The organism is Flavobacterium frigidimaris, assembly GCF_002217275.1.
Taxonomy (GTDB): domain Bacteria; phylum Bacteroidota; class Bacteroidia; order Flavobacteriales; family Flavobacteriaceae; genus Flavobacterium; species Flavobacterium aquidurense.
Genome location: NZ_MUGV01000051.1, coordinates 1 through 57,671, shown reverse-complemented (window position 1 = coordinate 57,671; position 57,671 = coordinate 1). Strand labels below are relative to the sequence as shown.

Genomic DNA, 57,671 nt, shown 5'->3' with positions numbered 1-57,671 from the left:
GTTTGCTCTCTCCCATTCCGTAGAAGAAAAATTGCAAAAACCACATGGTTCCGGCAAGAGCAGAAAAAAGTATGTTTTTAGTAATTGGAGTTGCAGTATTGGTATAATCTCCAAAAGTTTTATTTTTGAAATTAAGGTACATACACCAGATAAAGTTGGTTGTAAGTCCACCCCACATCAAAACAATATACGTTACATTATTTTGAAATAAAGGATTACATCCCGCTACAACAGCTGCTTCGGCCATTGGTTTTCCTGCTTCGATTCCGAAGTTGAAAAAGGAACTTAAAATACCTGATATTACTGCTATAATAAGACCTTTTGTAAGGCTGAAATCTTTGTCTTTATCTTCATGGCCTGTTGCAAAATCTTTTTCTTTCAGAATTCCTGCTTTTCCAGAAATAGCAATTCCCAAAAGACAAACTACAACTCCTAATAAAACCAATTGTCCTCCAGGATTTGAAAGCATATGAGAGAATGAAATTTTCCCTTCAGTTGGATAGATATCATAATAAATAGAAGGTACCAAAGCTCCAAAAGCAGAACAGAATCCTAAGATAATTGAATTCCCAAGTGACATTCCAAGGTAACGAACTCCTAACCCGTAAGTTAGTCCTCCAACTCCCCAAATCAATCCCATTGTATAGGTAAAAGCTTTGATTGTTGGCGAAGCCGCAGCGATAACTTCTGTGAAATGTGGAATCGTTAGATAAGCTGCTATTGGTGGTACGATTAGCCAGGAAAAAAAACCTCCTACGATCCAGTAGCTTTCCCAAGCCCAATTTTTAACTTTTTTGAATGGCATATAAAAACTCCCTGAAGAAAATCCTCCAATGGAGTGAAAAATGATTCCTAATAATGATTCCATTTATAATTTTGTTTGTGGTTATTTGTGATAGTTAATCTCGTTTTGTAAAATAAGAGAATGTAAAAAACAAAACTATCCTGTACTATCCTTTAATGATTTTTACGTTTATGTTAAAACCGAATAGTATTGCAAAGAAGAACACATTTATAGTAGATAAATAAATTTAAAATCTCTATTTTAGCAATCGATTTCGCAATTGTCGTATCCGCAATTGGTATTAAATAAGCAAATTATCAAAATATGAAAGTATTACCTTATTTAATTGGGTAATTCTGCGAAAGAAGAAGCAAAAGTGATGTTCAGAAAGATTTTCAGATTCCGCTTTTAATACAAATTATAATTCAGAATTATGTTTTACTTTTTATCCAAAACATAATTTGCAAGACTTACAAAATGATTAAACTTATTAAAATCGATGAAGATTCAAGGGTTCCAAAATACAAACAGATTGTAGACTCTATCCTGCAAAATATTGCGAACGGAAATTTGAAGATCAATCAAAAAATACCTTCCATAAATAGCTTTAGCGAAGAGTTCTACATGTCGCGAGATACGGTTGAGAAAGCGTATAACATATTAAAGGAACGAAAAATCATTTCTTCTATCAGAGGAAAGGGCTATTATATTACGCGTACCAAACTTGAATCTAAAGTAAATATATTGTTCCTCTTTAATAAATTGAGTGCGTACAAAATGAAAACGTACAACTCGTTTATTGACACGGTCGGAGCCAATGCACATACCGATTTACATATTTACCACTGCGACGAAACCTTGTTTTTGAATTTACTGGACAAGTTTGAAGGTGCATACGATTATTATGTAATCACAACGCACTTTAAAACCGATGAACTGAAACACTTAAGTTTTACAGATGATGTTGTAAAAGCTATTCAGAGAATTCCAAGAGAAAAACTGGTTATCATGGATAATATAAAGCTTAATATGGATGGTGAAATCATCAAGATTTATCAGGATTTTGAAAATGATATTTACAATGCCTTAAAAGAGGGACTTTCGAAAATAAAGAAATACAAAAAACTTATTTTAGTATATCCTGAGAAAGCCGTCTATCCTTACCCACGCCGCATCTTACACGGATTTAGAAAATTCTGCGTGGAATATGAAATCAATTTTGAAATTCTGGATGAAGTTTACGATGATATGATTCTTAAAAAAGGCGATTTGTTTATTACTATTGAAGAGTCAGATCTGGTGAATTTGATGAAACAAATCAGAGATGAAGAATACGAATTAGGAAAAGATATTGGCGTTATCTCCTATAATGACACACCATTAAAAGAATTACTGGGTATTACTGTAATGTCTACCGATTTTAATGTAATGGGAGAAACCGCCGGCCGAATGATTTTGAATAAAGAAAAAGGATCGGTTAAAGTGCCTTTTAATTTTATTGATAGAAATTCTATTTAAGGTTCTAAGATACTAAGGTTCTGAGGTTTTTTTTAAAGATGCTAAATTGCTGAGATACTAAGGTTGTAGAATAATCTCGCAAATACGCAAAGTTTTTTAGATAATTATTGAATAGCCTCCAGCTTTATCTGGAGGCTATTCAATATAATAGTCAAAAACCTTAGAACCTAAGTATCTCAGCAACTTAGAACCTTTCCTCTAGAACCTTTGCACCTTTGTCACTTTGAACCTTCATTAAAATAATGTTGGGTTTCGGAGCTGGTTTCATGTCTTTGCCCATATAAAAACTCGTATGTGGCGGCTGATTGTAGCCTACATTTTGCCAGGCAATACTTAATCTGTATTGTGGGTCGTGCATTAGCGTATATTGTCTGATTTCGGTTGGAATAGTGGTCGAATAAATTCTTAATTCTTTATTGTCTTCCGATCTTAAAATTAACTCTTCGCGCCAGTCTCCTAAAATATCTGCAGAAAGTGCCGGTGTTGATTTTGTTCCGTTGTTTGATGCTGCTCCGCTGGCCGTAAATAATCTTCCTGCATTATATTTGTCTATATAATTTGCATTCAGAAGTTCTCTTGAAGTATCGCCATCCCAATAAATTAAAAAATTAGTTGATGTGGGTGCTTTTCCAATCACATTTCCTTTCATATCATGCAAATCCGGAGAACCTGACCACCAACATTGTGCTCCCTTTCTGGTTGGATCTATATTGTCAGCAACGCCACGACCAACATCTTTATCAAGTGAATCGGTAAACAAAACTTTTCCATCAGCGGCAGAAAAAAAGGTTACTCCCGGACCTGTCGTTCCGTTTTCTATTTCATGAATTCCAAAAACTTCCAGACCTGGAACATCCAGATCAAGATCGGTAACATGCAAAGCATCGCCATGCCTGAAACCTGTTGTATACAAACCCTGCCCGTTATCATCTACACACATCGATCCGTATATAATTTCATCTTTTCCATCAGCATCTACATCAGCAACTGTTAGTCCGTGATTTCCCATTCCGGAATACGGATTTTCGGCATCTTTACTATCAAAAACCCATCTTGAAGTCAGTTTACCATTTTTAAAATCCCATGCAGCCAGAACTGTTCTTCCGTAATAGCCGCGACACATTACAACGCTCGGGTGAATACCGTCCAGATAAGCGATACACGCCGTAAAACGATCTATTCTGTTTCCTTTGGTATCGTTTCCACCGCTTCCGCCATGTCCACCCCAACCAGCAAGATCACCACGCTGTGCAATATAATCTACAGTTGTAATTAGTTTTCCGGTTCTTCCATCAAAAACCGAAAGATATTCAGGACCTTTCAAAATTTTACCAAAAACGGGAGAATTCGGATCTCTGTCTACCCAGTCTTTCGAAGCATCACCCACTACATTATTTTGGCTGTCGGTAGTGCCATCTGCTGTTTTGCAGACGAATTCTGAGATTCCGTCACCATCCAAATCGTACACCATAAACTGTGTATAATGTGCGCCTTCGCGAATGTTTTTTCCTAAACAAATTTGCCATAGAAACTTTCCATCTAAAGTATACGCCTGAAATATTGGTGGGTCTGTAATTCCTTTAAATGAATTGTCCAGACTTTTTCCGGTCATATGCACGATCAAATCATACCTTCCGTCACCATTTAAATCGCCAACAGAAAGATCATTCGGAATATAACCTTCAACTGGTTTTAAAACAATTGACAAATAATCTTTATCCGGACTTGCAGCCGGAATAGTAAAACTCCCTTGTGTATCCGTTTCTTTTCCTTTTAAAACCGTCTTTACAAACCACGTATTTTCTTCCTGCGGATTTGCTTTGGAATCTACAAAATTGGTTGCTCCTGAAATTGCTTTGTCATTCAGTTTTATGGCTTTTTTAGCACCACTTTTTCGGTATAAATTAAAAGCCAAATCATCAGCATCAGTTCCTAAAACACGCCAACCAATAAAAAACTGACCTTTGTCTTTAACGGCAATAATGCCCCGGTCTAAATTTTCCATTTGTCGTTGCGCAAATATGGAACAAGAGAAAAACAATAATAGTAATAGTAATCTATTTTTCATAATTGATTTTTTTATTTATAAAGTTTCACGCAGATTTAAAAGATTTAAGCAGATTAGCACAGATTTATTTTAATGCAATCTTTTCATTCCGACAGAGGAGGAATCTCCGTAAGTAGCTCCGTTGCTATTGGTGACAATCTTTGTAGAGTTAGTTGCGGAGATTCCTTGTTCATCGAAATGACAAACTGTGCCTAAAACTAAAACTTAGAACCTCAGAACCTTAGTACCTTTAAACTAAAACATCTTCTTAAAACCTTCACTCTTCACCTTCCATGTACCGTCTTTTGGAAAACCAGGATTTTCTTCTGTCGTTCCGTCCCAACCAGCGCACATCATGGCAACCGCAGTTAATAACCCTCCGTTTCCGGGAAGGTACAAAGTCAGTCTTTCTGCCTGATAATTGTGTCCGTTTTTCAAATAGGTGTTTGTTGTTACGTTCATAAACAAAGCATCAATTGCTTTATCCGGCATGTTTAAACGCGCTGCAGACATTGCGGTCATCGGGAAATCCCAACCCCAGGTTTTGTCCCAGGACCATGTTTTCCAAACCAGATCAAAGGTATTTTTCATGATTTTTTTATCCAAAAGAGAAGTTTCAGGAAGCATCCCGAAAGTTCCTAAAACGGACGGATGATCTGTTTTGAATTCTGGATTGGTATAAGAATCTGTTGCGCTTTCTGTTGCTAAATAAACCTGATCAGCAACTGGTAAAGGCGATAATTTTGCTAAAACCGTTTCCCATTTTTCAGGTACTTTTTGGTTTAATTTTTTCTTCCAGGCAATGGCAGTTTTTAAAGCCCAATTCCAATACGCCAATTCATAGGTTGGATTAAAAGTTTCCATTGCTTTAAAACGTTCTTGTGCCGGTATCACGCCTGGCCCTAACACATAACGATCGTTTTTAGCATCGTAATTAGCAAACGAAGCCATGAAATCTGCTGTTGCAAAAACGCGTTCGCTGTATAAATTTAAAGTAGCTGTTGTAGGTTTGTCACGGTATATTAATTCGGCATAGGTAATAAAATGAGGCTGCTGCCAGATTAAAAATGAACCTACAGAGGACGGACTTTCATTCCCATCAGGATCTGTCATTTTTTGCCATCTTGCACCATCAAAACCTTGTCTTTTGGCAATATTTTTAGCCTTATCAAAAACTTTTTGATACCACGGAAGACTTTTTTCTAATAACTCCGGTCTTCCCCATAGTGCAAAGTGAACACCATGCCACCAATGCATTTCTAAGTGCGGTTTTCCATACCAACTGTTATACGTTAAACCTGTTTCCTGCGGTGGTACTTTTCCTGTACATTGCACTTTTGTTAAATATTGTGATAAAATCACTCTTCGCTCTAATTCAGGAGCGCGTTTGTCTGTACTTCCAGAAAAATCTACAGCTGCACCACTTTTCCAAAATTGCTCCCAACCTTTTATGCTGCTGTTTTCAATCTCAGCAAAAGAAGAATTTGCAGCCGATTTTTTATTTGCTACAGCAAAAAGACAACTTAATTCTAAAGTATTGGTATTTAATGCTTCTACTACAAAATAATGATCTCCTGCCTTTTTGATTTGTGCAGTTCCTTTCCAGTTTAAATTGACATTGTATGAAATGCTGTCCATCACATGCGTCACAACTGCTTCGTTTTTCGACTTCTCAACAAGAGTACTTTTGTAATCCTCTTTTCCTTCCCATTTTGTTCCCATATCGCCCCAATCTCCGGTTGGAAACGGAATTCTCAAACTGATTTTTAAACGCTTTTGCTGCAATAAATCTGACTTAACTTTTACGCCAATAGCATCTTTTTCCTGATGTGAAACTGTAACAACTGTTACCGGAATTCCTTCTACTTCAAAATAACTTTCAATTTCTCCTGTCCATAAATTCAATTTTTGAGCAATCGATTTGATGTCTTCGGGTTTTGCCAGACTTCCATCTTTTTTCGTGATTTCAAAACCTAAATTCCCCAACTGCAATAAATGCGGATTTTGTCTGAACCAGTTTACAGCTTCAACTTTTCGCGCCGGTTCTTTGATCTGAACTGTATATGAAATGTCTCTGCCATACTGTTTGTAATCACGTAAAGTCTCTGAGAATTTATATCCTTTTGTATTTTTATAACTATCCCATCCCCATTCTGACTGTGTTCCTAACGGAATTCCGTTTTCGTATTTCTTAGGAAATGTCTGCAATCCGGTGGCATCAACGGTAAAAGCAAAAGCGCCGTTTCCGACGGTCAAAGAAGCCAAAGTATCGATGGCTGTGATTTGAACATTATGTCGGGTTACCAAAGCTTTTCTGTCTATTTTTTGTGCAGACAACGACAAGGAAAATAATGCCGTAATAATTAATTGATATTTTTTCATTGCCTATAATTTGGTTAAATATGCCGCCCCACTGGGGCTTAAATCTTGGGGTTAATCTTTTTCTATAAACATATTGCTCCTCTGGAGCATTTTAAATTTTAGTCACACAGTTATCTAATTGACATATTTTCTAATTTTCTAATTTTCTAATTTTCTAATTTTCTAATTTTCTAACTATCTAATCAAAGTCACACTCATCAAACCCATCACTACATCATTTGCAATCGTTCTCAAAGTAAGATTCTTTAATGTTTTGTTTTTATTCAATGGCAATTCCAAAATCGTTCCGGCGCCGCCATCAATTCCGTAACTTGAAAAACCTTTTATGTTTGTAAAATCTTTGAACGTTCTTGAAATTTCTCCCGATTTAAAATAAACTCTCGGAGGTTTTGGTGCATCTGTGGTAAAAGCCAGTCCGTCAACAAAATAATCCTGCTCAATTGGCCACCAGTTTTCCGGATTTTTTAACGGTAAAACATCTGATGTTCCATCTGTATATTCCACTTTAATTTCGCCATTTATAATGCGGCTTTGCATTGGATTTGTTGTACCGGCCACCATAAAATAAGCGTGTGAAGCTTTTCCGTCAAGCGGAATAGTAACCTTTTCAGGAAAAGTATCCCACATTGAAGTGAAAATAATATTCTTTACCTTTTCATCAGAAGGCGTTTGAAACGGAATTCCATTTGCAGTTCTAATTTGTCCGTTTGCTTTTGCTTTTTCGCGTAAGCCTTTATCATCAATTTTTACCGAAACATTTGGATAACACCAATTTCCAATTCCTTGTTTTGGCAATTGTAAAGTTACCGTTTTGGGTCTTGGTGAAAGATATTCGTAATTGAAAATATCGGTTACTTTGGAATTAAAAAAGGATGAAAGTGAAATGGTTTCTGTTTTTACAGCTTTATCCAGAGGCACATCCCAATTTGTTTCTTTATTGGATTTCTCTTCAGTTTTAATATTCAAATCAATCGGATTCCACCATGATAATTCACCTTGTTTTAATTCAATAAAAAACGTTTTATGACCATTGCCATTTACTTTTGCCGCAAGAGCATTATCCATTTTTGAAATCTCACTTAAAACCGATTGCGGATCCCTAACAGAAATAATTTTAGCTTTAGAAGCTATCAGATTTATCGATTGTACGGAAGTATAAAGTGTTTCTGCTTTTAATTCTTCTAAAACATTTCCTTTCCAATTTACAATAACATCATAAACCGGATTAAAAGGCATTTCAATACTTATTTTTGGCGCTCCGATACTTTCCGGAATCAACTTCCAACTTACCTCTTTTCCATTTACTTTAATATTTTCTATTGCATCAAAAGGCGCATTTAGAATCAATTTTAAATTCATTTTTGACGACAAACGATTCTCAATTTGATAGGTATCTTTTTTATTTTCTCTTTTGAAAGAAAAAGTAACATCCGGAATTTCTAAAGAAGCTTCCTTCCATTTTGAAGGAAAACCGGGCTTTATTGTTAAAACTCCTGCAAGAGCGTCTGGCTGAATACCGTAAAGGCCTTCGACTAAAGTTCTTGATGCCATCCCGATTGGATCTGCAAAATCACGGTACAATTCACCACGAATGGCATCCTGATACATCAGTTGCTCAAAACCTCCCGGAGAAGCACCTAAATACATGCTTTCAATAAGTGCACTTTCCCACATTCTATAGGCTTCATCCGTTTGACCTCCTTGCCAGAAAGCCAATGCAGTATGCAACTGTTCCGCCAAAGCCACATTGTTGATAGACCACGTATAAGGCTGCCAATTGGTGGTGCTGATCATATAAAGGTCTTTTTTATCAAGACCTTCTGCCGAAATTGGAATATGCGGAATTTGATTTTCGACATATCCCAGCATCTGATAACTTTCAAATGGGTTCGACAGCTCCGAATCTATCGTGTGGTAAATGCTCCAAATGCCAGGCGTGTCATGTAATAATCGGTTTCCGAGTGCGTCTTTATATTCGGCAAAAATTCCTTTATTCGGAATCCAAAGTTGGTCGTTTGTTGCTTTTAAAATTTTATCTGCTTCTTTAGAAAACGGGCTCGCATCTTCGTTTATTTTCTTTGCCGTTTCAGCAACTGTTTTATTAGCATAATAATTATAGGCAGAAGAATGAATCACGCCGCCGCCGCTATATTGCAAGGCATCACTCGCCCAAATGGTTGCGTATGCATCATAAAGTCCGTCTCCATCTGCATCAAAATTTCGTTTTTCCCAATTCAAATGTCTTTGGATTGTTGGCCACATTTCTTTCATAAAAGCAGTGTCACCTGTCCATTTAAAATGACGAAGCATTTCATCTATAAAAACCAAATTCATATCGTAATGATGGGCTACAGTATTTTTATTTGGGCTTCGGCTAATGTATCCACTGCTGAACATTGCCGTTCCTATTTCTTCTTTTTGACGTGCCAGATTCTTTTCTTCATCAAAAACAACCGGACCACTTTCAGGACTTGTAACCTGCGATTTACTATAACTTTCAAAATGTGATTTTGCCCTGTCGTGCCATCCCAAAGGATCTGCCGTATACGCACCACGCCATGCATTTAAGTACATTCTCCAGGCAATCGCACCATGAAGATAGGCGGGACTTTCCCAAATTCCATCGGAAGCAATGGAAAGTGCTGCACCTAAAGTATTAATATAAGGATCTGGAGTAACAACTTTAACTCTATTGGCTAAAAGATGGGTTTCCTGAACTGATTTCTGATACAATTGAGCTGATCCTTTTTGAGAAACATCAACTTTTAGATCTTCAGTTGCTAAAAGCCAATAGTTACTTTTTTCAGTAATTGAATTTATTTTTCCTGTAATAACAGGCAAAGTTTCTGCATTAGAAGTAAATAATTCCAAAGGAGTTTTTTGTTGATTGGCATTCGCTAAATGCGTTTCTGATTCCGGAAAAAATCCAACCAGACTTTTATTATTTCCTGTTTTTTGTTTGTTGGTTTCAGAACCATATTCCAACAAAAAAGATTGTTTTTGGATCGTATATTTATTGTTGATGCAATAGTCCGGCTGTAAATAAAATACAGATTCCGGATCAGCACCAATATCGCCGTCACGACTAAATTTCTTACCTGTAGCGCCACCAAACGCCCAGATTAAATTACTATTTTTAGCTACATTTTTACCGTATACTTTTACAATAAAACCTTCTTTTTCTTTTAAAGCAACTACATCAACAAACAATTTTCCATTTCCTAAAATAGGATCTTCAATGGTATATTGCATGATTCCCAAAACATATCTGGTATCAATTTTAGAAGCTTCGGTAATCCATTTGCTTTCTTTTCCGTTTACTATTCCAAGCTTGAAGTTGCCACCCATACCCGGCATATACATCGCAAACTCAGGTAAATCTCCGGTTTCAACTCTAAAACCAGTATTCGAACCATACAATGCGCGGTTAAATTTTCGGATTCCGTTTTTCAATACAAAACTGTTTCCCTCTGGCACATAATGTATTTTACGTACAGGCTTTTTTTCCTGACTATATATAATGGCAGAACAAAAAAAGAAGGTACCGATAATTACAAGTATATATTGTATTTTTATTTTCATAAATTTCATTAAGGGAGCTATATCATTGTAAGTTTTCAAACAAGTAGTTTTACCTATTTATTCTTAATTATTTAATAATTTAACCGCAATTTCTCTGTTTTTTTATGGTATAGCATCCTGTACCTACCTGATTTTTATAATATAATAATTTACAATACTATATTATTTTAACATCATAGTACAGGATACTATATAAAATCGGAACTGTTAGCTTTGAAAATGAAATAACTTAAATCCAAAAAATTGATAAAAATCAGTACTTTTTTATGCGTGTTTTGTTTTGTTATGCCTGCTTCTATTTTTGCAATGCATGTTGACAATCCTTTAACTAACAATTGCTTTTTATCAAAAACAATTTCTTCTGATAGTATTAAAAACAGCAAATCAATTTCATTTCATTTTAGCACTTCAAAAAATGTAAAAGAAATTTCGATTGACAAACCTTTACTTTACGATTCAAATACAGGATATGGTTTTGATTTTAATTCTTCTTCGAAAGTAAAAATCAATGCCACTTCTTTTTCTTGTGAAAAACCAGCTTATTTCTCCGTACAACTTCCGGAAGGAAATTATCAGGTCGAAGTGACTATGGGAAGCAACGAAAAAGCTTCAAATGTTACTATTAAATCAGAGTCAAGAAGATTGATGGTAAATCAATTATCAATTCCAAAAGGACAAAAAGTAACAAAAACATTCAATATCAATATCAGAACACCAAAAATCGATAATCAAGTAAATGTTACACTTAAAGACAGGGAAAAAGATATTTTGGATTGGGATGATAAACTGACGCTGGAATTTTTAGGTCAAATTGCTATTCAGGATATAAAAATCACATTGAAAGATAATCTTACGGTTGTTTATTTGGCCGGAGATTCAACCGTAACCGATCAGGATGTGGAACCTTGGGCTTCCTGGGGACAATTTATTACCAATTATTTTGATGACAACGTGGTTGTCGCGAATTATGCTTATTCGGGATCTTCGTTAAGTTCTTTTAAAAATGGAAATCGTTTAAAAAAGATACTTACCCAAATTAAAAAAGGGGATTATCTGTTTGTGGAATTCGGACATAATGACGAAAAAATCAAAGGCGAAGGAAATGGTGCCTGGGGATCGTATTCAGATCTATTAACCGAATTTGTTCAATCTGCAAAAGAAAAAGGTGCTATACCAGTTTTAGTTACACCAACACAACGCCGTTTCTTTAATAAAAATGGCACCCTAAAAGAAACGCATGGTGACTTTCCTGCTGCTATGCGTGCCGTTGCCCAGAAAAATAATATTGCTCTGATTGATGTTACTAAAATGACAACCGAATTATACGAAGCCTGGGGCGATGAACCTTCAAGAAAAGCTTTTGTACAATATCCTGCCCGTACTTTTCCGGGACAGGAAAAAGCGTTAGACGACAATACTCATTTTAATAGTTTTGGCGCAAACGAAATTGCACTTTGTGTATTAAAAGGAATTCGTGAACTCGATATTCCATTAAAAAAACAAATCAAAAAAGAAACACCCAATTACAATCCGAAGAAACCAAATTATATTTCGAGTTGGACACTTCCATTAAGTGACCGATTTGAAATTGCTAAACCAGATGGTAATTAACCATTCCAGAATTCACCAATTATGCAACTAAAAAACACTATCCAAAATCTTACTCTTGCTGCGTTTACACTTTTGCTTGCGCAAAACGGCAATGCACAACAAACCGACAAAATTTATCTTTCAGGTAAAGATTTTGAACACCCTGTACAATGGGATTTTTATTGTACCGGTGGCAACAATAGCCAAAAATGGTCCAAAATAAACGTTCCGTCGCAATGGGAATTAGAAGGTTTTGGTGAATATACCTATGGACGCTGGTACAAGGAATTGGAACAAAAAGAACCTAGCAAGGAAGAAGGTTTGTATAAATATGAATTTGAAGTTCCTGCGGATTATAAGGATAAAAATGTTTTAATTGCTTTTGGCGGTGCCATGACGGACACTGAAGTAAAAGTAAACGGAAAACTGGCAGGAGCGATTCACCAAGGTGGTTTTTATGAATTTAAATATGATATTTCCTCTTTACTAAAATACGGTTCTAAAAATATTTTAGAAGTTCATGTTTGGAAACATTCTGCTAATAAATCAGTAAATGCGGCAGAAAGAAGAGCGGACTGGTGGTTATTTGGCGGAATTTATCGCCCTGTTTGGCTGGAATTTGCGCCAAAAACTCATATTCAGAATATTGCTGTAAATCCTAAAATGGATGGCTCCGTTACTGTTGATTTGAATCTTAAAAACATTCCGAAAAATGCCACTTTAGAAGCAACACTTAAAGGTTTAAATGGAGAAGATTTCCAAACTTTTACTTTTCCTATTAAAGCAAAAAGCAATACAGCAACTATTGCAGCACAATGGAAAGGCATCAAGACGTGGAATCCGGAAACTCCTAATTTGTATGATTTACAATTGGTTTTAAAACAAAACGGAACTGCAATTCACAAATATGATAAACGAATTGGTTTTAGAACTCTGGAGTTTAGAAAGCAGGACGGAATTTATGTTAATGGTACTAAAATTATCATGAAAGGAATTAACCGTCACTCGTTTTGGCCGGAAGGCGGAAGAAGCACCAGCAAACGCATCAGTGAATTGGACGGAAAATTAATCAAAGACATGAATATGAATGCGGTTCGCGGTCATTATCCTCCAGATACACACTTTTTAGAAGTTTGCGATTCCCTGGGGCTTTTTGTTTTAGATGAATTAGCGGGCTGGCAAAACTCTTATGATACCGAAACCGGGAAAAAATTAGCAACTGAAATGATTACACGTGATGTCAATCATCCTTCCGTAATTATTTGGGATAACGGAAATGAAGGTGGATGGAACTATGATACCGACAAAATTTTCGCCAATCTTGATCCGCAAAAAAGAATTGTAATTCACCCCTGGGCCGATTTTAACGGTTGGGATACACACCACTATCCTACTTATTTAACCGGAATGCATCGTTTTAATGCGGGTGAAAATGTGTTTTTTCCAACGGAATTTATGCATGGAACTTATGATAACGGACATGGAGCAGCTTTGGAAGATTTTTGGAATCGTTATAAAGAAAGTCCATTGTTTGCCGGAGGATTTATGTGGGCGATGTTAGACGAAGCCGTAAAACGCTCGGATTGGACTGGCGATGTTAAATTTGATTCGAAAGGTTCGCTTGCCGCGGATGGAATTTTAGGACCTCATCGCGAAAGAGAAGGAAGTTATTATACAGTAAAAGAAGTTTGGGCGCCAATTCAGTTTCAGCCAAAACAGGTTTCTGAAAATTTTGATGGTTCATTCTTTATCAAAAATGATTATTTATTCAGCAATTTGAATACCTGCAAAATGGAATTTAAAGTGATGAAAGCAGAAAATAATGTACTTTATTCTAATGGTGTTTCATCAGCAATAAGTTCTGGAAAAATTGAAATTCCGAGTATGGATCCTGGTGAAACCCGTAAAATTCAATTTGCCGTTCCAAATAATTTTGCTGATGGAGATATTTTATCCATCACGGCTTACGATCAGTTCAATAAAGAAATTTATACCTGGACATGGCCAATTCATAAAGCTTTGTATTATGCGAATAAATTCTTAGCTGTTCAAAATACAAAGGCAAAAGCATCAGCGGTAAAAACTGCTAGTACTATCACTTTAAAAGGAAGTGCTATTACCGTTATTCTAGACACTGCAACCGGAGAAATTTCATCTGTAAAAAATGCAAATTCCAGTATTCCGTTAACAAATGGTCCACGACCAATTGGAATGAAAGCCAAATTAAAAGACATTCAGGTTTTACAAGACGGAGATAAGGCAATTTGCGTTGTAAATTATACTGGTGGATTAGCTTCGATTAAATGGATTATGGAGCCGGACGGAAGATTTAAAATGGAATTGGTTGCCCTGAAAAATGCTTCTGGCGGCGAAGGTTTTGATGGTGCCTTTTTTGAAGATAAAATTAGCGCTTTCGGAATTACTTTTAGTTTTCCGGAGAAAGAAGTTACCGGAATTAAATGGTTTGGAAGAGGTCCGTACCATGTTTGGAAAAACAGAATTAAAGGAACAACTTTCGGCATTTGGGAGAAAGACTATAATAATACTATTACCGGGGAAAGTTTTGAGAATTTGATTTATCCTGAATTCAAAGGTTATCACGCTAATTTATTAGGAGCAAACTTAAAAGCCGGAACATCATCCTTTAAAGTTTTTAGCGAAAATGACAATTTGTTCCTAAGATTATTTACACCCGACCTACCTAAAAATGGTTTCCCGGGCAGTTATCCACAACCACCATTTCCTGACGGAGATATTTCGTTTATGTATGAAATTCCGGCGATGCGGGATTTCAAACCTCTGGAACAACAAGGACCTCAAAGTCAGCCAACGAATATAAGAATCAAAAGCGGAGATGATGGGATAAAGATGAATTTGTGGTTTGATTTTAGAAACTAAAAAAAGTTTCAGGTTTTCTTTGTTTGCTCCGCCAATTCGGCTAAAGCCTCGTGTCAGGTTTCAGGTTTCGGGTTTTAATACTGGATAATTTAACCGCAAGGTTCGCTAAGAATTACGCGATGTACGCAAAGCTTTGCAGTCTTTGCGGTTAAGTAAGCTCATTTCACAACTCACAACTCACAACTCACAATTCACAACTCACAATTCACAACTCACAATTCACAATTAAAAAACATGAAATCAATTAAAATACTTTCTGTCTTCATTTTGGCAGTATTATTTTTCAATTTTACTTCAAAACAAGACAACAAACCAACTGTTTACATGGTTGGAGATTCAACCGTGAAAAATGGCAAAGGCGACGGAACCGGCGGACTTTGGGGTTGGGGCGATTATATTGGACAGTTTTTGGACACTACAAAAGTCCATATCGAAAATCATGCTTTGGGCGGAACAAGTTCGAGAACTTTTCAGGATAAAGGTTTATGGATTGAAGTTTTAAACAAACTTAAAAAAGGTGATTACGTTTTGATTCAGTTTGGGCATAATGACGACGGTCCCTTAAACGATACTATTCGTGCCAGAGGAACAATCAAAGGTATTGGAAATGAAACTCAGGAAATCGATAATTTAATTACCAAAAAACATGAAACGGTTCACAGTTACGGATGGTATATTGAGAAAGTAGTTAAAGAAGCAAAATCAAAAGGTGCCATTCCGATTATTTGTTCGCCGATTCCGAGAAACGACTGGAAGGACGGAAAAGTACCTTGCAACGATCAATCATACGGCTTATGGGCCAAACAAATTGCTGAAAAGGAAAAAGTAACTTTCATCAATTTGAATGAAAAAATGGCTGTTGAAATGGAAAAATTTGGTGAAGCAAAAGTAACCGGAACTTATTTCTACAAAAAAGACCATACACATACTTCTGCAAAAGGCGCTGTCCTTTCGGCTTCAATTATTATTACTGAATTGAAAGCGAGTAAAAATTCTTTAAAAAATTACATTTTACCAAATCCAAAAATTGTACTTCCGGCTAAGAAAAAAGTCTTTTTAATTGGCGATTCTACCATGGCCAGTAATGACGGTAATCCTGATGCTGTGGGTTGGGGCGTTGCTTTTCCTAAATATTGTGATACCACGAGAATTGAAGTAATCAACAAAGCACGAGGTGGAAGGAGCACCAGAACTTTTGTTAATGAAGGACTTTGGGAGGAAGTGAAAAACCAATTGCAACCCGGAAATTTTATTCTGATTCAGTTTGGACATAACGACGCGGGTGCAGTTGACAAAGAAAAACTAAGAGGTTCCTTAAAAGGAAATGGTGACGAAACGCAGGAAGTAACACGCCCTGATGGCTCAAAAGAAATTGTAAATACTTTTGGCTGGTATATGGCAAAATTTATCAGAGAAGCCAAAGAAAAAGGTGCAATTCCGATTGTTTTAAGTCAAACACCAAGAAACGAATGGCCAAATGATAAGGTAGAACGCAGAACTGATACTTATGGCACCTGGTCGAAAATTGCAGCCGATAAAGAAGGCGCTTTTTATATTGATTTAAATGAAATTGTGGCCCAGAAATATGAAGCTTTAGGAAAAGAAAAAGTAAAAACATTCTTTCCGAAAGATCATACGCATACCGGTTTGGAAGGCGCCACACTAAATGCACTAACTGCTGCAGAAAGCATTAAGAAACTAAAAGACTGTAACTTAAAAGATTATATTGAAATACCTAAATAATTTGCCTTAGAAAGCTTTATATTTATTCTTATTTGTAAAGTGTCAAAAATGAAAGCAAAAGTTTATTTACTACTGATACTATTTTCGTTAGTAGGCTGTAATATGCAGAATTCTATTGAAGAAAATTTAATAACAGAATCTGATGAACATTGGGTGTATTATAATTCAAACTCAACTCATTTTACCTATTTTAAATTTAATAAAGATAAATTGAGTCATCGCTTCAAAAGAAATGAAAAAGGACAACTTTACGAATATCATGATGAAGGAGATGTTGACAAAGTGCCTAAAAAATGGTCTGTATCAAAAGATAGCGTTTTAACCTGGGGAAAATTTAAATATGATGTTGTCAGCTATTCTAAAAGTACTATTATTTTAACCTTTCCTATCGCGAAAGAACCATTTGCAGGTTATATCTTTTTAGTAAAACAAAAAGACAGTGAAATAAAAACGGGGCCAAGCGTATTTGAGCAGAAAAGCCTTAAACATCGTGAAAGATAATTCACCTAAATAATTACAGAAACACTCATAAAAAAACCTCGTTTAATTGCTTAAACGAGGTTTTTATTTTTTGAATACGAAGTATTATTTTTTTGATTCTTCGATAGAAACTTTTCTGAATTCTTTTAAAAGTTTTTCAATTTCTAAAGTAGCTTTACGAGCTCTTGGTCCAGCAGCTTTGATTCCTTTTTCAGTTAAAGATTCAGCTTCTGCTTTGAATGCGTCAATTTCGGCGTTGATTTTTACTAATAGATCTTTCATGCTTATACTTGTTAAATTAAGGCGCAAAAATAAAAGTTTGCTTGATAGATAACGCATGTTTAGTGTTAAAATTGTAACTCTTTTTACCGTTTTAGTTAATAATAAATTAACCTCCAGGCTTTGCGCCTTACTATCAATTCATTACATAAAAAATAAAAATCAATCTTTTTTCTTCTTACTACTTAATTCTGACCTCTTAGTATCTATTTACAGTACTTTTTCTACCGCTATTTTATTTAATATTCTCGTTATTCACCTTTTTCGCATCCTTTTTAAACTGATTCTCAAGTGCCATTTTCATTTGTGTCGCGATTGCCTCGTTTTGGTTCCAGACATTATTTTTTTCTTCCGGATCTTTTTCGATATTGTAAAGTTCATAATCCTCAGGAATTCCTTTAAGATGTCGCGTTCTGATTATTTTCCAGGGTTTACTGATTAGACATTCCTGCAAATGACCTCGAATGTAAATTTCTTTATTAGGAATCGCTTTGTTTTGAGAAATCGCCGGCCAAACATTGATCCCTTCTACGGTTTGAGGTAGTTTATTGTCACCCGCAAGGAATAAAATACTGGGCAATAAATCAATAACTGAGATATAACCTGAATTTTTATAACTTTTCAAATGGTCTTTCCAATACATCACACACGGAACTCTGACAGCACCTTCATAATTCGACGTTTTCCAGTCCCTAAGAGGTTTATTATCTCCAAGAGTAGCATTGGATGGATGGACGCCGTTATATTCATTTTTGGAATCCCAATTTTCCATAGCGCCGTTATCACTCATAAAGATCACCAAGGTATTTTTATCGAGTTTTTGCTCCTTCAATTTTTCAAGCAATATTCCTATGCTGTTATCCAAATGACTCACGGCGGCAGCATAATCCCTTCTTGAACTGTCTTTAATCGAATTCATATAAGGTTCTTTCCATTTTTGCTCTTCCTGTAAAGGAAAATGCGGGGCACTGTAAGCAACTTGTAAAAAGAAACTTTTATTGGAATCACGAATTTCCGAAAGCCACTTGATGGTTTCATTCGTTATTAAGTCGGTCACATGGCCTTTCTCTTCTACAAACTCACCATTTCTATGCCAACTTTTATCTCCATTTTTATATAGATGCGTGTATTGATCTAATTGTCCGTGTAAAAAACCGTACGAGTAATCAAACCCATACGCTTTAGGTCCACTACTGAGTTGTAATCCTAAATGCCATTTTCCAATCAGTGCTGTCTGATAGTTATTCTGGTGCAATAATTTTGGCAAAGTAGGTATTGAGTCTGGTAGTTTTGTCTGATCCCTGTCTCCAATTGGAGCCACAATTCCCATACGACTCGAAGGTCTTCCTGTCAATAAACTGGCTCTTGTTGGAGAACAGGTAGGATTAACATAAAAACGGTCTAATTGTACACCGTTCTTAGCTAAAAGATCAATGTTGGGTGTTTTGATTATAGAACCATGATAACCTACATCATTCCATCCCAGATCATCCGCAATAATCAAAATAATATTTGGTTTTTCAATTGATTTCTTTACTGTATTCTGACTATATGAAATTGAAAAACAAAGCAATAAAATCACTACTAACCTTGTTCCTGTATTCTTGTTTTTCATCATTTTAAAATTTAAATTAAATCTTTGAATCTTTTACTGTTATATAATCCAATACAATTCCGGTCTGATTGACTTCTACCTTGATTGTATGTTTTCCTTTTTGCAAATTAGATGCAGATACTTTTATAATAGCACTATTTCGTAATACATTTTCCTTCCAGGTTGTATCACGATCTTTGGTATTTGTTTTGAAAAACTGAGTTACATTTCCATCAATCTGAACTCCTATTTCATGATCAAAATTATTAGAATGCGTGGGCAACAAATGAACTTCAATTTCATATTCTCCTGTATTTTCTATTTCAAATTCGTAACAGACAAAAGGCTTTTCTGTTTTAAAATAGTGTTGTTTCAACGGAAATAAAGTAATCGCATTATCACTATATCCTAATCCGTTAATGGTCTTCCATTGATATTCTCTCGTCTCTTTTTTAGAGACAAATTGATTCGCCTGAATCACAATTTGCTTCGAACTTGTTTTTGCTGATTCAGTAGAAAATGTATTCTTTTTTATGGAATCAAAAACTGGTAAATTTCTCGGCTGCAGCGACATCATATGATTCCATTTACCACTGCTCAGTTTTGCATTATAAAAATCGGTAAGATCTTTTATTTTTTGGTAGGCTTCCGCCGATAATGAATCGTATTTTTTCTTCTCATTTTCATCTGAAGTTCTCGCTTCTAAATTCCAATACAAAAATTTAAAATTCATATATGCCGCTCCCTTTACAGGATAAACAACTAATTGAAACCAGGCGTCTTTGCGCTCTTCCGGAATAGATGAAGTTAAACTGTCTACCTTTTCAATAAGAGTTTTGTACGCTTTAATTCGGCTCCAAATTTCGTCAACAGAAAAATCAGAAAGCTTTATAGGAGTTGTGGGTTCAGTTTGGCTCCATCCCATATATTCCGGTTTTCTAAGGAATGCCAAACGGTAATATTCGTCAAAAATCGTACTTACTTCTACACTAATTTTAGGCGAAAATTCTCTTGCAGCCCAATCATTCGAATAAGCCTTTAATCCATCCGATTTTATACTGTTGATATTCCACGCCAAATCTAAAAAAAGTTCCGTATCGTACTCTGCAGGTTTGATATCACCAACATTGACAATCCACATCTTTTTGGCACCGTTTTCGTAAGCCTTATTCATCTCATACCAAATTAAACCTGGCTGTGTTGTGCTGAGCCACAGATAATCGTGAGGTCTTCCCCAATAACTAATATGATAATAAACACCGCTTCCTCCTGCCCTTTTTTGTTCCTTCTCATTACTCAGACGGCGTATATAACCGTAATTATCATCAGGCCAAACTAACGTAATATCGTCCGGAACTTTGAGTCCGTTATCGTATAATTCCAATACTTCTTTGTAAGGAACGAAAGCTTGCGGAATGGCTGACAGCGGTTTTTTAAAAGTATTTGAAAGCATTTTACGCTGGTTCAAAATGATTTTTTCGACCATATCAATTGATGCTGCCAAGTCTTTCGCACCTTCCATTTTACTGTCGTGTACGCCGCGCATTCCCAATGTCATGATGGTTTCGTTTTGAGATTTTTTTATTTCGTCTAAACGATCCTGCCAATATTTATCGACTTGAGTTTTATTGGTAAAATAATTGTATTCGCCATAAATTTCAGGTTTCCATTCATCGACATTATTGCGTAGCATTGGTTCTGCGTGTGAGGAACCGATAACAATATGGTATTTTTGTGCCATTTCCTTATTCCCCGGAAGGGTAAAAAAACCTTTTGTAGAAGGATGCATAGCCGGCCAAATCGTGTTGGCCTTTAATCGCAACAACAATTGAAAAATTTTCTCATACGTTTTTGGACCAATATCCCCTGTTTCCGGTTCAAATGTTTTAGCCGCCCAGGGTTGTAATGCCCAATCTTCGTCATTTAAAAAAACACCTCGATATTGTACAGATGGAGATGCAATTATTCCCTTACGGGGAAGTTGTAATGCCAGCTTTTCTTTTTTTATCGGATGTACATCAGCCCACCATTTCCATGGCGAAATTCCGAGGCGTTCTGCAATTTCAAAAATGGCGTAAACAGTTCCCCTAACATCTGATCCCATTACTAAAAGATTCTCTTGCTCTTTTTGAATGGAAAATTTCTCCCCTTGATTTGCAAATTCTTTTCTGTTTTTTTGAGATTGAAATAAACTGGAGGAGGCTTCTCCGATATAAATTCCGTTTTTAGAGATTGTATTATTTTGAATAATTTCTGGTCGTTTTCCTGTTATCTCTTTAACATCATCAGCTAAATCATTTATTGCCCAGAGAATTAATGCATCTGTGTTTTTATCAATATAAATAGTGGCTGTTTGATTTTTATCCGCAATTAAAAAGTCAACTGAATTTTTATCCTGACTGTAGGAAGTTAAAGTTGAAATTGCGAAGATAAATGCCAGAAATTTATTCATGATTTTTTTTTTGCCATAAAGGCGATAAGACAAAGTTTTTATTCTCATTTTTTTGTCATTCCGAGGAACGAGGAATCCCCGCGAGAAGCTCTACAAAGATTGGCGAATTTCTGTAAGGAGTTACTTGCGGGGATTCCTCGTTCCTCGGAATGACAAACTTTGTGGTCACTTTGCGTTAGACGCACTGCTGTGCGCTTCTACAAAACCTTAGAATCTCAGTACCTTAGCAACTTAGAACCTTCTATTCCACAAGCACCTTATTCACATAAACATTCTTAAAAGTTACTCCTTTAATCAAACTTTTATCAATCTCTGTTTTAGTAGATTCTATATTTAAATTTTCGAAAGTGAAATTGGACAGACGAACATTCGGATCATTTTCTACACCGTAAAAAGTGTCACATTTTAATTCGATGTTTTTTAAAGTAACATTATCTCCATACGAAAGCGGGATATCAGGACGTCCTTTTAGGTCAAAAAACTGTTTCCATCCAAAGATTGCCAAACCGGTTTTTGCTGAACCTTTAATATCTTCTACTCTAATGTATTCATATCTTTGAGGGGTATCCGGACGCATTTTTAACCATAATAATCGTGATGCTCCGTCGATTTTACAGTTACGCATAATTACGTTTCTGTTGTGAATAGCTTCACTTCCATTGGTTAAAGACGAATGACAGAAACCAAAATTACAGTCTTCAATAATGATATTTGAGTTTGGTCCGTTGTTTTTATCCTGGTCTGCGTAAGGTCCTTTTCCGCCTTTTAAAGCAATCGCATCGTCGTTAACTGACAAGAAGCACCCTTTTACTAAAAAGTTGCTGCAAATATCAATATCGATCGCATCTGTGCTTGGTGCTTTATCTTTTAGGTGCGGTGAAGAGATATACAAATCCAGCATTTTTACATTATTGCATTTGTAGAAATGATTCGTCCAAAAGCCGGAATTGATCAGTTTTACATCCTGCAATTGCACGTTATTTGAATTCCATATAAAAACCAATCTTGGTCTTGAAACTTCCAAATTAGTACATTTTGGATTTTCTTTACGGCGCGCCCAGAAAGCATCCCAGTATTTTTTTCCGTTTCCGTTGATGGTCCCTTTTCCTGAAATCGAAAAATTATCCACTCCGTATGCATTTACCAATGCAGGAAAATAATCCAGATTCTGGCCTTCCATTCTGGATGGCATGATTGGATAATTGGCAATATCATCTGAACCTTTTAAGACACCGCCTTCACTAACATATAAAGCTGTTTTTGGCTTGAAAAATAAAGCTCCACTCAAATAAACTCCTTTCGGAATTACAACTACGCCTCCACCATTTGCAGCGGCTTTATCTATTACTTTCTGAATTGCAACGGTCTGAATTTTGGTACTATCCTTTCCAACTCCAAAATCGGTTATCGTATATTTTTTTCCTAAATCTTTTAATTGAAGTTTGGTGTAATCTTTAAACCAAGGTGTAATTTCACTTCCGTCAGGAAATGTATCATTGGCATATTTTTGCGAAAATGCGGCCTGAGAAATTCCCAAAACACATATAGCTAAAGCGAAAAACTTTTTCATTGTACGTTATTTTAAATATCTAATTTTTTATTTTTATCTGATTTTCAGAAATGTAATATCCTGTACTTCCATAATTTGATTTTCTTTTATCGGACCAATTTGGTCTTTCTCCGGTTACAGAAACAGTCATTTTATAATTTCCTTTTTTCAAAATTGGAAAAAGAAAGAGTTTTATTCTATTCTCTTTACTTTACTCTATTCTCTTTACTCTATTCTCTTTACTCTATTCTCTTTACTCTATTCTCTATTCTCTTTACTCTATTCTCTTTCTTCTCTATTTACGTTTTAACCATTCTTTTGGCACATTTACAATGCAGATATTCATCGTTTTATTATCTGCAGAAAGCATGGCCGACTGAATTTGAATTTTAGTTCCGTCTCTGTTAAAAGTGGGATGAATATGATCTGCTGCCGTGTCTTTATGTCCTGTTGTCAGCATGATCATTTCGTTTGTTTTTCTGTCGATTAAATATAAACTTCTCGAAAAATCATCTCCAACTGCCCATCTGCCATCTGAAGAGCCATGTACATGCCATAAACCGCTGCCGCTTTTCGTTTGTCCGGCAATAATCATCTCGTGAGTTCTTAAATTTACAATGGCTAAGCCTGTTGGTTTTTCGCGTGTTCCAGAATTCCCCCAATTGCTTTCCTGACCCGGATTTTGCGGATTTCTTATTTCTGTACTTCCGGTAACTTCAACTGGGGCTTCCTTTTGAATATCTATTTTTCGATGCCCCATAATCGCCATGGCAACCTCATCTTTAGAAATTACCGCCTCATGCGTTACCCACTCAAAATCGGATTCAGGATATAAAGGTCTTAATCCTGTTCCGTCTGCCATAACCGTCCAGGTCCTTTGAGGAGATTTTCCTCCGGTTTCCCAACAAAAAACCAATTCACCAGGATTCCAGATATTAGACTGAATATGGCCAACCTGAAAGGGTACTGAAATCACATGTTTGAATTCACCCGTTTTTATATTCATACTGCTAATTCCACCAGGGCCTACGCCCATATTTCTTGGCCCAAAATTTTTCTCAATTTTAATATTTGGATCTAAATGTCTGCCCGCTTCTTCCTTCCCAATTCTAAAATAAACTTTTTCTTCATCAGCATCTAAAGCCATATCTCCGGACGCACCCATTTCTGGATTTGCAACTCCACAAACACGTTCATAAGCAGAAACCGGTCTCATCTTTCCGGCCTGACTGTCTTTAAAAATGCCCTCTAAATTCACTTCCATAATTTGCATTTTATCGCCTTCTGCTTTGCGCATAAAATACAATTTCATCGATTTTTGTGCCATGCATAAAGTTCCTGTATAACCACCTTCGGTCACCTGAACTATTACACCCGACTTTTCATTCACCGCCATCGCTTCATCATTGGCTCTCTTAGACCTAAAAATCAACCATTCTCCATCTGCAGTCCATTGCGGATGTGTTGGATAGGTTTTAGAATCACCAGCCGATTTAGTAGTCAGAAAAATTAAATCAACACCAGTTACCGGATCTTTGATAATCTTTTTTTCTGATGGGAAGCGAGTTCCAATCTGACCAAAAGTTATAATGGTGAATGAGAGGAAAAGTATATTTAGGGATGTTTTTAATTTCATAAGTTTTTTGTTTGATTGAACGCTGCTTTTGCCACAAAGACACTAAGACACAAAATTTTAATTTGTCATCCTCAGGAACGAAGGATCACACCAGAAGTTCCGTAAAGAGATTCGCTAATCTTTGTCGAATCCCGCGTGTAATCCTTCGTTCCTCAGGATGACAAAGAAAGCCCTGAACTTTGGGATTACGACTTTTCGAGAAATGGCTTCAACGTAATGCTAAAACTTCTACCATTTAACTTCTAACCTCTCACATTATTTATGTAAATTATTTTTTCCTTCAATTTTTAATTGAATTGAACTGTCATTTATTTGGAACTGACTATCATTCAACAACAAAATCACTTCGGCTCCAGCTAATAAAACGGGTCCGTAACCGTGAGCCGCAAAGACACTTACAGGACGATAATAATAGAAAGCAGGATCAAAACCCATTCCGGTTCCAACACAGGTTCCTTCTACCTGACCTTTGTCGTTTACTTTTGTTGCTACTGCATTCCACGCTAGTAAAACTGCTGGCGCATAAGTCATTTTATCCACATAACCACGATTAATCGCTCTTGCAATAGAATAGGCATAAATGGCAGTTGCAGAAGTTTCTAAATAGGTGTCATTTTTATCTAATAACTGATGCCAAAAACCTGTTCCATCCTGATATTGAACCAAACCAGCAATATGTTTTTGCAATTGCGCCAAAACCTGAGGGTATCCGGGATGATTTTTTGGAAGAACTTCTAATAATTCTACCATTGTCATAACTGCCCAACCATTGGCTCTCGCCCAATGAAACTGAGGATGCACCGACATTGACTCTACCCAGCCGTGCATATAAATGCCTTTTTGTTCGTTGAACATTCTTTTAGAGAACTGATTCACTTGCTTTACGGCATCATCAAAATATTTTACATCTCCGGTAGCGCTTCCCATTTGGGCAAGTGCCGGTACACTCATAAACATATCGTCCAGCCAAAGTGTATTGTCCTGTGGTCTGTTTCGGGCTAAGGTTCCGTCTTTTAATCTAAATTGTTTGTTGCTGATAAAATCAATATAATTGTTAATAAAAGGATCAGCATTCGCTTTTAAACCTTCTTTTTTTGCTTTGATAAATGCAGCACAAAGTGCACCTGCAAAATCTAACGCTTCAGGGTGAAGCGTTTTGAGCATGTCTTTGTCCTTGATGTTTTTTTCATCATAATTGGCAGCGATATCAGCGATCAACTGTATTCTCTTATTGGTATAATCGGCAAAGTATTTTTCGCCTGTAGCTTTAGAAGCCAAAAGCATTCCGGCATATGTAACGCCCCATTCGTAACTGGTCAATCGAAACGCACCGGGCTCAAACACAATGTCCTGATTCCTTTTTTTATAATCTGTAATAGCCACTTTTGTATTGGCATCTACAATTTTAGAAGCCGAATTTTTATCTAAAAAATTATAGACTCTGTCTAATACCACTTTTATACTTTCCTTTTGCGGAATGACATATGGTGTTGGATAATCTGGCTGCATTAGATGCAATGGTGCAGTGGCATCCGTTTTCTGTGCATTTACAGCTGTACAAACTCCAAACGCAAATAAGGCTATAATTTTGGTTGATTTATAATTCATGGCTAGTGTGTTAGTTTAGTTAAATGAAATTTATTTACTTACGTCAACAGTTATTTTGACTGAAAGTTGTTTCGCCAAAGTGGTTACATAATTGCTGAAATAAGCGGAATCCTTAAAGTTTGGGTCGGCGCTCAATTCCCAACCCGCTATTGCGTAATAACTGATTTCTTTATTGTTTTCTATTGTTAGTTTTGCCAGATAAGAATCTGTCAATTGTCCTGTTTTAGGAGCTTCAATATAACCTTGATATAATTTCTTCGGAACCAAAATCGCTGTTCCTAAAATCCATGTTCGTTCGTAGGTTAAATAATCATGTTGAATAAGGCAAACCCAATCTCCCGCGTCAACAACTTTCAAAGGATTTTTATTGTTCAGGTTTGAAATTGCTGCCAGAAAAGTTTCTTTTCCTTTAAGGCCATCAATCTTAACTGTGTTTTTATAACCGTACATTCCCGGCCAGATTGATGTTGTTTCCTGAACCTGATATTTGTTTCCTGAAGCTTCCCAATTTTGATATTTATAGCTTAAAACCGAATTAACCGGACCTTCGCTTACAATTTTAAAAGTTGTTTTTTCGACATTATTCAAAGTGTCATTTGTCAAAATTCCTAGTCGGTTAATTTTGTCGTTGATCAATAAAGCGTAGCCTCCCAAACCAACGGAATTTCCAACAGGAAAAATATCTCTTCCCCAATCGTACATCACATGGTAATTATCTTCTACGGCACCTTTGCTGTTAATTCCGACATCTTCTGGCGTAATCGCAGGTATTTTTTTTCCAAAAACATCTTTTGAATTTCTTCCATCCAAATAATGTCTGAAACCTACTTTGTCATTTTCCCATGTTGGCCCATCAGTTTGATATCTCTGGAAACCTAATGCTTTATGCACTTCATTTGCCATTAGAACCTCTTCGGTAGCGGGTTTCACGGGTAAATTTTTACCTTCTCTTTTTCCGAAACGAGCACTTGTTTTTATTGGAAACTTAGGGTCAACAGTAGACCATTTTAATTCAACCGTTTTCTTTTCGTTTGGAGCAAAATCAGTTACCAGAAAAAGCTCATCCCATTTTCCGTCGCCATCCAAATCATTGACTTGTGCCGGAATAGTATCGTTTTTATAAATTAAAATCGGATAAACTGTTCCGGTTTCTTTTACCGACAGCTGGCTTCTTTTGATTGTAATTGCTTTTTGCGGCACTACTAGCTCAGAAGTATTTTTTAAGGTAATTGTAGTTCCTTTTGTTTTTTGTTGTGCTTTACAACTTGACAAAATAGTTGCTGTTAAAGCGATTGTAAGATATAAGTTTGTTTTCATTTTATTTTGTTTCAAGTTTTCTTTCTTTCATGTTTTATGTTTCACAATTTTCATTTTTCATTTCACATTTTTCATTTTTCATTTCACATTTTTCATTTCACATTTTTCATTTCACATTTTTCATTTTTCATTTCACATTTTTCAAGATAATTTAATCTAAATGAAAAACCTCTTTTAACGAAATGGCAATTGGCGAATTATCTGGATTTGTTTCCATGATATCTCCCATGTAAGCCCACCACTTTTTAACTATTGGATGATTGGGCAATAACTTTTCATCAAAATCGGAACTAATTTTTTGAACAGCAAAAAGTATCAGTGTTTCTTCATCCAAAAAAATACTATAATCCTGAATTCCGGTTTCTGAAAGTAAAGATTGTAGTTCCGGCCAGATTTCGTCATGTCTCTTTTTATACTCTGCTTCAAAACCAGGTTTTAGTTGCATTTTGAAAGCATTTCTGATTATTGTTTTATTTTCCATTTTTTAGTAAAATTTTATCTTCTTTTAAACTATTTTAAAAATAAACCCCGAAGCAGTTTCATATTTTCCTCCCTGCGAAGCCATAAATAAATAAGTTGCTTTTCCGTTTTGAAATAACAATTGCGGACGTTCTCCACGACCATATCTGTTTAAGTGTTTTGGTGCTTCGGGCTGCTTTATATATTTGTTTAAAGGCTGATATGAAATTAAAGGATCGCTCCAATGAATGCCATCATCAGAGTCCATATATAAACCATTATCCATTCCAAAAACACCCATATCGCGGGCTAACATTTTGAATTTCTTATTTTCATACCAGACAAAAGCGTCTTCACATTGTTTATTATCTCCTAGTTTAGAAAAATCAACTACAGGATTATTTTTATATTTTTCATAAGGGCCGTGTAATGATTTTGAAATTGCTAATCCGTATTTTCTATTTCCTTTAATAGGGAATTTTGGATGTTCGTAATTCTCCGTATCTAACGATTTGTAGTACAACCAATATTCACCATTTGGATGTTTTATAAAAGAAGGATTTGTGGTTAAAAGATCATCCCATTCTCCTTGATTTCCAGGGAGCAATAAAGGTTTATCAGATCTTTCCCATGGGCCATAAAGTGAATCTGCTGTTGCTAATCCCACTCGTTTGGTATTCATTTTTCCATTAGAATTTCCCATAAAAAACAAAGCATATTTTCCATCCACAAAATGAATACTCGGATTATGACAGGTTGTTGCATCCCAGAAACCTTCACCTCGTGGTGCCAAAATTGTACTTACATATTCATAGGGTCCTTCTGGTTTATCAGAAACGGCATGTGCAATTTCAGAACTGCTGATCCAGCCACTCATTCCTTTTGCTTTTGGCCATCTGGAAAAAAACACATGAATTTTACCGTCCGGACCTTCGATTGGGCTATTACACCAAACATAATAATCTTCAAATTCAAGGGCGCGGCCAACTGGTCGAAGACTTTTCTCAAAATCGGAAAGTTTCGGATCCTCCATAAAATCATTGGACATAACCGGAAACGGAAGGCATAACGCCATGACGGCAAGTGAATTTCCTATGATAAATTTTCTTCGATTCATTTTATTTCTTTTGAACTCCAACTTCCCAATCGTCTGTTCTGAAAGGTGATGCCGGTAAATTTTCACTATTGAATAAATTAGGTTCAGGAACTGCTTTCCAGGCAAAACGAACTGCTGCCGGATTTTTTACTTTTGATGAAGAAACCAAAATCGTTTTTCCATCAATTTTTGCCTGTGCCGGATAAAAAACCTGATCGCTTCCTGCAATTTCAAATTCTTTTAAATCATCTGATGGCTTTTTGAAACCGGAATCTACATCATCAAAAAACAATTGAATTTTATCTTTTTTAATTTTTAGATGATTGTAAAGTGGCCCTGAAAACACTAATTTGTCTTCACCATAGGTTTTCGCTCTGGCAATAAGACCCAATCTGTAACCTACGGTTTGTTTGTCTATCGGATGAATATTGGTCGCGTTGCCAACATCTGTAGTAACGACCATTCCAGCATTTGAAATCGTTTTTGAAGCAATTAATTGTGCTTCTCTTATGTCAGGATTCTGACCTTTATGCGGTGCAATCTGTACATAATAAAATGGAAAATCACCTTGTTTCCATTCGTCTCGCCAACTTTTTACCATTGCAGGAAAGAGGCTTCTGTACAAAAATGCTTTTTCAGCATTACTTTCGCCCTGATACCAGATTACCCCTTTCATTGTGTAATTCGTTATTGGATGAAGCATCGCATTATACAACACGAAGGATGTTTTATTTGCTTCTTTTTTAGGCTTTTTTAATTGAATTTTAGATAAATCGTTTGCATTGGCAATTCGCTCATTCTTTACATTCAAATAATACGTTTCCAGTTTTTCCTGATACAGCTTTTCATTTTTAGCATCTTGTTCCAGAATCGGTAAAAAATCTGTATTTTCTTCTAAAATATTCTGGGCCGTCCACGCTTCTGCTTTGGTACCACCCCACGAAGTCGAAATTAATCCGATTGGAACTTTTAATTTTTGGTATAATTCTCTTCCAAAGAAATAAGCGACAGCAGAAAAAGTATAAACATTTGTTGGCGAACATTCTTTCCAGGAACCGTTTACATCGTCTAATGGTCTTGGGGAAGCATTTGTAGCCACAGTAAACAATCTGATATTTGGATAAGAAGCATTTTTAAGTTCTTCTTCATAATTTTTTACGCCTGTTTTCCAGGTTCCGTCTTCCTTCCCGACAGGAAAATACATATTAGACTGACCAGAGCAAATCCATATTTCTCCGATAAGTACATTATTCAGCACAATTTTATTAGAAGCCTGAATAGAGATTGTATACGGTTTGTCACTACCTTGTGGTGTATCAACGCTAATCTTCCAGTTTCCATCCGCATTTGCCAATACATCTATTGAAGTATTTTGCCAGCCTAGCTGAATGTTTATTTTTTCATTTGGAGACGCCCATCCCCATAAATTTACTTTTGAATTCTGTTGTAAAACCATATTATCTGCTACCAAAGCAGGCAATTTTACCTGAGCACAAAGTGTCAATTTAAAGCCTAAAACAAGTAATAAAAAGCAAATATTTTTCAAATAAATCATCGGTAATGTAATTTTAATACTAAAACTTTAAAGATATGCTACTAAATCGATATCGGTATCCTGTGCTTCCCTGTTTATTTCGAGAATACTTTGGTTTCGCGAAACGTTATTATGGGTCAACATTTTATAAACGTAGCCCAAGGTTTTAACATTGCGATTGCAATATGTAATTGCGATTCTTATAATAATTTTCATGGAAAATCTTCGCACGAAAATCTCTATGTGACATACTATGTATCCCAAGGTTGAAACCTCGGGCTATATTTGAAATCTGTATAAAAAAAAAGCATTTTAATTTATAGAATTATCCTAAAATTGTATCAATGTATTTAAAACAAAAAAGGCAGTAACCGAGTTACTGCCTTTTGTAAAATTAAAACCACTTAATTTTACCAATTACCACTTAAATTCCAAACCATTTTTATTAAAAAATTTAACACTCAAATTTATCCATTAAATCATTGATAACTATCCTGTTGTACCCTGTATCAGAATAAAAAAAACCGTCTCAGAAATGAGACGGTTTCCAATCAAAATATAAAAAAATATACTAGTAACCAGGGTTTTGCATCGCTGCTTTTTCAGCGGCGCTCAATGGTTTTCCGTTTGCATAAACAGCATCAAGGAAAGTTTGCGGAATTGGACGCAAATTATGATATTCCTGAATATTTGCAGCCGCTTCAATATTGTAAGCTTTTGCTCTGGCAACCAAAGTTTTAGTTCTGCTCAAATCTCCCCAACGGTGAAATTCTCCGCAAAGCTCTCTGGTACGCTCATTCAATATTAAACATAACATTCTGTCATAATCACTACCGTATCCAAGTTTTGTAATTACTGCCATGTCTTCTGCTGGTAAAGCATTCACACTTGCAATTGTTAAACTTGTCGCTGTCGTAGCAGCTGCTATATTATTAGATTCATAATACGAATTTTCAGGAATATAAGAAATTGGAATTCCAGCCTGACCTGTAACCGTCCAGGACGCTGAACCATCTACATATGCAGCACGATTTTCTCCGGATTTGTAGGCCGCGCGAGCACGAACTGTATTGATGTACGACAATGCATCGGCAAATGAGGCAGATCCTAATTTTGCTAAACGTACCTTTGCTTCAGCAGCCATTAAATATGTTTCTGCAGAACGAGCCAAAATAATATCACGAGATCCTTTAATATTACTTAAATCTATTCTGTTTCCATCCATATATTTACTTAATGATGGAAATCTAACATCGGCCATTAAGCCCACTTTATCTGCTGCATAAGCCACATAAGCACTCGGAATTGTTTTTCCTGTTTTAGGGTAAATGATCACATCTGTGTTTTTAGTTTTTGCAAAACGTGTATCGGCAGGTGTATTTACAATATACATTATACCTAAATCACCATTTTTATAAACAGCACCTGATGCATTATTTACGATACTTTTTGTTTGAAAGCTTTTCCAGAAACGAGAATCATTTATATGATCAAATGTATCATATACAAAATAAGTTGGTGCCAGACGGCTAAATGGTCGTCCTCCCGCAAGGTTACGTTTCATTTGAGGTAACTGATCATAAGTAGAAAGGAAATATAGGTGTTGCTGATTTCCTCCGGTAGTCAGTGTACTGGCATTAAACTGAGCAGATAAAATTAATTCAGGAAGTTTTTCATTTACACCATCTGCAATCGTATAATTCCATAAATTATCATAATTTGCTGCTAATGGATGGTGAGAAATTACCTCATCTGATAATGTAACTACTTGCTGCAAATCTGCTGCTTTTGTAGTTCCGTTCCAACTGTCATTAATTTCACTCGCACGCAGTAAATAGGCTTTTGCCAAATAATGTGCAGCTGCATCTTTAGTGATTTTAGCAGGAGCTCCCGCATTATTCAACAAAGCATAAGCCTGCTTAAAATCGTCAATTACTTGTCCCAAAACATCTTGTGGGGCGGCTCTTGTAAATTCTAATTCAACACTAGAACTGGTTTTTAATTTTAAAGGAACAGCACCATATTGACTTACCAGTTTTAAGTAATTAAAAGCTCTTAAAAAATAACCTTCGCCTAAAGCTGTTTTTTTGATAGCATCATTTGTTGAGACAATATCTGTAGCCGATTCAATTAATTGATTGGCATTTCCAATTCCGATATATAAATTGTCCCAATTAGTATTTGCTGCTACCGTATTGGCGTTAGAAACCGTTACAAAAGCTTTGAAACCTGAAGAATAAGAGTTCCATATCCAGTTTGAAGGGTCACCTCCAGCGTGAAATTCATCTGTACCAGATTCGGTAGCTGAAAGCGGAACTTCCCCTTGAAATTCGGCAGCAAAAACCTGATAATATGTACCAATTGCAAGTGCCTGGATACCTGCTTCGGTTTTATAATACTCACTACTATAAGCTGTAGTCAGCTCTTCATCAAGAAAATCTTTGTTGCATGAGCTTGTTAAAGTCAATGCTGCAACAAGCATCAAGTTGATATATAGTTTTTTATAATTTTTCATAATGATCTTTTTTAAAATTTAATTTAGAATTCTACATTTAACCCTAAAGTTATACCTCTGTTTGAAGCAGTTGTCTGTGTATCCAAATCAGTCCATTTTACTTTTGTAAAAATCATACCCGGATTGGTAGCCTGGCAATATAATCTCAATTTATTAAGTCCTAGTTTTTGCACTAATTCTTTATCAAAATGATACGCTAAAGAAATGTTTCTCATTTTTAAGAAAGAACCGCTACGATATCCTAATATTGGATAATAAGGATCTCCTGTACCAGCAGAATAAATTGGTTTTTGATATTCAGCATTAATATTATTATCTGTATAATAATCAATTTGTCTCTGACTTCCTTTTGCTCCTTCGTTTTCTCCTAAAGTATCATAATAGTATCCCATACGACCGTAGATAAAGAATGATAATTCTACATTTTTATAAGAAAATGTATTTGTCAATCCCATGATGTATTTTGGATCTTTTGAACCTATAATTACGCGGTCATTGTTAGCATCAATTTTATAATCACCATTTTGATCTACTGGTCTCGCATTACCAAAAGAAAAAATATTGGAACCTGCTGCTGCATTAAATTTTGCCATTTCGGCCGCATCTTCAGGTTTCCAGATTCCGTTTGATTCGAAACCATAAATTACATTTTGAGAATCTCCAATAAATAAGTTATTATTGATATCATCAAATTTTCCATTTTGAAGGGCTACAATTTTACTTTGTTGATAGGAAGCACTAAGATTTGATGTCCATTCAAAATCTTTTGTTGTTATGTTCACTGTATTCAGGGTAAGCTCTAATCCGCTTCCTTCTGTTTCGCCAACGTTTTGATAAGTATCTTTAACTCCGATAACGGTTGGAACACTACTTTTTAATAACAAATCGGTAGTTTTACTCGTATAATAATCTAAAGCACCAGATACTCTGCTACTGAACATAGAGAAATCAATACCATAGTTAAACTGAGCTGTTTGCTCCCAACCTAAATCTACGTTACCTAACGAAGTATTATTTACAACTCCAGATCCATTTGGATAAACGATTCCCGTTAACGGTGGCTGAGTCGCGTAAGCTGGAACGGCTGCATTTCCTGTAACACCATAACCAACTCTCATTTTCAACTGGTTAAGCCAGGATACGTTTTCAAGAAATTTTTCTTTATTGATCACCCATGCAGCAGAAGCACTCGGGAAAAATGCCCATCTGTTTTCTGATGCCAATTGTGACGCTCCGTCATAACGACCAGAAGCTGTGAATAAATATTTATCAGCATAACTATAATTTGCTCTTGCCATATAAGATAACAAACCCGTTTCTGTTAAACCTGAAGAATAACCGGCAAGTGTTACATTTGCAGGATTCAATGCATTCCATTTGTTTTCAGGATTTTTAATATCATTAGCAGACATAGAATTTGTTTCATTGTGATATTCTGTCTGGCTCATAAGCAATGTTCCCCCAATAGTATGATTTCCAAAAGTTTTGTTATAAAAAACTAAGTTATCAAGCGTATACGAAATAGTATGCTCATTAGATAAAGAAGCAAAACTTGTCCCTGAACGAATCGCGGACTTACCATCTAAATATACTCCATCTCGGAAAGAAGTAAGATCAGGACCGAAATTAATACGGTATTTTAAGCCGTCAAGTTTAGTAGAAAGCGCTCCCAAATCAAACTGTGCATATAAACTACCAAAAGCACGCAATGTTACACGCTGATCCTGAGATAATTTATATTCATCAACAGGAGTTCTGATTGTAGAATCCCCTCCAGGACTATCAATTCTATTTCCGTTGCTGTCATAAGGAACCGCGTAAGGAAGATTGGTGCGTGCTGTTGCATATATTCCTGTAGAACTTGTAACGGCAGTTCTACCTGTATTAGATTGTCCGTATTCATTTACACCGTAGCTGGTATTAAGTCCAACTCCCATAGAAAACCATTTTGTTGGAGTAATATCAACATTAGCCGTACCACTGTAACGCAAATAGCTTTGTCCGAATAATGTTCCTGTATTGTTTAAATATCCAAAAGAACCATAGGCTTTCATTTTGTCCGTACCACCACTAACACCAATGGTATGTTGTTGTGTAATTCCGGTGCGAGTTACGAATTTGGTCCAATCTGTAGTGGCTACTTTAGAACCATCCCACTTTCCGCCTGCCCATCCTTTTTCAATATTTGCCCATGCAGAAGGATCAGCAGAAGCAAGGAAAATTAATTTATCATTTTCTATTGTTGGTGCATCACCTTTTGGAAAAGCAGATGGATTAGAATAATATCTTCCCCAACGACGAAATTCAATGTATTGAGCTGCCGTCATCATGGGAGCATTTTCATGTATTGTTTCCATTACAATTGAAGTATCATAATTTAAAGTAAATCTTCCGTTTTTACCTTTTTTAGTGGTTACGATAATAACTCCATTTGCACCACGTGAACCGTAGATAGCTGTTGCGGAAGCATCTTTTAATACGTCGATGGTTTCGATATCAGTAGGATTTAAAAAGTCAATTCCTCCTGAATTTGGATCGACACTAATTTTCCCGGTACTCGCATCTGTAACAAGTCTGGAATTAAGCGGAATACCATCTACCACATAAAGTGGCGCATTGGAAGCAGAAATGGAACGGGCTCCACGAATGGTGATTGCTCCAACAGTTCCAGGTCGTTCATTTGATGCGACGTCAACACCGGCAGCTTTTCCCTGCATAGCTTGTACGGCATTCACAACTGGTCTTGAAGCAATATCCTCGGCTGTTACACTAACAATCGATCCGGTAAGATCTTTTTTCTTCTTTGTACCGTAACCAACAACAACAACTTCTTCAAGAGAATTGTCATCTTCTTTTAGTACAACATCATAAACAGCTGCATTTCCAACAGTTATTTCTTGTTTCTTAAAACCGATAAAACTGTACGTAAGTACATTTCCCGGAGCTGCATTGATGGAGTAGCTTCCATCAAGATCGGTACTCACACCATTTTGGCTTCCTTTGATGAGGACATTTACACCTGGCACCGGTAGTCCTGATGCATCTTTAATGGTACCTTTAACTACTTTGTTCTGCGCGTAACCTGATGCATTGAATAATGCGATCATTGCTACCAGCAACAGAACACTAAATTTGTTTTTCATAAAAGTTAAATTTGGTTAATTAATTAGTTACTCAAATTTATCTAGAAGTTAATTTCGTACTGTCCTGTAGTATCCTGCACAATACAACACTATTATTCTAACGTACAGTCTTTTACATTTTTTGTTTAAGTTTTTTTTAACCATAAAAACCTTCAACACCTTGATTTTCAAGAGAAAATACAACACCAAAGCCACAAATACATATATAAAAATGAAACAATATTTTTTTTTAACAAACTATAATTTTATTCAAAATATTTTATTAAATAGAAAAAATATTACTAAAAACACTACATATTTCGCATTCAAAAATAGAGCAATAAAAAATTCTGTTTAAAACATAAAAATTTCTCACTTTTTTAAAGATAAAACATAAAAAAACCGCCTCATAAAGGAGACGGTTTTCATCTAAAAACAAAAAAATAAAAAGGTATATCTATTAGTCGTATCCAGGATTTTGTTCGTAAAGCCCAGGCACAGCTAAAATTTCCTGCAATGGAATAGGATACAACAAAGAATTATTATCAATTGTTCTGATCTTATTTCCTGTATCTTCAGCTATTCTCCACGTATTCATAATCGTTACTGCTTTTCCGGATCTTATTAAATCAAACCATCTTGTGCCTTCTGAAAAGAATTCTTTTCTTCTTTCATCAAATAATTGATCTAAATTGATATTTACAGCATTTGCAGGAACACCCGCTCTCGTTCTCACCTGATTAACGATAGCATCTACATCTGCCTGAGTTCCTCCACCACCATGTAGTGTACATTCAGCCATTAACATCAATACATCCGTATAACGCGTTACCATAAAATCTACACCCCAATCTTCACGACCGTTTCCGTATCTTGTAGGATCAATATATTTTTTGAAAACAGGCAAAGTATAACTTCCCTTGTACGTACCCGAAGCTACCGTATAACTAGTTGCGATACCAGCAATTTTTCTTTTATCAGTTGCTGCAAACATATTCATGAAGCCAGTTGAGATTGGTTTAGCTTCTAAAGCTCCTTGTGCTGATAAATTTACAGAGGCAAAATAAGGCTCATAACCAACTTCAACCATAAAATTTCCTCCAACCGGAGTAGAAATATTTTGTGTGTAAGGAATTGTAAGTACATTTTCTTTATTTAAAAGACCTTCTAATTTAAAAATAGGATCGTAATCTGCGCTAAAAGCAAATAATCCACTTGCTTTAATATCATTTAATTCTTTGTACGCCTTATCCCATTCATTTAAGCCAAGCATTGCGCCATCAATTCCGTATGTTGGGCTAGAACGTGTCATGTAAACAAGTCCTAGTAATGATTTTGCACCATATTTAGTAACACGTCCAAAATTAGCTGCATCATATGCCGGACTAAGATCCGGGATCGCCAATTGCAAATCTGAAATAATTAATTCATAAACTTTAGCAACAGGGCTTCTTCCAATTTTAGAAGCTTCCTGAGCTGTCATTGTTCTGTCAATCAAAGGAACTTTTCCAAACCATCTGATTAAATCAAAATAACAAAATGCTCTTAAAAAACGTGCTTCGGCTATCATAGACGTTTTATCTGCTGGCGTTGTAAAAATTGCATCTCCTTTTTCAGCAATTTTTTCTAATAACTGATTTGCCTTATAAATAGCATTATAGTTACTCGTATAAGCTTCTCTTACATAAGTATTAGAACTAATAGATGTATAAAAACTATTAATACCTTCCCAGTCTCTTGAAGCAGTTGTAGTTGCATACAAATTATCAGATCTGGTTTCACTTAAATTCAAAACCCTGTTTGCATATCCATATGTTCCTGCTCCGTGAAAAGCAATAGAATATGTTGCATTTCGAGCCTGAACAAAATCGCCGGGAGTAGCATAAAAATTTTCAATTGTTCCTTGCGATAATGGTAATTGATTCAATTCATCATCACAAGATGTCAGCGCAAATAATAAGGCGCTTGCCATTAAATAAATATATTTTTTCATTTTATTTTAATTAAAATTAATGTTAAGTCCGATAACTATAGATTTCGCTAAAGGCGCTCCACCATAATCTACTGGTACTGAAAAATCACTATTAGAACTTCCTGAAGTATTTACAGCCTCTGGATTGAAACCAACTTTATATTTATTCCAGTAAAATAAGTTCTCGCCAGTTACATACAGTCTTGCATTATCAATTCTCGTTAAACTTTTTACAGCTTCTTTCAAACTATATCCAATAGAAATACTTCTTACACTAACATAATCTGATTTGTACAACCAATCTGAGTTTGCCTGGTATCCAAAAGATGTTCTCCAGTTTCCTCTTACAGCAGGATCTACATTCAATGAATTTTCAACTGACCCCATTCCGGTACGGTCGATTGCTCTTCCTGTTAAGCCGTAAACTGTTCCTCCATTTTGACCTTGTACCAATACACTTAAATCCAAATCTTTATATTTAAATGTATTTGTGATTCCCCAAGTGTATTTTGGCGTTGGATTACCCAAATCAACACGATCTTCTGAATTAATTTTTTTATCACCATTTTGATCAATGTATCTCGGATCTCCCAAAACCAATTTATTTCCTCCAATAGTTGTTCCGCCACCATCAATATCAGCCTGACTCACAACTCCGTTTTGTTGCAATCCAAATATGGTATACATTGGCTTACCTACTTCTAATTTTACAAATGGCACACCTCCGTCAAAAGAATTACTAATTTCAATTTTAGACTGACCTGGTCCTAATGCCAATACTTTATTTTCGTTATGACTTATGTTTGCAGATGTTCTCCATTCGAAATTATTTGTTTTAAAGTTTAAAGAGTTTACTTCAAATTCCCATCCTTGATTTTGCACTTCGCCAATATTAGTTAAGTAACTAACAAATCCTGTATCTCCCGGAACCGGAACTCTTAAAAGTAATTCGCTGTTATTTTTTCTGTACACTTCAAATGTTCCTGAAAGTCTGTTTTTTATAAAAGCGAAATCTAATCCTAAATCGATACTTCTTGATTCTTCCCAGTGTAATTCAGGATTTGGAATAGAAGCCGCACCTTGACCAATTGCTGCCGCTCCTCCAATAGAATAATTATAGGTTCCAAGCGTCGCATAAGATGCATAGCTTCCAATATTATTACTTCCGTTGATACCCGCACTGGCTCTTAATTTCAAGTCACTAAGCCATTCTGTATCTTTCAGAAATGCTTCTTGTTTTATTCTCCATCCTAATGAAAGCGAAGGAAAAACTCCCCATTGTCTGTCACTTCCAAATTTTGAAGAACCATCACGTCTGATACTGGCAGACATTATGTATTTTTCTTTGAAATTGTATTGTAGTCTTGCAAAATAAGAAAGTAAAGTACTTTTTTCTGCAGTTGTAGACCCCAATGATCCAGCTGGTAGTGTTTCAATACTTGAACTATTGTAAAGCGCACCAGACGAAAGGGATGCTTTTGTAATTTCGTACGAACTGAAAGACTGTCCTAAAAGCAAATTAATAGTATGATTTCCAATTGTTTTATCATAGTTAAAAGTATTTTCATTTACTAAATTTTGTCTTCTGTAAGTATTATAAGCTCCTCTAATACTAGCAATAACATCATTTGGCGTATAACTTTCGTTTGTATTATCTGAGTTATCAAAATTGATTGTACTTTTTAAAGTCCAGCCTTTAGCAAATTGATAACTCGCATAAGATGAAATTAAAGTTCTGTACATAGAGTTTTTTCCTGTTCTTGCCAATGCGTTCAACATATTTGTTGTACTACTACCCCATGCATATCTTGTAGTATATTTTTCTCCTGCAGCATTTTCAGCACTTTCAAAAACCGGAGTCGCCGTAAGCGCTTTAAATAATGTATTATCTTTTCCTTCTACTCCAGGATCATTTTTAACCGAATAAGAAGGAGCTAAATTAATTCCCATTTTAAAGTTTTCTGACAACTTTACATCAACGTTTGCTCTTGCAGAAAACAAGGTGTAATCTGTCCCTACAATGTATCCGGTATTTTTTTGATAGTTAGCAGAAACATAATAATTTACTGCATCAGTAGCACCAGAAGCTGATAATTGATAGTTGCTAAATTCTCCTGTACGGAAAACTTTATCCTGCCAATCGATATAATCCAATCCAGGGTGTCCCGGTATATCCCATCTGTCGTCATACAAATACGTATAATATCTGGTATTACTTGTATTAAGAGGCGCTGTTGGGTTTTTTAAATTATAAGCAGCAATTCTCTCAGCATTGGTTTGGCTGGCAGATGCACCTGTAATTCCTGAGGCGACCCACTGTCCGTCAATCATTGTTTTTGCTCTTTTAATCCAGCCTTCAGCTGACAACATATCAACTCTGTTCGCTTCTTTATTAATACCTCCATAAGTATTAAATGTAAACTTTGGTTTTCCTTTTTTACCCTTTTTTGTTGTAATTAAAACAACTCCGTTTGAAGCTCTCGAACCGTAGATAGAAGCTGCTGCAGCATCTTTCAAAACCTCGATAGAAGCAACATCATTTGGATTCATATTATCCAACGGACTTCCATTTGAAAATCCTCCATTTGAATTTGATCCTTCTGTATATATTGGAAAGCCATCTACCACATACAATGGTTCGTTTCCGGCAGTAATAGAACCTGCACCTCTAATTTCGATACTAAAAGGTTGCCCCGGTAAACCTGTTGTTTGCTTAACGCGAACCCCCGCTACTTGCCCAATCAAACCCTGATCTATTCTTGAGATAGGTCTTTCTGTAAAATTTTCTGTTTTAATTCCTGAAATTGCACCGGTAGTTAATTTTTTCTTTTGGGTTCCGTATCCAATAACTACTACTTCATTCAGACTTGAATTTTCTGCATCCAAAGAAACATTGTAACTACTCGCTGCTCCAACTACTATTTCTTTTTTTATAAATCCTACAAACGAAAATACCAAAGTTTCTCCCGGAGCAGCAGAGACGCTGTATTTTCCATCAAAATCTGTACTCGCCCCTCGATTTGTACCCTTAACAATTACATTAACTCCCGGAATAGAGAGCTTGGACGGATCTGTAACGGTTCCTGTAACCGTTTTATTTTGCGCATAGCCTGTTGTATGCAGAAGCGCAAACAAGGCCATAAGCAGCAAAAGATTAAATTTGTTTTTCATAAAAAGTTAAATTTGGTTAATTAATTAGTTTACCCAAATCTATTTAGAAGAACATCACACAGCATCCTGTAGTATCCTGTTAACCTTCAGTATATTATAAAATATTTTGTGTTTTTTTTAACTAAAAATGCGTTCAACTCATTGATTTACAAGCGCTAAATTCGCAAATACATTATGTAAAATTTTATTCAAATATTTTTCAGCATTTAATATTTTTTTTACTCAAAAAATATTAAATGATAAAAAAAAATCAAAATTTGTTATACATTTTACTTTTGAAAAAATGATTTTGAACAGGATGCTACAGGATAGCAATTTTGTACAGTACTGCTACTTTTACTTTAACACTAACTATCAACCACTGAAGAAAAATAATAATGAGATTAAACAAACTAAATTGCCTTATACTACTATTGTTTTCTTGCTTTTTAAATTCGTTTGCGCAGGAAAATAAAGTATCACCATGGCCAAAATCTACAAATATAAACCAGCCTTGGGCACGCTGGTGGTGGATGGGAAGTGCTGTGGATAAACCAAACTTAAAAAAAAGCCTTACAGATTTTCATAACGCCGGAATTGGTGGAGTAGAAATTACTCCTATCTATGGAGTAAAAGGAGAAGAAAATAATTTTATTGATTATCTATCGCCTAAATGGCTGGAAATGTTAGACTATACTATTCATGTTTCAGATAGTCTCCATATGCAGGTTGATATGGTTTTAGGAACTGGCTGGCCTTATGGAGGTTCGCATGTGACTTTACCACATGCGGCTACTAAATTGGTTATTGAAAAATACCAATTGAAAAAAAATGAAACAATTGATCGAAATATTAAAGTAGAAAATACAAAAGAAAAACAACCTGCAGAACTTTTATATGTAGTTGCTTATGGAAATGATGGATCTTTTATAAACTTAACAGATCAATTGAATAAAAATCTATCAAAACCAAAGGACAAAGGTATTGATGGAAATTCAGTCTCAATTCCAAATCCATTAGAACCAAATAAATTAAAATGGAAAGCAAAAAAAACAGATTATACTATATATGCCGTTTTTAGTGGTAAAACAGGACAGCAGGTAAAAAGAGCTGCTCCGGGAGGAAGCGGTTTTACATTAGATCATTATTCTGAAGAAGCATTAAATGAATATGTAGTTCCATTTAACAATGCATTTAAAGGTCGAGAAGGAAAAATAAGAGCCATTTTTAATGATAGTTACGAAGTTTACGGAACTGATTTTACTCCCAATTTTTTTGAAGAATTTCAAAAACTTAGAGGGTATGATTTAAAAAAACAAATGCCGTTATTATTGAGTGAAACGGATAATGAAATTGGTAACCGGATCAAAAGTGATTACAGACAAACCATTGGCGATTTATTATTAAATAAATTTGATAAGCCCTGGACACAATGGGCACATTCAAAAAGTTTTAAAACTAAACTTCAGGCACATGGTTCTCCTGGAAATTTAATTGATTTATACGCTTCCGCGGATATCCCGGAATGCGAAACGTTTGGATCTATGCCTTTTGATATTCCAGGTTTCCGTCGTGAAAAAGAAGATATTCGCGAGGGTGATGCTGATCCTGTAATGTTGAAATTTTCATCATCTGCTGCACATATTGCAGGAAAAAATCTTGTTTCTTCTGAAACATTTACCTGGTTGAGAGAACATTTCAAAACTGCTTTATCGCAATGTAAACCTGAAGCAGAAGATTTAATGCTAAATGGCATTAATCATATTTTTCTTCACGGATCAACTTATTCACCCGAAAGAGCTGCATGGCCGGGATGGAAATTTTATGCATCTGTAAATTTTAATTCCAATAATAGTATTTGGGAAGATGCACCTTCACTATTTTCTTACATAGCAAATTGTCAGTCTATGTTGCAACAGGGCAAATCTGATAATGAAATAATACTTTATTGGCCAATTTTTGATACTTGGGACAAATATCAAAAGGGAACTTTATTTTTTCAATTTAAGATACATTCTTTATCTGAATGGTTGTACGAGACCTCTTTTTATGATACAACTAAAGATTTAATGAAAAAAGGATATGGAGTTGACTTTATATCTGACAGTTTTATTTCTGAGGCTAAGCTCATTGACGGAAAAATTAGTCTGCCGGGAGGAACGTTCAAATCAATGATAATTCCAGCTTGCAAAAAAATGCCTCTTGCCACTTTACAGAAACTTATTGAACTTAAGAAAGCGGGTGCAAATATTATTTTTAAAGGGCTTCCTGAATCAGTACCTGGTTTTAATGATTACCAAAAACAGGAACAAGAACTGAAAAAACTTTTAACTGTAAACGCTGAATTAATAAAACCAGTGACCGATATTTTTAAAAGTCTAGAAAACACTCAAATATATCCTGAAACACTAGTAAACACCGGATTAAAATACATTAGAAGAACTATAGATGGGGAGAAAATTTATTATTTAGTAAATCATACTCCTAAAACAATCGATGGATTTATTCCAATTCAAATTGGTAATAAAGAGGTTATTATTTTTGATCCGCTAAACAGAAATTACGGGAATGCAATTGTAAAAAAAGATTCCAATAGTACATTGGTAAAAATCAAAATAGAGCCAGGGCAATCATATTTTTTGAAAACAGAAAATACGGCTTCTCAAAAAAAATGGAATTATTATGAGCCAACTGCTGAAGCTACTCCGTTAAAAGGAAATTGGAAAATTACCTTTGAAAAAGGTGGTCCGAAATTGCCCGAGACTACAACAATTTCAAATTTAGAATCCTGGACAAAATTAAGTCCTGAAGCAGAAGCATTTTCAGGTTCTGCAACCTACACGCTTCAATTTGATAATCCGAATACAAAAACTGAATCTTGGAGTTTAAATTTGGGCGATGTCCGCGAAAGTGCAAAAGTCTGGTTAAATGATGAATTTATTGGCACTGCATGGTCTGTTCCTTATAAATTAAGTATCTTAAAATTAAAATCAGGAAAAAACACATTAAAAATTCAGGTTACAAATCTTTCTGCAAACCGAATTAGAGACAAAGAATTAAAAGGTGAAGAATGGAAAATTTTCTATGAGATTAATATGGTTGATAAAGATTATAAAAAATTTGACGCAACAAAATGGAGCCCGATGCCTTCTGGTTTATTGGGACCAGTTACGCTTACACCATTAAAACAACAAAACTAACTACTAAATAACGAATACTAAAATGAGAAAATTACTTTTAATCTTCGCTATATGCTTTTTATATACTGCAAGCGCACAACAGCCTTTTGACAAGAAACTGGTGCTGAAACAAATGATTTTAGCAAACGATTATTTTATGCAAAAATGGCCAGAAACGGGTAAAACTATTATTACTAATAAAGAACGCCCGAGTAATATTTGGACACGAGGAGTTTATTATGAAGGTTTAATGGCTTTACACCAAATTTTTCCAAAAGAAGCTTATTACGATTATGCTTATTCGTGGTCAGAATTCCATAAATGGGGATTTAATAGCGGAAATACAACTCGCAATGCAGACAACTATTGTGCTGCCCAAACGTATATTGACTTGTATAATTTAGAACCAGATTCAAAAAAACTAAAAAACACCCGGGCAAATATTAATATGTTGCTAAATACAGCTCAATTAGATGATTGGTCTTGGATTGATGCAATCCAAATGGGAATGCCTGTTTTTGCAAAAATGGGAGTTTTAGAACAAGACAATCGCTATTTCGAAAAAATGTACCAAATGTATATGTATTCAAGAAACAAACATGGCGATAACGGCCTGTTTAATCCAAAAGATGGCTTATGGTGGCGCGATGCCGATTTTGATCCACCATATAAAGAACCAAATGGACAAGATTGTTATTGGAGCCGTGGAAATGGGTGGGTAATTGCAGCTTTGGCTAAAGTTTTGACAATTATTCCTGAAAATGCTCCACATAGAGATCAATATGTAAAAGATTTAAAAACAATGGCTGCAGCTCTGGTTCCTATTCAAAGACCTGACGGATTCTGGAATGTAAGTCTACATGATCCTACTAATTTTGGAGAGAAAGAAACTTCAGGAACCGCTTTATTCATTTATGGAATAGCCTATGGAATAAACAGTGGAATTTTGAAAAAAGAAATTTATGTACCAATAGTTCAAAAGGCTTGGAACGCAATAACGACAGAAAGTTTGCATACTAATGGCTTTTTAGGCTTTTTACAATCAACAGGAAAAGAACCTAAAGATGGCCAGCCTTTATCATATGACAAAATTCCAGATTTTGAAGATTATGGATTAGGTTGTTTTTTATTGGCAGGTTCTGAAATATATAAAATGAAATAAAAAACATTATTGTCTATATTTAGAAACCCAATTTTGAAATAATTTTTTTTAAAAATCTAATCATTTAAGCACTTGAAAGCAGTACTATTTTGTATGTTCGCATGGATGACTATTCCCGTTTTCTCTCAAGAAAAGGAAATTCAAAATGATCCAACTTCAAAAACTGATGGGTATGTCTTTTCCTATTTCAAAGGAAATGGTGAAGACGGTCTACATTTAGCCTATAGCGAAGATGGATATAAATGGACTGCTTTAAAAAATGATACTTCATTTCTAACTCCCGAAGTAGGAAAAGATAAACTTATGAGAGACCCTTCAATAATAAAAGGTGGTGACGGCTTGTATCATATGGTGTGGACGGTAAGTTGGACAGATAAAGGGATTGGATACTCTAGTTCAAAAGATTTGATTCATTGGTCAAAACAGGAATTTCTGCCGGTTATGAAAAAAAAGAAAAAAGCCAGAAATACTTGGGCGCCAGAGATTACGTATGACCCGGATTCAGAAAAATATATGATTTACTGGGCTTCTACGATAGATGGAGAATTTTTAGAAACAAAACCAGAGAAAGAAAAAGGATACAATCATCGAATATATTACACCGTAACACGAGATTTTAAAAAATTTTCCAAAACTAAATTACTTTATGAGCCCGGTTTTAATGTAATAGATGCTTCTATTGTACAACAAGATCAGGGGTTTGTAATGTTTTTAAAAGATGAAACCCGAAATCCAGTTCAGAAAAATATTAAAATAGCCTTTAGCAAAGAACTAAAAGGGCCATATAGTAAGGCGAGTGATGCAATTACAGGAAATTATTGGGCGGAAGGTCCAACGGCGATAAAAATAGGCAATAATTGGATTGTTTATTTTGATAAATATATCGAAAAGAAATATGGAGCAATCAAAGAAACTCCGCAGGGTTGGGTTGATATTTCAGAACAAATTAATTTCCCGCCAGGAACACGTCATGGCTCAGTTATAGAAGTTTCAGGAGAGGAAATCGCTGTACTAAAAAAAGAATAGTAAAACTATATAAAAATAAAATGTAGGATAATAAACAGTCTCTATCCTACATTTTAAAATGAATTAATATAAAATTTTAATTTATAAAAGCATTTGAATATAAGCTACAACAGAAAGAATAATGCATTATAAAAATTATGAAATTGCGCTTGAAAAATGGCTGAACTTCCAAACACAGATTTAGATGTTTGCTTAGCAGGTTCGGGACTCTTTTTAAAATATGCTTTTAAATCTTTTACAATTTCCGGCTTTGTTTTAGATTCATCTAATAGAATTAGGTTATTAATTTCTTCTAAAAAAGCTAAACTACCATATAATTGCTTATTAAATAAACAGACCAAAACATTCGATCCTTTTTTTTCTAATTTTAAGTAGTCAATCATTTCAGCCTTATCATAAACCACAAATATAGAGCGATCATAATCTTTATAATCATTTTCATTTTCGATCAAAAATGAATTTCCAAAAAAATCAAATTCATCTTTAAACTTTCTTCTAAACATTTTTAAGAAGATTCCTTTGTTGTCCCGTACTAAAATTTTTTCTCTTTCCATACTTACTAAATTGTCTTTTTATCAAACTTCATTCTAAGTAGTTATAAAGTATCATCCCTTTTAAACTAATTCTCAAAATAACTTTACAAAGGTACAAGCTGCCTTACCATAGAAACTGTCACAATAAGTCAAAAAACAATTAAATCAAGACATTATTAAAAACCCAAAATACTAAAAACCAATTAACTAAACAAGTATAAATAACCTAAAACGCATAACTGAAATCTATTTTTTCATAACCATATAAATAATGATTGCACTGGATAAAATGGCAATCTTCTTCTTTTTATCAATATAATCCTCCTCAAAAATCACATTATATTTATCAGTCGACCCGAATAATTCTTTCATCGCTATAATCCAATTTTTGTCTATTGACCCAATTTGGTTGTGAGAGGGATCGCTAATAACAAAATTCCAGTTTTCCAAATCACCTGAAATCTCAGCTATTACTTCATCCGATGCGTTTAATATTCTTAAAACTGGTTTAAAAGAGATAAACTTTCGCTTAATACTTCCAATTTGTTTTCCTTTTGAATCCTGAATAATAATTTTGGATTTAAAAAAAAACCATCTTCTTGAAATTGATGTTAATAATGCTCCGTTACAGCTCCTTATCTCAAATATAAAAGGCAATAAATTCTCGCTAAAAACAGATCTTAATATCGTTTGTCTAAATGTAGATCTTTGTTTAATCAAGCCAATACATTCCCGCTTTTCATTGTAAATCTGGTGATACTTATAAAATTTAAAAAAAAGATGTTTTTGATCTATAAAATAACTATTCGCATTAAAGAAATCTGTATTCATTCGTATGTTTATAAAAGGTAGAATAAAGTATTTGCTGTCTCTTTATATTTTTAAAATTTGTAAAGAAACTAGATATCCAAGCCTTGTTCCTGAAGATATTCCAAATCAAATTCGGAATAATTTAGTGTTGCTATTGAAAATAAGAGTAGTAAAAATTATTTCAGTAAATCAAAAAGAATAGGGCCTTAAACACTAAATATTTAAGACCTTTAAAAATTATCATACCGAAATAAAATTTTACTTACCCGCACTAAAATTCAAAATATAATCTTCTATTAAACTTTTGTAATCTGAATTACATTCTTTTCCACAAAAGCTATTAATTCATTTATTTTTCTATTTTGTTTATTGTTGGCAATAGAAATAATATAGCCATTTTTTTCTTTAACATATAAAAAGAAAAAATCTTTAGTCAAAATTGCGCTCTCAACTTGAGTCCATTTATGAGCAAATGCACCCAATGGAGAATGTACATAAATAAAGGTACTTGTAAAATTGAATCTATATTTTGTTATAAACTTTTCAATTTTTAAGAGCTTTTTAATTAACTGGAAGATAAGTTTGCAAATGGCGTCAACGAATGGATATTGTAACATAAAAAAAATAAGTACAAAAAACATATCTCTTAATATCCACACAATTAAATCACTGTTATTCATCCTATCAAAAAAATCGAAGAAAACAGGAAAAAGTAAAGCTAATCCCAAAAAATACTGAACCCATTGCTCATAACGATTTTTGAGGTACATTTTATTTATCATTTTTGCTTCATCCACATTTAAACCAAATTCTAAAGAAAAATTATAAGTCCCCATACCGTTTCTACTTTATAATACATAACTTTTATTTGTTTCATTCCATTCAAGAACAAATCGATAAAGTTTGAAACAAAATTAGATATAAACCATTTTGGTAATCTCTAATTCCAGTCTTTAAAATATCAAGATAAGACTTTTAAAAAACAACAAATACTAAAATAAAAAGGCTTATAATGAAAATGGCAAATAATAAGAAATCAATACATCCATGTTTTTTTATAGCTCATATAAAAAGATAAAAACACCATAAAAAGTTCAAAAAGTATCATAAAAAGGCTTATAATTACTCGTTATTTATTTTGTTTTCAAATAGTTAAATAAATCAACTCTTTTTAAACCAAGAACCGAATATTTAATTAATTTTGAATTAAACATAATTTACCTGCAGGTAATATCTCACAAAAAAACACATGTTAAAAAGATAATTTATAAGAAAAAATAATATCCTAAACACAAATAAAAAACATAAGACAAGACTATACATTAGTACTAATTTTAGCGTCAAGTATTTACAAAATTTGATACTTTAAGTAATGTAATCGTCTTTTCCTTCCTAATTTTTAAAATATAAAAAGATGCAAACGAAGATGAAAATCGAGAAAGAAACAATTGGAAAAATCAAAACGCAGAAAACATTACCACACATTAAAAAAGAAGAATTAATAAACTATTATGACAATACATGGGATTTGTTTTTTCTGTTACTTTCTAAATATTATGAAATAATGGATACTGTAGCAGAGGACAATTTTACCGATTCACAACATACATTAATGGCCTATAATATATTATATGGTGAAATTACAACCGGAGGTTTTTTGCAATTAATTAAAAATGGGCACGGAAATTATATTTTTGAATCCCTATTTTCTGAAACATTAAAAAAATGGGGAGCTATAGAAATGGCAGTTCAAATTGACAAGGCGAAAAAAATTTATTTTGAAAATAAAGAAGAACTCGAAATAGCAAGAACAACCGAGGATCTTTTTGATATGTATCCAAACTACCCAGAATTTAATTTTTTAGATAAGGAGTTTTTTAGAGTTATGAATTCCGAATCAGACAAGATCAAGATATATATTCAACAAAATATCCATGATTTCGCCATTGTAGCCTAAGCAACGTTTTTAGATTGCAATAATTCCTAATCTCTTCACCAATTACAAAAGTTCAAAAGAACTTGTTTTATAACTAATCAAGGCTGCATCCAAATAGCATAGCCTATTCTAAAAACATGCGCTAATGACAAATAGAATGAAATATGATCACATAATCATAGACGAAAAAGATTTGAAATTACTAAAAACAATAATCACAAACTCGCACAAAAATAAGAACAGAAACTATTATTCAGCAATTAAAAGACTTAGAAAAGAACTGGAATTTGCTACAATTATTTCAAGAGATGCTTTTCCAGATGATATTGTTCGAGTAAATTCAATTGTAACGGTTCAAATGGCAACGAACGTTATCAGAAGTTTTCAGATTGTGCCCCCTGAAACAAGTAATGTAATTCAGGATAAATTATCAATACTATCTCCAATCGGACTGGCTTTAGTTGGTTGTGCAATTGATGATGAAATTTCCGGACAATTTTCTTCTACTATCACCAAACTTAAAATTTTAAAAGTATTACAAAATTAAAAAGAGTTTATTAGTTAAAGTTCAAAATTGGCCTTGTACAAAACCAATAATATACTATAAATAAATTCATTACAATTATTTTGAAATAAAAATAAACTAACTTTATATAACAAAAACTAATTTCTGTGAAAACAATAAAACATTCTTATGGTGCAGATTTAAGCTGGATTGAAAATTTCACAAAAGAATTTGGCGGAAAAACTGAAGGCAACTTCATTATCATGCCAGAAGACTTACAAACAGGCACTAGATATTTTCTTGATTGTGGAGAAGGCATAATTGCCTACTATGTAAATGTCGTATATAATAAAAATTTCCGTTTCATTCAAAAAAATGAAAATAGCGATTTTGTTGGCCTATATTATAATTTGACAGAAGGTGAGGCTACGGTTTGCAGTAATAGCTCAATGTTTGATGTCGGTCGTTGGCGATATAACTTATCCGTTATTGATGGAGCCTTAGAATCAGATTATAATGTGAAAGCAGGAAGTACTTCTTTTGCACTTTGCATTTTTATAAAAAAAAGTGCATTAGAAACGTTTGTAAAAAGTAACAATATTCCTTTACGTAACATTGACAAATTAACTGATCCAACATTAAATACTATCGTCAGATTTGATAGAATGAGTAGTGAAAGTTATCATTTATTAAATGATCTTAGAAAGTTAAAAGTTGGAGGTACCATATTTAATCTAAATTTAATAGGTACAGTACAAATGCTAATTTCAAATTATTTAAAAAAAATGTCAACTCACAGAATTATCATTCAAACAGTTAATTCTACCGATCTCAATAGTATAATAGCAACACAAATGTTTTTAATAGAACACATCGAAGATCCTTTTCCAAGTATCTCATATATGGCTAAAAAAGCCAATATGTCTGAATCAAAATTTAAAAACTTATTTAGAAAAATAACCGGATTGACTCCAAACAAATTTTTTATGGACAATAAGTTACTTAAAGCAAAAGAACTTCTTGAAAATAAGCAATTATCAATATCCCAGATCTCAGACCAATTAAGTTTTACTAACAACTCCTACTTTGCATCAAAATTTAAAGAAAACTTCGGAATATCCCCAAAAACCTTTATTAAACAATTATAATGTTTTCTGGTATTGAATTGGTAATACGTGAGTTCCTTTTTATTAAAATTATGAATTGTATATGAAAAAAATCACACATTATTATAGTTTGGCTCCACAATGGCAAGCTGAGTTTGCAGAGAAAATTGGAGCAAAGTTTATAGATAATAAAATAATTGTTATTCCCGATTCTATTGGTACAGGAAATTCATATTTCACGCAGATTTTACCTGGTATTTCAGTTTTATTTATCGATTTCACATTGAAAATTCCTTTAAAAATAACTCGTATTGTATCTCCTAATGAATTATATATTTTTCATTTTGATCTAAGTGAACATGTCAATCTTATTAAAATCAATAATAAAGATTACGAAATTGGCTCCTATGATAAACTGGACCTCGCTATTATAGATAATCAAATAGAAAGTTCTTTTAAGCCAAGTACTAATGAAAGGACAATTGCAGTAAGAGTATTGGTTGATAAAAAATTATTACATGATTTTATAGCAAAACATACGGGTGCTGAAATTATAAAACCAAAAACTAACGACAATAAAAAAGTATTCTACCATTACGGTAATATCGACAGTAATAGTATTCTACTAATCCAGTCAATCAAAAACAAATCTGTTTATGATTTATCATTTGAGCCTCTTCTTAAAGGCGTTTCTTTAAAATTGTTAGGTAATTTTTTTAATAAATTTTATGATTCCGGTGCAACAAAAAAGGATATTACTGAAATTGAACTTGAAGCTATCATTAAAACTAAAGATTATCTTTTTAACCATTTATACGGTTCATTTCCTTCTGTAACATTTTTAGCTTCAATGGCTGGAATGTCAGAGTCAAAATATAAAATATTATTTAAAAAATGTTTTAACGATGCACCTAACCGTTTATTTATTAAAGAAAAAATGACATTGGCAAATACCCTTCTAAAAAGTGGAAAATTTACCACTTTAACAGATGTCATTTATGAATTGAATTATACAAAATTAAGTTATTTTTCATCAAAATATTATGAGCTTTTTCATAGAAAACCATCAGAAGACTTTATCAAAAAAAAATAAAATCCCATTTTAAAATACGTGGCATTATAGCTAAAAAAACTAAAGGGTATCTTTCCAGATACCCTTTAGTTTTTTTTTAAAATTCTGGTTATCAAAACCAATTAATCCTTTTTTAATTGTATGATAAACTCTGAACGTCTATTTACCTGATGTTCGGCTTCAGAACATTTTACTCCATTTGAACATTTGTTAATTAAATGAGTTTCTCCAAATCCTTCAGCAGTTAGCCGTTGTTTCTCTATTCCATGCAATACAATATAATCCATAGTCGATTTAGCTCTGTTTTGCGATAATATCATATTAAAATCATCTTGTCCCCTACTGTCAGTATATGAATTAATTTTTATTGAAATACCGGGACGAAACTTCATCACTTCTACAATCTTATTCAATTCTGCTTTAGAAGATTCTCTGATTTTATATCCATTGTAATCAAAATAAATCGGATTTAGTTTTAATTTATCTGTAAGATCGTCTCCTTCATGAATCATTACTTTTACATTATCAACTATTACTTCCATCTCATTAATAAAATCAAACGAATATTCTCGCTTCTCAATAGGTTTTAAAGGCGAAACAATTTGTTCTTTCTCAGTAAGTCCCTCTTTTTTAAAAATAAATTTATATTCTGTAAAAGGCAACAAATCTGTTGAATATTTACCATACTGATCACTATACAAAGTATTTACCTTTTCATTTTTAGCATTATAAATTTCAACAGCAACACCTTCAATTGCTTTTCCACTGGTATATCTTACCGTTCCCCAAACTAACGGTTTTATATCAAAATCAAAATCAATTGGTCTGTTTTCAGTAAAGCTATAAATATCATCATTACCACTTCTGTTTGAAGAAACATAGCCCCTTTTTGTATCATCTTTAATGGTATAAGCAAAATCGTCTGCGTTTGTATTAACGCCATCTCCAACATTAACTACATGATATTTACCTAATTCGTCTTTAATAGCAGCAAATACATCTAAACCTCCAAAACCAGAATGTCCATCTGAAGAAAAATACAAAATACCTAAAGCATCCATAAATGGGAATGTTTCTCTTCCTAATGTATTAATTTCATCTCCTAATTTTATTAAATCATTCCCTATATGACCTCCTTTTTTAATACTCACCTTATACAAATCTGAATTCCCAAATGAATTATTACGGTCTGATGCAAAATATAATTCAGTTTCATCAGGGCTCAAGGCTGGATGTGCCGATGAAAATCCATCGCTATTAACAGGATGTGGTAACTCTTTTACGTTCTTCCATTCTCCATTTACATTTTCTGCTACGTAAATTTTCAGAAAGGTTGTTCCTTTTTTATCAGCTCCTAATTTTCCTTCATTGTAATTATTTCTGGTAAAGTACATCGTTTTGCCGTCTTTAGTGATCGCCGGACTACTCTGATGATATTTTGTATTTACTGGTCCTTTTAAAAGAATAGGATTTTGTAGTCCACCATCAACTGTAATATCAGCTGAATATAATTTTAAAAAGGATTTGTCATTCCAGCTGTGTTTTCTTTTAATAATCACACCTGTGTCTTTAGCAGAAGCATAAATTACTTTGTTTTTATCCAAATACGAGGTTCCAAAATCTGAAAAAGGAGAGTTAAGTTCAACTGTTTTTAATTCATAACGGCCAGATTGTTTTTGTATATCTGACAATATTTTTTTTTCACTCCAGTTTTCACTTAAATCTTTTCTGTTAGATTTTAAAAAATACATTTTCATTACTGCTTCAGATAATTTATAGTCCTGTGCATTATTAAGACATTGCGCATATCTGAAATAGTATTCCGATTCAACATTATTAGAAGCTGATACCACTTTAGCATAATATTGTGTTGCTTCCGAATAGTTTCCATTATAATAATAACAATCAGCCAGTTTCGTGTAAACTTCTAATGTGTTATTTCCTTTTTTTATTTCTTCCTGATATAATTTTGCGGCTTCAATAAAAGCAAACTTATTATAGGCTTCATTTGCTTTTTCTAGTTTTTTATCCTGAGCCTTGATACTTCCTACTGAAATTATGACACTCAGTAATACAAAAATAATTTTCAATTTCTTATAAATCATTATTCTTTTGTTTTAGTAATTGTTAGAAAAATCTTGGACTTACCAATCTTGTTTTTGATTTACTCAACAAATCAAATCTTAAAAATATCTCATGAGAGCCTGAATTGTAATTTCCAAGATTTGTGGTGTCGTAATCATATCCGTATCCAATCTGAATTCCCTCGGTAATTTGAAAACCAGCAAGTGCACTCACACCGGCATCCCATCGATATGCAGCTCCAAGTGTCAATTTATCATTGATAAGAAAGTTTGCAGACATATCTATCGATAGTGGTGCTCCTGTTACTAATTTAGCTAATACCGCAGGCTTAAATCGTAAATATGGGTTAATATCAAAAACGTATCCACCCATCAAATAATAATGTGATTTCGTCGAATATACAGATACTGCAACATCATCATAAAACTCAGTTTTTAATAATTTAGGCACAGATATTCCTGCGTACCATTTAAAAGTGTGGAAATAAATCCCAGCGCCGACGTTTGGAGAAAACAGTGATTCTTTTCCTGTCATGTATATATCAGGATTTTCAACATTTAATTTTGTATAATCAACTTCAAAATTGTCAAAACCTCCAGAGATACCAAATGAAATTTTCAAATCATCTGTTGGCATAATTGTGTATGCATAATTAACTGTAAAACCTGTATTTTTTGTGGGACCAATCTGATCACTTATCACATTTAATCCAATACCATTTCCATGATATCCTAATGGACTTTGAATTGAAAAGTTCATTGTTTTCGGAGCTCCATCCAGACCTACCCATTGTGTTCTGTACAATGCCATCGCACTTAAAACTTCTCTTGAACCTGTATATCCAGGATTAAAAGTCATAGTATTATACATGTATTGTGAATATTGCGATTCCTGTTGCGCCGATGCTCCAAGAAGACCTAAAAACAATAATGTTACTATATAAAAAAACTTTTTCATTATTTCTATTTATTATGTTCTATTATTGATTGTTTATGTACAAATAGCCAGATTGTTCCACTACTCTTTTGGTATTATTATATTTAAGTATATAGAAATAAGTGCCTGTCGGGAGTTTTTCTCCTCTATTTATCGTTGCACGACCATCAGAGTATCCTCTGAACATATTGTCGGATTCATTATAAGATTTTGTATCAAATACTTTAACTCCCCAACGGTTATATATTTCAACTGTGTTGTCCGGATACTGATCGATTCCTTTAATATGAAAACTATCATTAATGCCATCACCATTAGGAGACACAGCATTGTACACTACCAATTTTTCATTTAAATTATCTTCCTTAACAATAGCCATTGTAAAAATTCCGTATCCGTCTATTGGCGCTGTTAAAAGCTTTTCGTAATTTTCAGTTAGAGCGGGGTCACTTGACTCTCCTTTGCAGTTAACCCATTTTTGTAATACTTCATCCCACCGTACTATTGCTAGTCTTGTTTCAGGAGCAGTATTAAAAAACTCTAAGGGCGTTGTCTTATCATTTAAAGTCAGAGTCAGTACATTTTTCTCATTATCATTTTCACTGGTAACTTTCCAATACTCGGTATCATTTATTGTTAAAATTGTTTCCTCTTTTTGAGAATGTGGATAATGGGTGTTTGAATTTTGATAAAAATATTGCGTTGTCAAAGTATTTTTTAGTGAAGAAGAAACCGCAACAATTACCGGTCTATAAAAAAGTTGATTTCCAACTGGAAATTCAAACACATTGTTACCATTTTTTTGTACAATTCCGTCGACAAAACTCTGATTTCCTACATTTAAGCAAGAAGCCTTCTCGTCAAAAATCATTTTACCATCATAATCTACCGCATTGATGATTCCATTCTTAAAATCAGAATTGTTACCAACTCTGATTGTTGTTTTAAGTTGAAAAGGTATTAACGATGCTAAATTATTAAAGACAATATTTTGAAAGTAAGGAGACTGTAAACCAGTAATCATTTGTTCTTGATCTCCTGTGAAAAAAGTTGCTCCCAAACTCTTATCAGTATACGATACCTTACCATCATTATTGTAGTTTCCAAAAAGATGAAGTTCCCCATCGTTTACAAAATTCCCCGTAGTTTTATTATCACAATTCATATAGACTGACAATACAGTACTTCCTGTTACCTTTAAATCACCCTGATTTATAAATTGTGCTTGCCCACTTTGTACAAATAAGAAGATTAGTATGAAACTAAACACATTGTTTAAATCTATATTTTTCATGCTAAACTGAAATTGTTGTAAATCTTTAATCTCCATATATATATTTTTATATTACTACTTGAAAATTACCCCAAATGAAAGTGCAAAATTAGAGGCTTCCCGAGGAGATTATGACCTTTAGAAGTCATTGATCTATCATAATAAGGTCAACATATAACTAGAAATTTTAAGGTTATAAAAAAAAGGGAGTATAAACTTTAATAAGTTATCCTCCCTTTTCCTTTACATTTAGCTTACACTATTTTAAAAGTGTAAGCTCCAAACTCTAATATTATTTTAAATAATCAATTATAATATTGTCGTTTGTCATCAATGCATATGCCCCATTATTTACTGGTTTATAAATTAGAATGTTTCCACTTACTGTTAATGCATCTTTATCAATCCGAACACCATTAATATATAATTTCACTGAAGAAGATGGCGTTCCTTGTAATGCAAAGTTAGTTTGACCAGCTGTTGCTGTAAACTCTTCTATACTTGACTGTGAAACGACTGCATTTACAATATAAGGACTAGCTTCTGTTCCTGCTCCGGTAATTGTTATATTCGTTCCTGCATTAGTTTTTCCGCCAATTCCCGCAAGCCCCTGGATACCTTGTGGTCCTGTCGCGCCAATATCTCCTTTATCTCCCTTGTCTCCTTTTAGTCCTGCCAATTGCGTTGGGGTAAAATCACTGTAGTCAAAAGAATCTCCTTTATCTCCCTTGTCTCCTTTTA

Annotated in this window: 37 protein-coding genes and 1 pseudogene (1 of these 38 running past the window's edge); 12 read left to right on the top strand and 26 right to left on the bottom strand. The window is 34.2% G+C overall.

Annotated features, from left to right (window positions below; translation table 11 throughout):
• Positions 1–868: the 5' portion of an L-rhamnose/proton symporter RhaT gene (gene rhaT / locus B0A65_RS22565; RefSeq protein WP_074663999.1), read on the bottom strand. 182 nt of this gene lie to the left of the window's left edge; the window shows 868 of its 1,050 coding nt (coding positions 1–868); the start codon lies at positions 866–868; the stop codon falls past the left edge of the window.
• Positions 869–1,261: 393 nt separating this feature from the next.
• Between rhaT and B0A65_RS22560 the strand changes: the two genes are divergently transcribed.
• Positions 1,262–2,302 carry a GntR family transcriptional regulator gene (locus tag B0A65_RS22560; protein ID WP_074663997.1) on the top strand — a complete coding sequence of 347 codons (1,041 nt, stop codon included), beginning with the start codon at positions 1,262–1,264 and terminating at the stop codon, positions 2,300–2,302.
• Between the two features lie 184 nt (positions 2,303–2,486).
• Here the strand turns inward: B0A65_RS22560 and B0A65_RS22555 are convergent, their stop codons facing one another.
• The 3 genes from B0A65_RS22555 to B0A65_RS22545 all read right to left on the bottom strand — a co-directional run bounded on the left by B0A65_RS22555 (position 2,487) and on the right by B0A65_RS22545 (position 10,313).
• The gene (locus B0A65_RS22555) at positions 2,487–4,370 is read right to left on the bottom strand and encodes a rhamnogalacturonan lyase (RefSeq protein WP_074663995.1); all 1,884 of its coding nucleotides are present in this window, start codon (positions 4,368–4,370) and stop codon (positions 2,487–2,489) included.
• 234 nt (positions 4,371–4,604) lie between these two features.
• Positions 4,605–6,731: a hypothetical protein gene (locus B0A65_RS22550; protein ID WP_074663993.1), complete on the bottom strand. Its 2,127-nt coding sequence runs from the start codon at positions 6,729–6,731 to the stop codon at positions 4,605–4,607.
• A 174-nt stretch (positions 6,732–6,905) separates the two neighbouring features.
• Positions 6,906–10,313 (bottom strand): DUF4450 domain-containing protein, encoded by a 3,408-nt coding sequence (locus B0A65_RS22545; protein ID WP_242670342.1) that lies wholly within the window; start codon positions 10,311–10,313, stop codon positions 6,906–6,908.
• A gap of 243 nt (positions 10,314–10,556) precedes the next feature.
• On the opposite strand from B0A65_RS22545, the gene B0A65_RS22540 reads away from it, so the two are divergent.
• From B0A65_RS22540 to B0A65_RS22525, 4 genes are all read left to right on the top strand, one after another.
• Entirely contained in the window at positions 10,557–11,924 is a 1,368-nt protein-coding gene (locus tag B0A65_RS22540) for a rhamnogalacturonan acetylesterase (protein WP_083370543.1), read from the top strand.
• A 21-nt stretch (positions 11,925–11,945) separates the two neighbouring features.
• The gene (locus tag B0A65_RS22535) at positions 11,946–14,801 is read left to right on the top strand and encodes a glycoside hydrolase family 2 TIM barrel-domain containing protein (protein WP_074663989.1); all 2,856 of its coding nucleotides are present in this window, start codon (positions 11,946–11,948) and stop codon (positions 14,799–14,801) included.
• Positions 14,802–15,035: 234 nt separating this feature from the next.
• Positions 15,036–16,544, top strand: a complete 1,509-nt coding sequence (locus tag B0A65_RS22530; RefSeq protein WP_074663987.1) for a rhamnogalacturonan acetylesterase — start codon at positions 15,036–15,038, stop codon at positions 16,542–16,544.
• 48 nt (positions 16,545–16,592) lie between these two features.
• Positions 16,593–17,045, top strand: a complete 453-nt coding sequence (locus tag B0A65_RS22525) for a hypothetical protein (RefSeq protein WP_074663984.1) — start codon at positions 16,593–16,595, stop codon at positions 17,043–17,045.
• 84 nt (positions 17,046–17,129) lie between these two features.
• On the opposite strand, the gene B0A65_RS22520 is transcribed toward B0A65_RS22525, so the two are convergent.
• The 15 genes from B0A65_RS22520 to B0A65_RS22455 form a co-directional block, all read right to left on the bottom strand.
• The gene (locus tag B0A65_RS22520; protein ID WP_029272605.1) at positions 17,130–17,306 is read right to left on the bottom strand and encodes a histone H1; all 177 of its coding nucleotides are present in this window, start codon (positions 17,304–17,306) and stop codon (positions 17,130–17,132) included.
• A 232-nt stretch (positions 17,307–17,538) separates the two neighbouring features.
• Positions 17,539–18,918, bottom strand: coding sequence for a sulfatase-like hydrolase/transferase (locus B0A65_RS22515; RefSeq protein WP_242670340.1), 1,380 nt, complete (start codon positions 18,916–18,918; stop codon positions 17,539–17,541).
• A gap of 16 nt (positions 18,919–18,934) precedes the next feature.
• Complete coding sequence (locus B0A65_RS22510) at positions 18,935–21,349, bottom strand: glycosyl hydrolase 115 family protein (RefSeq protein ID WP_074664003.1); 2,415 nt, start codon at positions 21,347–21,349, stop codon at positions 18,935–18,937.
• A gap of 241 nt (positions 21,350–21,590) precedes the next feature.
• The gene (locus tag B0A65_RS22505; RefSeq protein ID WP_074663980.1) at positions 21,591–22,919 is read right to left on the bottom strand and encodes a rhamnogalacturonidase; all 1,329 of its coding nucleotides are present in this window, start codon (positions 22,917–22,919) and stop codon (positions 21,591–21,593) included.
• Between the two features lie 19 nt (positions 22,920–22,938).
• Positions 22,939–23,070 (bottom strand): hypothetical protein, encoded by a 132-nt coding sequence (locus B0A65_RS23630; protein WP_262490047.1) that lies wholly within the window; start codon positions 23,068–23,070, stop codon positions 22,939–22,941.
• A gap of 123 nt (positions 23,071–23,193) precedes the next feature.
• Positions 23,194–24,534 carry a TolB-like translocation protein gene (locus B0A65_RS22500; RefSeq protein ID WP_074663978.1) on the bottom strand — a complete coding sequence of 447 codons (1,341 nt, stop codon included), beginning with the start codon at positions 24,532–24,534 and terminating at the stop codon, positions 23,194–23,196.
• 255 nt (positions 24,535–24,789) lie between these two features.
• Entirely contained in the window at positions 24,790–26,142 is a 1,353-nt protein-coding gene (locus B0A65_RS22495; protein WP_074663975.1) for a glycoside hydrolase family 88/105 protein, read from the bottom strand.
• A 30-nt stretch (positions 26,143–26,172) separates the two neighbouring features.
• Entirely contained in the window at positions 26,173–27,459 is a 1,287-nt protein-coding gene (locus tag B0A65_RS22490) for a DUF4861 domain-containing protein (protein WP_074663973.1), read from the bottom strand.
• Between the two features lie 151 nt (positions 27,460–27,610).
• Positions 27,611–27,940 (bottom strand): L-rhamnose mutarotase, encoded by a 330-nt coding sequence (gene rhaM / locus B0A65_RS22485; protein ID WP_074663970.1) that lies wholly within the window; start codon positions 27,938–27,940, stop codon positions 27,611–27,613.
• Between the two features lie 24 nt (positions 27,941–27,964).
• Positions 27,965–29,035, bottom strand: a complete 1,071-nt coding sequence (locus tag B0A65_RS22480) for a glycoside hydrolase family protein (RefSeq protein WP_074664001.1) — start codon at positions 29,033–29,035, stop codon at positions 27,965–27,967.
• Between the two features lies 1 nt (position 29,036).
• Entirely contained in the window at positions 29,037–30,569 is a 1,533-nt protein-coding gene (locus B0A65_RS22475; protein WP_074663967.1) for a sialate O-acetylesterase, read from the bottom strand.
• A gap of 550 nt (positions 30,570–31,119) precedes the next feature.
• Positions 31,120–33,063: a RagB/SusD family nutrient uptake outer membrane protein gene (locus tag B0A65_RS22470; protein ID WP_083370541.1), complete on the bottom strand. Its 1,944-nt coding sequence runs from the start codon at positions 33,061–33,063 to the stop codon at positions 31,120–31,122.
• Positions 33,064–33,086: 23 nt separating this feature from the next.
• Positions 33,087–36,206, bottom strand: a complete 3,120-nt coding sequence (locus tag B0A65_RS22465) for a SusC/RagA family TonB-linked outer membrane protein (protein WP_074663962.1) — start codon at positions 36,204–36,206, stop codon at positions 33,087–33,089.
• A gap of 439 nt (positions 36,207–36,645) precedes the next feature.
• Positions 36,646–38,178, bottom strand: a complete 1,533-nt coding sequence (locus B0A65_RS22460; RefSeq protein WP_074663959.1) for a RagB/SusD family nutrient uptake outer membrane protein — start codon at positions 38,176–38,178, stop codon at positions 36,646–36,648.
• 6 nt (positions 38,179–38,184) lie between these two features.
• A complete protein-coding gene (locus B0A65_RS22455) occupies positions 38,185–41,328 on the bottom strand; it encodes a SusC/RagA family TonB-linked outer membrane protein (RefSeq protein WP_074663956.1) in 3,144 nt (1,047 codons plus the stop codon).
• A 377-nt stretch (positions 41,329–41,705) separates the two neighbouring features.
• Here B0A65_RS22455 and B0A65_RS22450 point away from each other — a divergent pair, with 377 nt between their 5' ends.
• From B0A65_RS22450 to B0A65_RS22440, 3 genes are all read left to right on the top strand, one after another.
• Positions 41,706–44,507 (top strand): glycosyl hydrolase, encoded by a 2,802-nt coding sequence (locus tag B0A65_RS22450; RefSeq protein WP_074663954.1) that lies wholly within the window; start codon positions 41,706–41,708, stop codon positions 44,505–44,507.
• Between the two features lie 22 nt (positions 44,508–44,529).
• A complete protein-coding gene (locus B0A65_RS22445; protein ID WP_074663952.1) occupies positions 44,530–45,648 on the top strand; it encodes a glycoside hydrolase family 88/105 protein in 1,119 nt (372 codons plus the stop codon).
• Positions 45,649–45,720: 72 nt separating this feature from the next.
• Positions 45,721–46,674: a glycoside hydrolase family 43 protein gene (locus B0A65_RS22440; protein ID WP_242670339.1), complete on the top strand. Its 954-nt coding sequence runs from the start codon at positions 45,721–45,723 to the stop codon at positions 46,672–46,674.
• Positions 46,675–46,778: 104 nt separating this feature from the next.
• On the opposite strand, the gene B0A65_RS22435 is transcribed toward B0A65_RS22440, so the two are convergent.
• The 3 genes from B0A65_RS22435 to B0A65_RS22425 form a co-directional block, all read right to left on the bottom strand.
• Positions 46,779–47,228 (bottom strand): hypothetical protein, encoded by a 450-nt coding sequence (locus B0A65_RS22435; RefSeq protein ID WP_074663947.1) that lies wholly within the window; start codon positions 47,226–47,228, stop codon positions 46,779–46,781.
• A gap of 225 nt (positions 47,229–47,453) precedes the next feature.
• Positions 47,454–48,038 (bottom strand): phospholipid scramblase-related protein, encoded by a 585-nt coding sequence (locus B0A65_RS22430; RefSeq protein WP_074663946.1) that lies wholly within the window; start codon positions 48,036–48,038, stop codon positions 47,454–47,456.
• A gap of 275 nt (positions 48,039–48,313) precedes the next feature.
• Positions 48,314–48,853, bottom strand: a complete 540-nt coding sequence (locus B0A65_RS22425) for a hypothetical protein (protein ID WP_074663943.1) — start codon at positions 48,851–48,853, stop codon at positions 48,314–48,316.
• A gap of 578 nt (positions 48,854–49,431) precedes the next feature.
• Between B0A65_RS22425 and B0A65_RS22420 the strand changes: the two genes are divergently transcribed.
• The 4 genes from B0A65_RS22420 (at position 49,432) to B0A65_RS22405 (ending at position 52,657) form a co-directional block, all read left to right on the top strand.
• On the top strand, positions 49,432–49,974 hold the full coding sequence (locus tag B0A65_RS22420) for a DMP19 family protein (RefSeq protein WP_083370540.1): 543 nt from the start codon (positions 49,432–49,434) through the stop codon (positions 49,972–49,974).
• A gap of 124 nt (positions 49,975–50,098) precedes the next feature.
• Entirely contained in the window at positions 50,099–50,500 is a 402-nt protein-coding gene (locus B0A65_RS22415; RefSeq protein WP_083370539.1) for a GreA/GreB family elongation factor, read from the top strand.
• A 125-nt stretch (positions 50,501–50,625) separates the two neighbouring features.
• Positions 50,626–51,606 carry a helix-turn-helix domain-containing protein gene (locus tag B0A65_RS22410; RefSeq protein WP_074663935.1) on the top strand — a complete coding sequence of 327 codons (981 nt, stop codon included), beginning with the start codon at positions 50,626–50,628 and terminating at the stop codon, positions 51,604–51,606.
• Positions 51,607–51,667: 61 nt separating this feature from the next.
• A complete protein-coding gene (locus B0A65_RS22405; protein ID WP_074663932.1) occupies positions 51,668–52,657 on the top strand; it encodes a helix-turn-helix domain-containing protein in 990 nt (329 codons plus the stop codon).
• A gap of 101 nt (positions 52,658–52,758) precedes the next feature.
• On the opposite strand, the gene B0A65_RS22400 is transcribed toward B0A65_RS22405, so the two are convergent.
• From B0A65_RS22400 to B0A65_RS23395, 4 genes and pseudogenes are all read right to left on the bottom strand, one after another.
• Complete coding sequence (locus tag B0A65_RS22400) at positions 52,759–54,741, bottom strand: OmpA family protein (RefSeq protein WP_074663931.1); 1,983 nt, start codon at positions 54,739–54,741, stop codon at positions 52,759–52,761.
• A gap of 22 nt (positions 54,742–54,763) precedes the next feature.
• Positions 54,764–55,678, bottom strand: coding sequence for a PorP/SprF family type IX secretion system membrane protein (locus tag B0A65_RS22395; protein WP_074663928.1), 915 nt, complete (start codon positions 55,676–55,678; stop codon positions 54,764–54,766).
• Positions 55,679–55,700: 22 nt separating this feature from the next.
• A complete protein-coding gene (locus B0A65_RS22390) occupies positions 55,701–56,987 on the bottom strand; it encodes a gliding motility-associated C-terminal domain-containing protein (protein ID WP_074663926.1) in 1,287 nt (428 codons plus the stop codon).
• Positions 56,988–57,222: 235 nt separating this feature from the next.
• A pseudogene (locus B0A65_RS23395) lies at positions 57,223–57,671 on the bottom strand (hypothetical protein); the annotation flags it as partial.

What these genes read in the sequence shown, in the direction of transcription:
- B0A65_RS22560 (WP_074663997.1), top strand. Translation starts at nt 1,262, where the DNA reads ATGATTAAACTTATTAAAATCGATGAAGATTCAAGGGTTCCAAAATAC.
- B0A65_RS22555 (WP_074663995.1), bottom strand. Translation starts at nt 4,370, where the DNA reads ATGAAAAATAGATTACTATTACTATTATTGTTTTTCTCTTGTTCCATA.
- B0A65_RS22550 (WP_074663993.1), bottom strand. Translation starts at nt 6,731, where the DNA reads ATGAAAAAATATCAATTAATTATTACGGCATTATTTTCCTTGTCGTTG.
- B0A65_RS22545 (WP_242670342.1), bottom strand. Translation starts at nt 10,313, where the DNA reads ATGAAAATAAAAATACAATATATACTTGTAATTATCGGTACCTTCTTT.
- B0A65_RS22535 (WP_074663989.1), top strand. Translation starts at nt 11,946, where the DNA reads ATGCAACTAAAAAACACTATCCAAAATCTTACTCTTGCTGCGTTTACA.
- B0A65_RS22530 (WP_074663987.1), top strand. Translation starts at nt 15,036, where the DNA reads ATGAAATCAATTAAAATACTTTCTGTCTTCATTTTGGCAGTATTATTT.
- B0A65_RS22525 (WP_074663984.1), top strand. Translation starts at nt 16,593, where the DNA reads ATGAAAGCAAAAGTTTATTTACTACTGATACTATTTTCGTTAGTAGGC.
- B0A65_RS22520 (WP_029272605.1), bottom strand. Translation starts at nt 17,306, where the DNA reads ATGAAAGATCTATTAGTAAAAATCAACGCCGAAATTGACGCATTCAAA.
- B0A65_RS22515 (WP_242670340.1), bottom strand. Translation starts at nt 18,918, where the DNA reads ATGAAAAACAAGAATACAGGAACAAGGTTAGTAGTGATTTTATTGCTT.
- B0A65_RS22510 (WP_074664003.1), bottom strand. Translation starts at nt 21,349, where the DNA reads ATGAATAAATTTCTGGCATTTATCTTCGCAATTTCAACTTTAACTTCC.
- B0A65_RS22505 (WP_074663980.1), bottom strand. Translation starts at nt 22,919, where the DNA reads ATGAAAAAGTTTTTCGCTTTAGCTATATGTGTTTTGGGAATTTCTCAG.
- B0A65_RS22500 (WP_074663978.1), bottom strand. Translation starts at nt 24,534, where the DNA reads ATGAAATTAAAAACATCCCTAAATATACTTTTCCTCTCATTCACCATT.
- B0A65_RS22495 (WP_074663975.1), bottom strand. Translation starts at nt 26,142, where the DNA reads ATGAATTATAAATCAACCAAAATTATAGCCTTATTTGCGTTTGGAGTT.
- B0A65_RS22490 (WP_074663973.1), bottom strand. Translation starts at nt 27,459, where the DNA reads ATGAAAACAAACTTATATCTTACAATCGCTTTAACAGCAACTATTTTG.
- rhaM (WP_074663970.1), bottom strand. Translation starts at nt 27,940, where the DNA reads ATGGAAAATAAAACAATAATCAGAAATGCTTTCAAAATGCAACTAAAA.
- B0A65_RS22480 (WP_074664001.1), bottom strand. Translation starts at nt 29,035, where the DNA reads ATGAATCGAAGAAAATTTATCATAGGAAATTCACTTGCCGTCATGGCG.
- B0A65_RS22475 (WP_074663967.1), bottom strand. Translation starts at nt 30,569, where the DNA reads ATGATTTATTTGAAAAATATTTGCTTTTTATTACTTGTTTTAGGCTTT.
- B0A65_RS22470 (WP_083370541.1), bottom strand. Translation starts at nt 33,063, where the DNA reads ATGAAAAATTATAAAAAACTATATATCAACTTGATGCTTGTTGCAGCA.
- B0A65_RS22465 (WP_074663962.1), bottom strand. Translation starts at nt 36,206, where the DNA reads ATGAAAAACAAATTTAGTGTTCTGTTGCTGGTAGCAATGATCGCATTA.
- B0A65_RS22460 (WP_074663959.1), bottom strand. Translation starts at nt 38,178, where the DNA reads ATGAAAAAATATATTTATTTAATGGCAAGCGCCTTATTATTTGCGCTG.
- B0A65_RS22455 (WP_074663956.1), bottom strand. Translation starts at nt 41,328, where the DNA reads ATGAAAAACAAATTTAATCTTTTGCTGCTTATGGCCTTGTTTGCGCTT.
- B0A65_RS22450 (WP_074663954.1), top strand. Translation starts at nt 41,706, where the DNA reads ATGAGATTAAACAAACTAAATTGCCTTATACTACTATTGTTTTCTTGC.
- B0A65_RS22445 (WP_074663952.1), top strand. Translation starts at nt 44,530, where the DNA reads ATGAGAAAATTACTTTTAATCTTCGCTATATGCTTTTTATATACTGCA.
- B0A65_RS22435 (WP_074663947.1), bottom strand. Translation starts at nt 47,228, where the DNA reads ATGGAAAGAGAAAAAATTTTAGTACGGGACAACAAAGGAATCTTCTTA.
- B0A65_RS22430 (WP_074663946.1), bottom strand. Translation starts at nt 48,038, where the DNA reads ATGAATACAGATTTCTTTAATGCGAATAGTTATTTTATAGATCAAAAA.
- B0A65_RS22425 (WP_074663943.1), bottom strand. Translation starts at nt 48,853, where the DNA reads ATGGGGACTTATAATTTTTCTTTAGAATTTGGTTTAAATGTGGATGAA.
- B0A65_RS22420 (WP_083370540.1), top strand. Translation starts at nt 49,432, where the DNA reads ATGCAAACGAAGATGAAAATCGAGAAAGAAACAATTGGAAAAATCAAA.
- B0A65_RS22415 (WP_083370539.1), top strand. Translation starts at nt 50,099, where the DNA reads ATGACAAATAGAATGAAATATGATCACATAATCATAGACGAAAAAGAT.
- B0A65_RS22405 (WP_074663932.1), top strand. Translation starts at nt 51,668, where the DNA reads ATGAAAAAAATCACACATTATTATAGTTTGGCTCCACAATGGCAAGCT.
- B0A65_RS22400 (WP_074663931.1), bottom strand. Translation starts at nt 54,741, where the DNA reads ATGATTTATAAGAAATTGAAAATTATTTTTGTATTACTGAGTGTCATA.
- B0A65_RS22395 (WP_074663928.1), bottom strand. Translation starts at nt 55,678, where the DNA reads ATGAAAAAGTTTTTTTATATAGTAACATTATTGTTTTTAGGTCTTCTT.
- B0A65_RS22390 (WP_074663926.1), bottom strand. Translation starts at nt 56,987, where the DNA reads ATGGAGATTAAAGATTTACAACAATTTCAGTTTAGCATGAAAAATATA.